46 protein-coding genes, 1 tRNA gene, 2 rRNA genes and 1 riboswitch (1 of these 50 cut by a window edge) are annotated in these 53,529 nt (G+C 41.2%); of the genes, 23 read left to right on the top strand and 26 right to left on the bottom strand.

The window, feature by feature from the left end; all coding sequences use genetic code 11:
• The 3 genes from CTN01_RS17120 to CTN01_RS17110 form a co-directional block, all read left to right on the top strand.
• Positions 1 to 98 (top strand): 23S ribosomal RNA (locus tag CTN01_RS17120); the annotation flags it as partial.
• 114 nt (positions 99 to 212) lie between these two features.
• Positions 213 to 328: ribosomal RNA gene (rrf, locus tag CTN01_RS17115) — 5S ribosomal RNA — on the top strand.
• Positions 329 to 393: 65 nt separating this feature from the next.
• Positions 394 to 470 (top strand) — tRNA-Asp (locus CTN01_RS17110).
• A gap of 195 nt (positions 471 to 665) precedes the next feature.
• Here the strand turns inward: CTN01_RS17110 and CTN01_RS17105 are convergent.
• The gene (locus tag CTN01_RS17105; protein WP_107188516.1) at positions 666 to 1,523 is read right to left on the bottom strand and encodes a TIGR03899 family protein; all 858 of its coding nucleotides are present in this window, start codon (positions 1,521 to 1,523) and stop codon (positions 666 to 668) included.
• A 294-nt stretch (positions 1,524 to 1,817) separates the two neighbouring features.
• Entirely contained in the window at positions 1,818 to 2,369 is a 552-nt protein-coding gene (locus tag CTN01_RS17100; RefSeq protein ID WP_045148750.1) for a YtfJ family protein, read from the bottom strand.
• A 214-nt stretch (positions 2,370 to 2,583) separates the two neighbouring features.
• On the opposite strand from CTN01_RS17100, the gene CTN01_RS17095 reads away from it, so the two are divergent.
• The 3 genes from CTN01_RS17095 to tamB all read left to right on the top strand — a co-directional run bounded on the left by CTN01_RS17095 (position 2,584) and on the right by tamB (position 8,882).
• On the top strand, positions 2,584 to 2,793 hold the full coding sequence (locus CTN01_RS17095; protein WP_005369934.1) for a DUF1107 domain-containing protein: 210 nt from the start codon (positions 2,584 to 2,586) through the stop codon (positions 2,791 to 2,793).
• Between the two features lie 585 nt (positions 2,794 to 3,378).
• Complete coding sequence (gene tamA, locus CTN01_RS17090) at positions 3,379 to 5,130, top strand: autotransporter assembly complex protein TamA (RefSeq protein ID WP_045148749.1); 1,752 nt, start codon at positions 3,379 to 3,381, stop codon at positions 5,128 to 5,130.
• Entirely contained in the window at positions 5,127 to 8,882 is a 3,756-nt protein-coding gene (gene tamB / locus CTN01_RS17085) for an autotransporter assembly complex protein TamB (RefSeq protein ID WP_045148747.1), read from the top strand. The genes tamA and tamB overlap by 4 nt, the downstream gene beginning before the upstream one ends.
• A 68-nt stretch (positions 8,883 to 8,950) precedes the next feature.
• Here the strand turns inward: tamB and CTN01_RS17080 are convergent, their stop codons facing one another.
• From CTN01_RS17080 to fbp, 3 genes are all read right to left on the bottom strand, one after another.
• Complete coding sequence (locus CTN01_RS17080; RefSeq protein WP_244156026.1) at positions 8,951 to 9,316, bottom strand: rhodanese-like domain-containing protein; 366 nt, start codon at positions 9,314 to 9,316, stop codon at positions 8,951 to 8,953.
• 33 nt (positions 9,317 to 9,349) lie between these two features.
• Positions 9,350 to 9,880, bottom strand: coding sequence for an inorganic diphosphatase (gene ppa, locus CTN01_RS17075; RefSeq protein ID WP_045148746.1), 531 nt, complete (start codon positions 9,878 to 9,880; stop codon positions 9,350 to 9,352).
• Between the two features lie 130 nt (positions 9,881 to 10,010).
• A complete protein-coding gene (gene fbp, locus CTN01_RS17070; protein WP_045148744.1) occupies positions 10,011 to 11,024 on the bottom strand; it encodes a class 1 fructose-bisphosphatase in 1,014 nt (337 codons plus the stop codon).
• A gap of 198 nt (positions 11,025 to 11,222) precedes the next feature.
• Between fbp and mpl the strand changes: the two genes are divergently transcribed.
• Positions 11,223 to 12,575: a UDP-N-acetylmuramate:L-alanyl-gamma-D-glutamyl-meso-diaminopimelate ligase gene (gene mpl, locus CTN01_RS17065; RefSeq protein WP_045148760.1), complete on the top strand. Its 1,353-nt coding sequence runs from the start codon at positions 11,223 to 11,225 to the stop codon at positions 12,573 to 12,575.
• A gap of 12 nt (positions 12,576 to 12,587) precedes the next feature.
• On the top strand, positions 12,588 to 13,205 hold the full coding sequence (locus CTN01_RS17060; RefSeq protein WP_045148743.1) for a flavin prenyltransferase UbiX: 618 nt from the start codon (positions 12,588 to 12,590) through the stop codon (positions 13,203 to 13,205).
• 40 nt (positions 13,206 to 13,245) lie between these two features.
• Here CTN01_RS17060 and CTN01_RS17055 read toward each other — a convergent pair whose 3' ends face one another.
• Together CTN01_RS17055 and argR are read right to left on the bottom strand one after the other, a co-directional pair.
• Positions 13,246 to 14,229 (bottom strand): TAXI family TRAP transporter solute-binding subunit, encoded by a 984-nt coding sequence (locus tag CTN01_RS17055; protein ID WP_045148741.1) that lies wholly within the window; start codon positions 14,227 to 14,229, stop codon positions 13,246 to 13,248.
• 260 nt (positions 14,230 to 14,489) lie between these two features.
• Positions 14,490 to 14,960 carry a transcriptional regulator ArgR gene (argR, locus tag CTN01_RS17050; RefSeq protein WP_045148739.1) on the bottom strand — a complete coding sequence of 157 codons (471 nt, stop codon included), beginning with the start codon at positions 14,958 to 14,960 and terminating at the stop codon, positions 14,490 to 14,492.
• A gap of 392 nt (positions 14,961 to 15,352) precedes the next feature.
• Here argR and mdh point away from each other — a divergent pair, with 392 nt between their 5' ends.
• Positions 15,353 to 16,291 (top strand): malate dehydrogenase, encoded by a 939-nt coding sequence (gene mdh, locus CTN01_RS17045; RefSeq protein WP_045148737.1) that lies wholly within the window; start codon positions 15,353 to 15,355, stop codon positions 16,289 to 16,291.
• 69 nt (positions 16,292 to 16,360) lie between these two features.
• On the opposite strand, the gene CTN01_RS17040 is transcribed toward mdh, so the two are convergent.
• Positions 16,361 to 16,552: a hypothetical protein gene (locus tag CTN01_RS17040; protein WP_045148735.1), complete on the bottom strand. Its 192-nt coding sequence runs from the start codon at positions 16,550 to 16,552 to the stop codon at positions 16,361 to 16,363.
• Between the two features lie 126 nt (positions 16,553 to 16,678).
• Complete coding sequence (gene ispB / locus CTN01_RS17035) at positions 16,679 to 17,650, bottom strand: octaprenyl diphosphate synthase (RefSeq protein ID WP_045148733.1); 972 nt, start codon at positions 17,648 to 17,650, stop codon at positions 16,679 to 16,681.
• A 278-nt stretch (positions 17,651 to 17,928) separates the two neighbouring features.
• Here ispB and rplU point away from each other — a divergent pair, with 278 nt between their 5' ends.
• From rplU to folA, 7 genes are all read left to right on the top strand, one after another.
• Positions 17,929 to 18,240 (top strand): 50S ribosomal protein L21, encoded by a 312-nt coding sequence (gene rplU / locus CTN01_RS17030; protein ID WP_005369904.1) that lies wholly within the window; start codon positions 17,929 to 17,931, stop codon positions 18,238 to 18,240.
• Positions 18,241 to 18,258: 18 nt separating this feature from the next.
• Positions 18,259 to 18,516, top strand: coding sequence for a 50S ribosomal protein L27 (gene rpmA, locus CTN01_RS17025; RefSeq protein ID WP_005369901.1), 258 nt, complete (start codon positions 18,259 to 18,261; stop codon positions 18,514 to 18,516).
• Positions 18,517 to 18,582: 66 nt separating this feature from the next.
• A complete protein-coding gene (locus tag CTN01_RS17020; RefSeq protein ID WP_045148731.1) occupies positions 18,583 to 19,509 on the top strand; it encodes a DMT family transporter in 927 nt (308 codons plus the stop codon).
• An 84-nt stretch (positions 19,510 to 19,593) separates the two neighbouring features.
• The gene (gene cgtA, locus CTN01_RS17015) at positions 19,594 to 20,763 is read left to right on the top strand and encodes an Obg family GTPase CgtA (RefSeq protein ID WP_005369899.1); all 1,170 of its coding nucleotides are present in this window, start codon (positions 19,594 to 19,596) and stop codon (positions 20,761 to 20,763) included.
• Between the two features lie 127 nt (positions 20,764 to 20,890).
• Entirely contained in the window at positions 20,891 to 21,694 is an 804-nt protein-coding gene (locus tag CTN01_RS17010) for a threonine/serine exporter family protein (RefSeq protein ID WP_045148729.1), read from the top strand.
• Positions 21,691 to 22,167, top strand: coding sequence for a threonine/serine exporter family protein (locus CTN01_RS17005; protein ID WP_005369897.1), 477 nt, complete (start codon positions 21,691 to 21,693; stop codon positions 22,165 to 22,167). The genes CTN01_RS17010 and CTN01_RS17005 overlap by 4 nt, the downstream gene beginning before the upstream one ends.
• Positions 22,168 to 22,206: 39 nt before the next feature.
• A complete protein-coding gene (folA, locus tag CTN01_RS17000) occupies positions 22,207 to 22,689 on the top strand; it encodes a type 3 dihydrofolate reductase (RefSeq protein WP_045148727.1) in 483 nt (160 codons plus the stop codon).
• Positions 22,690 to 22,749: 60 nt separating this feature from the next.
• Here the strand turns inward: folA and CTN01_RS16995 are convergent, their stop codons facing one another.
• From CTN01_RS16995 to lptD, 6 genes are all read right to left on the bottom strand, one after another.
• Positions 22,750 to 23,565, bottom strand: a complete 816-nt coding sequence (locus CTN01_RS16995; protein WP_045148725.1) for a symmetrical bis(5'-nucleosyl)-tetraphosphatase — start codon at positions 23,563 to 23,565, stop codon at positions 22,750 to 22,752.
• Positions 23,566 to 23,601: 36 nt separating this feature from the next.
• Positions 23,602 to 23,994, bottom strand: a complete 393-nt coding sequence (gene apaG / locus CTN01_RS16990) for a Co2+/Mg2+ efflux protein ApaG (protein ID WP_173425652.1) — start codon at positions 23,992 to 23,994, stop codon at positions 23,602 to 23,604.
• Positions 23,995 to 24,102: 108 nt separating this feature from the next.
• A complete protein-coding gene (rsmA, locus tag CTN01_RS16985) occupies positions 24,103 to 24,927 on the bottom strand; it encodes a 16S rRNA (adenine(1518)-N(6)/adenine(1519)-N(6))-dimethyltransferase RsmA (RefSeq protein WP_045083538.1) in 825 nt (274 codons plus the stop codon).
• Positions 24,924 to 25,916: a 4-hydroxythreonine-4-phosphate dehydrogenase PdxA gene (gene pdxA / locus CTN01_RS16980; protein ID WP_045148722.1), complete on the bottom strand. Its 993-nt coding sequence runs from the start codon at positions 25,914 to 25,916 to the stop codon at positions 24,924 to 24,926. Before pdxA ends, rsmA begins: the two co-directional genes overlap by 4 nt.
• A gap of 8 nt (positions 25,917 to 25,924) precedes the next feature.
• Positions 25,925 to 27,226 (bottom strand): peptidylprolyl isomerase SurA, encoded by a 1,302-nt coding sequence (gene surA / locus CTN01_RS16975; protein WP_045148721.1) that lies wholly within the window; start codon positions 27,224 to 27,226, stop codon positions 25,925 to 25,927.
• A gap of 45 nt (positions 27,227 to 27,271) precedes the next feature.
• The gene (lptD, locus tag CTN01_RS16970; protein ID WP_045148720.1) at positions 27,272 to 29,878 is read right to left on the bottom strand and encodes an LPS assembly protein LptD; all 2,607 of its coding nucleotides are present in this window, start codon (positions 29,876 to 29,878) and stop codon (positions 27,272 to 27,274) included.
• Positions 29,879 to 30,050: 172 nt separating this feature from the next.
• Between lptD and djlA the strand changes: the two genes are divergently transcribed.
• Positions 30,051 to 30,902 carry a co-chaperone DjlA gene (gene djlA / locus CTN01_RS16965; RefSeq protein WP_045083534.1) on the top strand — a complete coding sequence of 284 codons (852 nt, stop codon included), beginning with the start codon at positions 30,051 to 30,053 and terminating at the stop codon, positions 30,900 to 30,902.
• 65 nt (positions 30,903 to 30,967) lie between these two features.
• Here djlA and CTN01_RS16960 read toward each other — a convergent pair whose 3' ends face one another.
• The 3 genes from CTN01_RS16960 to rapA all read right to left on the bottom strand — a co-directional run bounded on the left by CTN01_RS16960 (position 30,968) and on the right by rapA (position 35,834).
• Complete coding sequence (locus CTN01_RS16960; protein WP_045148718.1) at positions 30,968 to 31,921, bottom strand: D-2-hydroxyacid dehydrogenase; 954 nt, start codon at positions 31,919 to 31,921, stop codon at positions 30,968 to 30,970.
• A gap of 140 nt (positions 31,922 to 32,061) precedes the next feature.
• A complete protein-coding gene (rluA, locus tag CTN01_RS16955) occupies positions 32,062 to 32,754 on the bottom strand; it encodes a bifunctional tRNA pseudouridine(32) synthase/23S rRNA pseudouridine(746) synthase RluA (protein WP_045148758.1) in 693 nt (230 codons plus the stop codon).
• A gap of 161 nt (positions 32,755 to 32,915) precedes the next feature.
• Entirely contained in the window at positions 32,916 to 35,834 is a 2,919-nt protein-coding gene (rapA, locus tag CTN01_RS16950) for an RNA polymerase-associated protein RapA (RefSeq protein ID WP_107188515.1), read from the bottom strand.
• 322 nt (positions 35,835 to 36,156) lie between these two features.
• Here rapA and CTN01_RS16945 point away from each other — a divergent pair, with 322 nt between their 5' ends.
• Complete coding sequence (locus CTN01_RS16945) at positions 36,157 to 37,533, top strand: PhoH family protein (protein WP_045130739.1); 1,377 nt, start codon at positions 36,157 to 36,159, stop codon at positions 37,531 to 37,533.
• An 82-nt stretch (positions 37,534 to 37,615) separates the two neighbouring features.
• Here the strand turns inward: CTN01_RS16945 and thiQ are convergent, their stop codons facing one another.
• The 8 genes from thiQ to leuA form a co-directional block, all read right to left on the bottom strand.
• Positions 37,616 to 38,350 (bottom strand): thiamine ABC transporter ATP-binding protein, encoded by a 735-nt coding sequence (gene thiQ / locus CTN01_RS16940; RefSeq protein WP_045148716.1) that lies wholly within the window; start codon positions 38,348 to 38,350, stop codon positions 37,616 to 37,618.
• Complete coding sequence (gene thiP / locus CTN01_RS16935; protein ID WP_045148714.1) at positions 38,337 to 39,947, bottom strand: thiamine/thiamine pyrophosphate ABC transporter permease ThiP; 1,611 nt, start codon at positions 39,945 to 39,947, stop codon at positions 38,337 to 38,339. Before thiP ends, thiQ begins: the two co-directional genes overlap by 14 nt.
• A gap of 12 nt (positions 39,948 to 39,959) precedes the next feature.
• Entirely contained in the window at positions 39,960 to 40,949 is a 990-nt protein-coding gene (gene thiB, locus CTN01_RS16930; RefSeq protein WP_173425485.1) for a thiamine ABC transporter substrate binding subunit, read from the bottom strand.
• Positions 40,950 to 41,062: 113 nt separating this feature from the next.
• A riboswitch (TPP riboswitch) is annotated at positions 41,063 to 41,176 on the bottom strand.
• 27 nt (positions 41,177 to 41,203) lie between these two features.
• Entirely contained in the window at positions 41,204 to 41,986 is a 783-nt protein-coding gene (locus tag CTN01_RS16925; protein ID WP_045148713.1) for a DUF547 domain-containing protein, read from the bottom strand.
• A 140-nt stretch (positions 41,987 to 42,126) separates the two neighbouring features.
• Entirely contained in the window at positions 42,127 to 42,729 is a 603-nt protein-coding gene (gene leuD, locus CTN01_RS16920) for a 3-isopropylmalate dehydratase small subunit (protein WP_045148711.1), read from the bottom strand.
• Between the two features lie 15 nt (positions 42,730 to 42,744).
• Positions 42,745 to 44,187 (bottom strand): 3-isopropylmalate dehydratase large subunit, encoded by a 1,443-nt coding sequence (gene leuC, locus CTN01_RS16915; RefSeq protein ID WP_045148709.1) that lies wholly within the window; start codon positions 44,185 to 44,187, stop codon positions 42,745 to 42,747.
• A gap of 14 nt (positions 44,188 to 44,201) precedes the next feature.
• Complete coding sequence (gene leuB / locus CTN01_RS16910; RefSeq protein ID WP_005369861.1) at positions 44,202 to 45,290, bottom strand: 3-isopropylmalate dehydrogenase; 1,089 nt, start codon at positions 45,288 to 45,290, stop codon at positions 44,202 to 44,204.
• A gap of 63 nt (positions 45,291 to 45,353) precedes the next feature.
• Positions 45,354 to 46,898: a 2-isopropylmalate synthase gene (gene leuA / locus CTN01_RS16905; RefSeq protein WP_005369859.1), complete on the bottom strand. Its 1,545-nt coding sequence runs from the start codon at positions 46,896 to 46,898 to the stop codon at positions 45,354 to 45,356.
• Positions 46,899 to 47,407: 509 nt separating this feature from the next.
• Between leuA and CTN01_RS16900 the strand changes: the two genes are divergently transcribed.
• The 5 genes from CTN01_RS16900 to CTN01_RS16880 form a co-directional block, all read left to right on the top strand.
• Positions 47,408 to 47,917, top strand: a complete 510-nt coding sequence (locus tag CTN01_RS16900) for a phosphatase PAP2 family protein (protein ID WP_045148708.1) — start codon at positions 47,408 to 47,410, stop codon at positions 47,915 to 47,917.
• A gap of 10 nt (positions 47,918 to 47,927) precedes the next feature.
• The gene (locus CTN01_RS16895; protein WP_045148707.1) at positions 47,928 to 49,046 is read left to right on the top strand and encodes an MJ1255/VC2487 family glycosyltransferase; all 1,119 of its coding nucleotides are present in this window, start codon (positions 47,928 to 47,930) and stop codon (positions 49,044 to 49,046) included.
• Positions 49,047 to 49,369: 323 nt separating this feature from the next.
• Positions 49,370 to 50,326 carry a transcriptional regulator LeuO gene (leuO, locus tag CTN01_RS16890; RefSeq protein ID WP_045148706.1) on the top strand — a complete coding sequence of 319 codons (957 nt, stop codon included), beginning with the start codon at positions 49,370 to 49,372 and terminating at the stop codon, positions 50,324 to 50,326.
• Positions 50,327 to 50,673: 347 nt separating this feature from the next.
• Positions 50,674 to 52,497 carry an AMP-dependent synthetase/ligase gene (locus CTN01_RS16885; protein ID WP_045148705.1) on the top strand — a complete coding sequence of 608 codons (1,824 nt, stop codon included), beginning with the start codon at positions 50,674 to 50,676 and terminating at the stop codon, positions 52,495 to 52,497.
• Positions 52,498 to 52,823: 326 nt separating this feature from the next.
• Positions 52,824 to 53,529: the start of an acetolactate synthase 3 large subunit gene (locus CTN01_RS16880; RefSeq protein ID WP_045083521.1), read on the top strand. Its footprint extends 1,013 nt past the window's final position; 706 of the gene's 1,719 nt are visible here — the first part of the coding sequence; the start codon lies at positions 52,824 to 52,826; its stop codon lies off the right edge, out of view.

Below are 53,529 nucleotides of genomic sequence, written 5' to 3'. Positions count from 1 at the left end.
TAAAGGGTTGTTGAAGACTACAACGTTGATAGGTCGGGTGTGTAAGTGCTGTGAGGCATTGAGCTAACCGATACTAATTGCCCGTGAGGCTTAACCATACAACACCCAAGGGGTTTTATACGGACTCTAAGTACACTTGAACGTGTAGAGAACACTAGTTACTTTCCCAGATTGCTATTTATTGTCGAATGACAATAAATAAACCGAATTTGCTTGGCGACCATAGCGTTATGGACCCACCTGATCCCATGCCGAACTCAGCAGTGAAACGTAATAGCGCCGATGGTAGTGTGGGGCCTCCCCATGTGAGAGTAGGACATCGCCAGGCTTCAAATTTAAGATATTCGTTTTGAACTACGGATATCGGATAAAACGAAAGTTTTATCTCCGTGTGGAGCGGTAGTTCAGTTGGTTAGAATACCGGCCTGTCACGCCGGGGGTCGCGGGTTCGAGTCCCGTCCGCTCCGCCACTTTATTAGAGAAACCTGAATCGAAAGATTCAGGTTTTTTTTCGTCTGTAGAAAATGATCATTATAGGGTAGTGAGTTAGGTGCTTTATATTGAGAAGCTAGCTGCCTGCTATTTCAGGTAAATTCAAGTTCAGCCCGCTTCAACATTGATTAAAAAGCTGAGTTAAAAAATTCAGGTTATGTATTTAAAATTAATCAGTATTGGTGGGCTACCGTAAAATATTTTAAAAGTAGTTCATTTAGTTGCTCTTGATATTCATCATTAGTCTGTGGACCAATTAATTGGGCTAATTCCTGTCCTATTGGTGATAAACGATAATAGGTAAAAGACGTCCCTTTTTTGATGGGTGATAAGCTGTAAGACTCTGTATGGTAGTTGAAATTGAGTTTATCAGTGTAACTTATTAGGTTTGTTTCTAGCTCTGTGCTTAATAGAAGCCCAAGTTCAGTTAAAATTAAAATAGACGAATAAGGTAAATGGTATTGGTTATAGTCAATATGTGTTTGGTGGCTTCTGTGAAAACTAAAGCTGTTTGTTCGCTGTTTTATACTTGTGAGAAGTTTTTTATTTTTATCGTTACCAATACAACAAGTAAGAGTCAGGACTTTTTGAAATAGAGCGGCTTCTCGATGTGTCATTGATAAGAGTATTTTTAAGGTGCGAAGAGATACAGAGCCTGGTTGAATGATCTCTTGTTTTAGAATTTTTGCCCACAGTTTTTGCATGGATGGAGTATGAATTTGTTGAGCCATTTCTATAAATCTTACTAACCAATCAGGATCAGGATCTCTCGCTGTCTCATCATTACATTGGTTATAGGCTTGTTTTATGATCTGCTCTAAATTTGATTGTTGTTGTTGTTGTTGTTGTTGAAGACGAACTTGTAATCTTTCTTTTAAAGTCCTCTCTTGAGTATTGTTAATTTCTCCATCGATAGCATATTTTTCTGCGATGCTTTTTATTTTTTTTTTACTGTCGGTGAATGTCTTTAATACCCCAAGCGCTCGACTATTTTCTATTGGTTTATCTATATTCTCTACTTTATTAGTCATACTTCTTTCATTCTCTTAACCAATAATTAACTCATTTTTGTTATCTTGATCTCATGATTAGTAACGAACACAATGAGATGTTATCTTTGTGTTAAATTAAAATAAGTGATGATTACGGAGCATCCTATGAAAAAATTGAATCGATATATTACTGATCTTATTTTAGTCATTGGTTATTCAACGATCGTGAGTTACTTGCTTTGGTTTTTTAGTAAATAGTATATCGACTATAGCTATCGTTTCTTTATTACTTTGAAAAAACCTTAGCCACCCAGAGAGGTGACTAAAGTGTCATTATAAATTTTTACTCACTAAACCGATCACTTCTTTAATCTCACTAGGTGTCAGTTTGCCTTCTTTGGCGAATACGACTTTACCATCCTTATTTACTACAAATACGGCAGAGCTTTCCTTTCTTAGATCCCATGTTTTTTGAACAATTCCATTGCTGTCCAGCACTATTGATGACCATGGGTATTCACGTTTACTATCTTCTGTTGCTGATTTTACAAAAGAACCAGTTCCCCACATCGCATCATTTTGGTTAATAATCGTTGTCGTTTGGTACTCATTTTCCGGAAATTTTGCGGCAGAAATAGCAGCAACAAGTGGTGCGTTAAGCTCTTTGGCTGCACTACGTCCAGCTATTGCGAATACTATACGCATTTTGCCTGTTAGCTTTGTACTTCTCCATGAATGGTAACTTATCGACTTATCTTTTAAAACAAGTTCACCTTTATTGGTAACAGTAACACCAGGTAATGAATCACCTGGTTTGATATTGGTAGCAAAGCTGATTGAAGGTACTAAAGCTGCAAGTAGGATAAAGGTTGCTTTCAATTTCATGTGTGGCCTCTTTTTAGTCTGATTTGTGATTATGATAGTTAATCTTCTTTGATCTGGTAGTACCAGAAGTTAATATTTGAGCTCTAAGTCGATCATTATTGTTACAAATTTCGTATTTATTGGAATATGGCAGACTGTTTGCATTAAGTTTTGATGTGATGAAACAAAGTCATCGATTTGCGGTCTATATCTGTAACCGTTGAGTGAGGACAATATGCTTAGAATCTTTAAAATTTACCGACCAAACCAAGTGGCTCGTTATGTAAAAAGCTACTTTCGAGGTCGTATTTTTATTATGGGTGTAGGTGGCTTTGAATTTGATAGTGGACGATTATTACCACCTAAGTCTGGTGATTTAAAAGCATTAAATGTATTAACTGAGGTGAATAAAGAGATTCAAATACTATCAGGAATAGTTGTGTAATTACTAAAATTTAGCGTATTTCTCTCTAAATTATCTTTATTTGTGGAATACGAGTCAGATATAAGTATCACTTTTTCTGTTTTCGGCTAACTGGGAACTTGATCCTGCCATATGACAACACAGATGTACTCCCTCCATTGTCATGTATCAAGTTAAAGAGCTGTATTAAATTATCTTTTCTCAAAAAAAAGTTATTAATTGTTCTACAGTTGTTTTAGTTGCTGAAAGTAGTTTGAACCGTTTTAAGTACTATCTTTACTTCGTGATAATTCTTAATAATTCCAACAGGCTATAATACTGGCAATGAAGTTATAGCTTAGATTTAGAATGGGACTTATTACTTCTATTAAAAAAGATTGCATTCTATTACTGTTGAGGCATTGTTTTTCTTAAGTTCATTGACCTTAAGTTACTTTTTTTTAGATTCATTTTGTTAATATTTATAAATAGGTAGCTGAAAATGGCTCAAAATTCTATTCGGTTCAATATTCATAAATTTTCAGATGGCAAAGGTTGGAAGTTACTTATAGCTTTGTCAAAATGGGTTCGTAATTAATTCTAAATTTCGCAAAGAAGCACAATAGAATGAATAAAGTTTTTAAATGGTTGGGTGTGACATCATTTGCTTTGGTGCTATCGAGTCCAGTTATGGCCTCTTCATTGAAGATTAAAGGCTTGGATGGAAAAGTAGAAGATAATGTTGATGCTTATCTTTCTGCGTTATCAAAGGATGATTACAGTGCGACATTGCGCTTTAAAGATCTGGTATTAAATGAAATTAGCGACGCACTGCAGGCATTAGGCTATTACCAGCCAAAGTTTGATTATCAAGTCTCGGGCAGTGGCTCTAAAACGAAAATTGTGGTTACCGTTGATCAAGGTCCACGAGCGCATATTAGTAAAAGTAATCTGATTATTACAGGTGATGCTAAAAATGATCCTGCTTTTATGTCATTAGTAAAAAGCAGTGGTTTAGGGCTAGGTGAACCGCTTAATCAAGGTAAATATGAGGCTTTTAAAGCATCATTAATGAGTTTAGCACTTCGACGCGGTTATTTTGATGCTGAACTAACGAAAAGTACATTAGAAGTGGTGCCTAGTCGTAATGAGGTCTTTATCAATATTAATTTTGATTCAGGTCGACGTTATACCTTTGGTGAAACAACTTTTCAGGGAAGCCAAATTGATGATAACCGCTTACGTTCAATGATCCCTTATACGGAAGATGAACCTTACCTTGCTTCAAAGCTGGGAGAGTACAATGAACGTCTGTCTAACGTTGGTTGGTTTTCCTCCATTTATGTTGGTGGAGATGTCAAAGAGCGTAAAGATGATGCGATCCCAATTCACGTTGTTGTTACTCCACAAGTTAAAAATCAATTTGAAACGGGTATTGGCTTTTCGACTGATACCGGCCCTCGTTTGAAATTCAATTGGAAAAAACCGTGGATTACGAGTAAAGGGCATAGCTTTTACTTGAAATCAGAAATATCAAAAGAAGAGCCAAAAGTTGAAGCGGTTTATAAGATCCCACTCGATGATGTGTTGAATAATTATTATCAAGTTGTCGGTGGTATTCGTTATGTCGATACGCACGATACGATAAGTACACAATTTGGTATCGGGGTTGAGCGTCACTGGCGTTTAGATTCGGGATGGAATCGGACTATTGCGCTCCGTTGGTTAACGGAGAAGTATGAGCAAGGTAAAAAGGAAAAAGGGGTTTTCAATGTTTTGATGCCTGGATTGTCATACAGTAAAAGTAGCATCGTTGGGGGAATATTCCCGACCAGCGGGAGTAAATATAATTTTTCTGTTGATCTTGCTAATGAAAATGTTGGATCAAATACTACTTTTGCTCGAGTGCAAGCAAAAAATGCTTGGATTCGTAGTTTTGGTGAAAATCAGCGTGGTATTTTCCGTTTAGATGGCGGCGCTATTATTAGTGATAGCATTCGAGACGTGCCACCTTCGTTACGTTATTTTATTGGTGGTGATAATAGCCTTCGAGGTTATGGTTATCAGTCTATTTCTCCTCGTAATAGCCAAGGAAAAATGGAAGGCGGTCGTTATATGGCAACCTCTAGCATTGAATATCAACACCGTGTTTATGGTGATTGGTGGGGGGCTGTATTTTATGATTATGGTTCTGCTTGGAATACTACACCTGATTGGAAGCGTGGCGTCGGAGTTGGTGTTCGATGGGTTTCACCTGTAGGTCCTATTCGCCTTGATTTTGCTTGGGGCTTAGATAAGAACAAGAGCAATAATGATGGTTTCCTTAAACTGAGCAAAGATGAATTTCAGCTCCACTTTACTTTAGGTCCTGAATTATGATTTGGGTTAAGCGTATAGCACTTGGCGTATTAGCCTTATTATTATTATTAGTTATTGCTGTAGCTGCACTACTTTATACACCAGCTGGTATTAAAGTTGCAGCATGGGGAGCGCAAAAAGCACTTCCTGCCTTGTCGATTGGTGAATCGCAAGGTGCTTTATTTGATGGTTTTGAATTTAAGAATGTCCGCTATAACGACGGAAATATAGATCTTGCTGTTAATAAGCTGAATTTAACATTAAATGATAGCTGTTTATTAACTCCTGAGATTTGTGTCTCTGATCTAGGGGTGCAAGGTGTCAAGTTTTCAATGCCAGAACTTCCACCTGCATCGGATAAGCCGGAACAGCCTTCAGAGCCTGTAACTGAAATTTCAATACCATTACCTATTCATATTGAGAAGGTAACGCTTGATGATATCGATTTAGATATATTGGCGAATAAAGTGCGTTGGAAGCATTTCTCTACAGCAGCAGATTTACAAGGCAGTCATGTCACCTTAAAGCCAACGGATTGGGAAGGGATTTATTTAGCATTAGCACAATCTAAAGCGGATGATAAAAAGCCAGCTGCAGTGTCGAAATCAACGAAAAAAGCGGAAGCAATAAAACTGCCTGATGTTGTGTTACCGATGTCTTTTGATATTGAGCGTTTTACGGTAAAAGACTTTGAGTTAGCCGGCGAAACGCCACAAAAGGTCTCGTTATTAGAGCTGATTGCGAATGCTAAAGACAGCGATATCAATATTGGTAAGTTGCAGGTGAATGCACCTCAAGCGTCTTTAACCGCGAAAGCTGATGTGACGTTAACGGGAGATTACCCGCTCACATTAGATGCGAATGCAAAGATATCGATGAAGCCTGTTGAAGGGCATCAGTTGCATTTAAAAGCATCAGGCTCATTAGCGAAATTGGTACTTGATGCGACGTTAAAAGGTAAATTAGATGCGTTGGTTAAAGGTAAATTATCGCCGCTAGATCCAAATCTTCCTTTTGATGTAGTGGTATCAAGTAAGCATTTACAATGGCCTATTGATAAAAAAGCAGAATTTACTGTTGCCAATACTGATATAAACGCCAAAGGTAGCTTAAAGGGCTTTACGTTTAATGCTAAAAGTAACGTAAATGGCACGCCTATGCCAAACGTGAAATTTAATTTGAAAGGTAAAGGTAACCTTGATTCTGTGAACTTATCGGCACTGAATGTAGAGACCTTAGCTGGCTCTATTACAGGCAATGCAAAAGCAAGTTGGAAAGATCTTGTTAAGTGGCAAGGTCAGCTCGCTTTTACCAATATTCAGCCAGGTAAACAATGGCCAGAAGCGGAAGGCAACGTAAGCGGTAAGTTAAATACATCAGGTGGTTTAACTGCAAAAGGTGGTTGGTTTATTAAATTGCCAGAGCTTGCTGTTAATGGCTCGATCATGAAACAGCCACTTGATCTTCAAGGCCAGCTTGATGTTTCTGATCTGACGGGTAAAGGCAAAGATCTTAAGTTTAAAACACAGGGATTAACATTAAAGCATGGTCCTAATGGTTTAGTCGCGAAAGGAGAATTAGACAAGACGTGGAATGTTGTTGCTGATATTAAAGCGCCAGATTTATCTAAATCATTAGCAGACTTGCATGGTCGTATTAATGGTGAGGTGAAGTTATCTGGCAAGATGGCTGAACCAGATATAAAACTTGACCTTGAAGGTGATGATCTTGGTTGGCAAAAAGTCGCAAGCCTTGCGTCTTTTAAATTGAAAGGTAGCGTAACGCCATTACCAGTATTAAAAGCTGATATTAGTTTAAATGCTAAAAAAGGTAAATTTGATACTGTTACGTTGGATGATATGGATGTGTTGTTTAAGGGCACAGAGCAAGATCATCGTTTAACGGTAAAAGTAAAAGGAGAGCCAGTAGGTACTGAGTTACTTCTAACGGGTAAATTAGATCGTAAGACAGGCTGGCAAGGGATCTTGCAAAAAGGTGACTTTACGACCCCTGTTGGTGAGTGGGTACTAAACCATCCAACACCTATCCGTTATGATCTGAAAACCGCAATGGCAACAGTCGGTGCACACTGTTGGAAACAAGGGAAAGCTGGAATTTGTTTAACTCAAGATCTGACTGCTGGTGCATCGGGTAATGCGCAATTAGCAATAAAGCGTTTCAATTTTGATTTGTTGAAATCATTTATGCCTGAGCAGATGAACGTCAACGGTGAGCTTGGTGCAAATGTTGTCGCTAAATGGGCACCGAAGAGTGCACCTTATGTAAAAGCCCAGATTTTGATGCCGAGCGGAAGTTTTACTCAACAAGTGGATACCGATGATGCACCATTAACGTTAGGCTGGGATAAAGTTACCGTTAATGCTGAGATGGAAAATGATGTTCTAAATGCTAATTGGTTAGTGGCGGTTAAAAATAATGGCGATTTATCAGGTAATGCTAAGATCACTGATCTACAAGGTGATAAGCGTATTAATGCCAATGTGAAATTAGATCGTTTTACGCTTGCATTTTTAGAGCCTGTTATTAAGGACTACCATCAGTTTGGTGGTCAAGTTGATACTAACTTGCAAATAACGGGGCCAATCATGCATCCCGCAGTGAATGGTTTATTACAAGTCACGAAGCTAGAAGCAAGAGGGCGTAAAGTACCATTAGATGTTCAGAACGCTGATATCAAATTAGCCTTTAAGGGTTATAACGCAACGTTAATGGGGAATATTTATACTCCTGATGGACAATTGCTGTTACGTGGTACTGGTGACTGGCAAGATATGGCGGCGTGGAAAACGGAATTAAATATTAATGGTAAAGAGTTGCAAGTGAGTATGCCTCCGATGGTTTCTCTTAAGGTCTCTCCAGATCTCACCATTAAAGCTACACCTAAATCTGCAGATATTAGCGGTAAGGTGGGAATTCCATGGGGACGCATTACGGTTAATCAATTACCAAAATCTGCGATCGCGGTTTCTAAAGATCAGGTCATTTTAAAAGATAACCTAGAGCCTGTTGAACCGAAGAAATCTGTGCCGTTTGATATTACAACTAATATTATGGTGCATGTTGGTGATGACGTGAAGTTATCAGCGTTTGGTTTAAAGGCTGGCTTATCAGGTGATCTGAATGTTCGCCAAGAAGGCAAAGGACCAATGATTTACGGTGAAGTGAATATTGCCAAAGGATCCTCTTACCGAGCATTGGGGCAAGAATTACTTATTCGTAAAGGACAGATATTATTTAATGGCCCACCTGATCAGCCATACCTCTCTATTGAGGCGATCCGTGATCCTGATAATGTTGAAGATGATGTTATTGCGGGAGTTAAGGTAACTGGTTCTGCAGATAAACCTGAAGTGAGTATTTTCTCTGATCCTGCGATGCCACAACAAAATGCATTGTCATATATCTTAACGGGTCATAACCTTGATAGTGAAAATGAGGGAGGGTCGAGTAATGCGATGACGACGGCATTGATAGGTATGGGGCTGGCGCAAAGCGGTCAACTTGTTGGTGATGTAGGTGAAGCGGTTGGTATTAAAGATCTTAGCTTATCGACTGCTGGGTCTGGCGATGATTCACAAGTGACAGTTAGTGGTTATATCGCGCCAGGACTACAAGTGAAATACGGCGTTGGTTTATTTAATGATGTGGATGAGTTTACCGTACGTTATCGCCTGATGAAGAATTTATATATCGAAGCAGTGAATGGTCTCGATCAGGCAGTGGACTTACTTTACCAATTTGAATTTAATTAATTATTAGTGATGTCATCTAATAAAAAGCCCAATGCTAGCATTGGGCTTTTTTTTGTTTGTAACACGAGCTAGTCCTTTGGTTTAGTCTGTAGGAGTTGTTGGTAACTCATACCGTTAAATGTGTTTTTATAGCCAAGAGAATATAATTCAGCGACTGCTATTTCAGCACGTCGACCTGAGCGGCAGTAGAGTAATATCGGTTTGGATTTGTCTATCGAATATTTTGAAATTGTCGCGATCTGTTCAAAAGGAATATTAACAGCATTAGGAATGTGTCCTGCGGCAAATTCTTCGGCTGTTCTTACATCAACAATGATAGGGTTATGTGCTTGCTCTAGTCGCCAAAATTCATCTGGACTGACATTTTTAGCAAATGAAATAGCGGTAAATAAAGTTAAAAATACCGCGAGTAAACCACGTTTATTTTTCATCATATTTTACCGCTATTAATAAGTGTTATTAGCTAATTACTTCTTTTGAGCACGCTCAAAGGAAGTTAGAATTTCAGCTTTTGCTGCTTCTGCATTATCCCAGCCTTCTACTTTTACCCACTTGTTTGGCTCAAGCTCTTTGTAGCGCTCGAAGAAGTGGGTGATCTGTGCTTTAAGTAATTCAGGTAAATCACCCACATCTTGGATATGATCGTATTCTTTACTTAGTTTACTGTGAGGCACGGCAACGATTTTTGCATCTTCACCTGATTCATCTGTCATCTTCAATACGCCAACAGGACGACAGCGGATCACTGCGCCCGGGACGAGTGGATGCGGCGTTGGTACGAGTACATCAACCGGATCACCATCAAGTGATAATGTGTGGTTAACATAACCATAGTTACACGGATAAAACATTGGGCTAGACATAAAACGGTCAACAAAAATCGCACCACTGTCTTTGTCTACTTCATATTTAATCGGATCTGCATTTGCTGGGATTTCAATAATTACGTAAATATCTTCTGGGATATCCTTGCCTGCAGGGACCTGATTAAGGCTCATGACTAATTCCTTCTAAGGTTAATGAAATGTTGTTGTTTATTAAAATTATAATGAAGGTAAACAAAAACAAAAGCAAATCATCATCGTTGCGGTGTCGCACAATCAGATGCACGACACGTATCGCTTCTATTTACTTATCAGGATATTCACGAAGGAAGCCTTCGACTTTCTCAACCATGTTGGTGGAGCCAACAAAGAAAGGTACACGTTGGTGTAATTCTGTTGGTGGAATATCTAAGATCCGCTGAAAACCATTCGTTGCTTTACCGCCAGCCTGCTCGATAATAAATGCCATTGGGTTACATTCATAAAGAAGGCGTAGTTTTCCGTTAGGGTAACTGGCGGTACTTGGGTAGAGATAAATCCCACCTTTTAATAAATTACGATGAAAATCAGCGACTAAAGAACCTATATAGCGTGATGTATAAGGTCGTTTTTCTTCAGGTACGGCTTCTTGGCAATATTTTATGTACTGCTTTACACCGGTAGGAAAACGAATGTAATTACCTTCGTTAATTGAGTAAATGACACCATCTTTTGGAATGGTCATATTTTCATGAGAGAGACAAAAACTACCTAATGAGGGATCATAGGTAAAGCCATGAACACCATTGCCTGTGGTATAAACTAGCATAGTGGATGAGCCATAAATGACATACCCAGCAGCAACTTGTTGGTTGCCTGTTTGCAGAAAATCTTCTTTTGTTGGAGGAGAGCCTACAGGGGAAACTCGACGATAAATGGAAAATATCGTTCCCACAGAGACATTAACATCAATATTAGATGAACCATCGAGAGGGTCCATTAAAACAACGTATTTTGCATTTAAATTTAATGGTTTATGAAATGCAACAGCTTCATCTTCTTCTTCACTCGCAATACCGCAGACTTGATCTCTAGCTTCAAGAGCGGCTTTAAATTTATCGTTAGCATAGACATCGAGCTTCTGTTGCTCTTCGCCTTGGATGTTGTTCTCGCCGACCGTACCTGTAATATCGACCAATCCTGCTTTGTTAATTTCTCGGTTGACGATTTTAGCTGCGAGTTTAATTGACCCTAATAGGGATGAAAGCTCGCCACTTGCATGAGGAAAGTCACTCTGTTTCTCGACAATGAATTCACCAAGCGTTCTAATATCAGTCATAAACAATCCTTTCATCATGTTGTCATATAATCGGGTGAAGAGAGTAGAATATAGCACTTGATAAACTCACCTGCGGGTGAGATGAAGTGCTAAATCGTATTTTTGTTATATAAGAAATTGTATATAAAGATCTTTTTTATGGTAACGAAGTAACGCGAAAGCGTGAAACTAACCGAATTAATGACGGAGCCAGCAGCAATGCATATTCATATTTTAGGTATTTGCGGTACATTCATGGGCGGTGCTGCAATGCTTGCAAGGCAGTTAGGCCATAAAGTTACTGGCTCTGACGCCAATGTGTATCCACCGATGAGTACCATGTTAGAAGATCAAGGTATTGAAATTATCCAAGGATATGATCCGAAACAACTCGAACCTGCTCCTGATCTCGTGGTGATTGGTAATGCAATGAGCCGTGGTAACCCTTGTGTTGAGTATGTCCTTAACAGCAATCTACGTTACACCTCAGGCCCACAATGGTTGCAAGAGTATTTATTACATGATCGTTGGGTAATGGCGGTATCGGGGACACACGGTAAAACAACAACAGCAAGCATGTTGGCGTGGATTTTGGAAGATTGTGGTTATCAACCGGGGTTTTTAGTCGGTGGGGTGCTGGGGAACTTCGGTATTTCAGCGCGTTTAGGGGAAAGCATGTTCTTCGTGGTTGAAGCGGATGAATATGACAGTGCTTTTTTTGATAAGCGTTCGAAGTTCGTACATTACCACCCTAGAACCTTGATCATGAATAATTTGGAATTTGATCATGCTGATATTTTCGATGATCTTAAAGCTATCCAACGTCAGTTCCATCATCTTGTACGTACAGTGCCTGGTAATGGTCGTATTTTAGCGCCAAAAGGGGTGAAAAATATTGATGAAACGCTAGAGATGGGTTGCTGGAGTGAATTGGAATATATCGGTGGTGACGGTCATTGGCGTGCTGAAAAACACCATGCTGATGGCAGTGTGTTTGATGTGTATTTAGATAGCGATATGGTAGGTACGGTGCATTGGCCTTTAGTTGGTGATCACAATGTTAATAATGCCTTAATGGCAATCGCTGCGGCACGTCATGTTGGGGTTACGCCAGATCTTGCATGTGAAGCTTTAGCTAAATTTATTAACACTAAGCGTCGTCTTGAGCTTAAAGGCGAAGTTAACGGTGTAACTGTTTATGATGATTTTGCTCATCACCCAACCGCTATCGAGCTAACGTTAGGTGGGTTACGTGCAAAGGTGAACCAATCGCGTATTTTAGCCGTATTAGAACCTCGATCTAACACCATGAAGTTAGGAGTACATAAAGATGATCTTGCTCCTTCTTTACATGCCGCAGATGAAGTTTTTTTCTTCCAACCGCCAAATATTCCATGGTCAGTAGAAGAGATTGCTGAGCAATGTTCACAGCCTGCTTATTGCAGCGCGGATTTAGATGATTTGGTCAATAACATTACAAACAAAGCACAACCGGGTGATACCATTTTAGTGATGAGTAACGGTGGTTTTGGTGGTATTCATGATAAGTTATTGGCAGAACTAGCTAAATAATAGGAAAACGTAATGACAGATAAACGTATAACGCTAGCATGGACAGGCGCATCGGGTGCTCCTTACGGACTACGTTTATTAGAATGTTTATTAGCGGCTGATTATCAGGTGTATTTATTGATTTCATCCGCGGCACGTGTGGTTTTAGCAACAGAGCATGGTTTGAAACTATCAGCATCGCCTGATAAAGCACGAGAACAATTAGCTGCTCATCTAAATGGTAATGCTGATAAATTAACTGTTTGTGGCAAAGATGATTGGTTCTCTCCTGTCGCGTCTGGCTCTGCAGCACCGAAACAAATGGTTGTTTGCCCATGCTCGGCTGGATCCTTGGCTTCTATTGCTTATGGCATGTCAGAAAATTTGATTGAGCGTGCTGCTGATGTGGTGATTAAAGAGCGTGGTCAATTGGTGCTGGTGGTGCGTGAAACACCATTTTCGACTATTCATTTAGAAAATATGCTTAAGCTTTCTCAGCTTGGGGTAACTATCATGCCTGCCGCTCCGGGTTTTTATCATCAACCACAATCGATTGATGATTTAATTGATTTTATGGTCGCAAGGATCTTGGATCATTTAGGTGTTAAGCAAGGCTTAGTTCCGCGATGGGGATATGACCAACGCGCATAATGTTAAATATTTAAGCCCGTAATTAATGTTACGGGCTTTTTTAATATTGCTCGTTAGGGGGCAGAAATCCTGCCTCTTGATAATAACGAATAGCGCCTGGATGGAAAGGAACCGATAATCCGTTTTGGAGCATGCCTGCTTTAGTTAAATTGGCAAAGGCTGGGTGGAGTCTTTTGAAGGTATCAAAATTACTAAAAATTGATTTTGTTAATGCATAAACGATTTCTTCAGAAACATCTGTACTTGAAATTAAAGTCGCTGACACGCCAAAGCTTTCAGTATTCTCTTTAATTCCCTTATAAAAACCGTGAGGAGTCATTGATTTGGTGTAAAAAGGATGATCTGCAATGATCTTTTCGATATTAGCCCCTGTGGTCGGAATTAATTTAGCATTACAATAGACTGCGGCTTCTTTTATTGCCCCGTTTGGGTGACCTACAAGATAGATATAAGCATCAATTTCGTTATTACATAATGCCTCTGAGCGCTCCGCAGCAGGGATCGAAATAAGGTCAAAATCAGAATGCGTCCAACTAAGGCTATCCATAACAATTTCCATTGTCGCTCGATCGCCTGATCCTAATTCACCAATATTGATCCGCTTACCTTTAAGATCATCAATATTATTTATTCCTGAATCTTCACGAACAATAATATTAAAAGGTTCATCATGTAGTGAAAAGATAGCTCTCATCTTGCTGTAGGGACCTTGATCTTTAAACTGGTTTGTACCGTTAAAGCCATGAAATTGCCAATCAGATTGAACAATACTAAATTCAAATTCTTTGTCTTTGAGTTTAGTAATGTTGTAGATAGAGCCAGTGGTTGATTCAACCAAACAACGTAAATTATGTTGCTGTCGTCCTTGATTCACTAATTTACAAATCGCACCGCCTGCAGGGTAATAAACACCATTGATAGGCCCTGTTCCTATCGTGATAAAACGTTGGGCATATGCTGTTGATGCGATGAAATAACAACTTAAACTGCATAGCCCAAGTATCATTATTTTATTTAATGTCATGAATGAATCCTTTCTAATCATGATGGTTAATGGATACGAATGAGAGCGTATTAAAGAATATTTTTACTGTTTATCATAACAAATGACGATAGTCTGATGGGCTTTTGTCTGTGCTTCACCACTCAAATTGAGCAATAAGAAAGATGAAAATAGGCAAACTTGAGATCAATAACAAGAGTCAGAGATAGGGAATAAAGTAGGGGAGGAGCCGGGTCTATTTGATATGTCACTCAATGATGAAAATAAATAGACCCAAGGGATTACTTGCTGTAATCAAATAGCTCACAAACAGAATCGTAAAGCTCTTCTGCTGTTATGCTGCTAGTTGGTGTAATAAAGATCGTATCATCACCCGCAACTACGCCAAGGATGCCTTCGGCTTTGCCTAAAGAATCTAATAAGCGAGCAATCACTTGTGCAGCACCAGGACCTGTGTGAATAACAACAAGTGCGCTGTTGTAGCCTACATCCATGACAAGATCTTTTAATGGACTGCTTGTTGTAGGTACGCCGAGTTCAACAGGTAAACAATACACCATTTCCATTTTTGCATTGCGTGTACGTACTGCACCGAATTTTGTAAGCATACGAGAAACTTTAGACTGGTTGATATTATCGAAACCTTGCGCTTTCAACGTATCAACAATCTCACCTTGAGAACTGAATTTTTCTTCTTTTAGAATTAGTTTAAACGCTTTAACTAAGCGCTCTTGTTTATCTGAATTTCGCATAAATAAATATTATCTACAGAGATGAGGTGGGGTATTTTTGCATAACATATCACTAAGTAGCAAACAAACTGCATGAAATCTGATTTTTGTATTATCAGGTGTTAATAATCACTATAAGGGCAGTAATAATCTTTGTCGTTGTTTTTAATAGAGAACATCATCTTTTAACTGTTTAAATTATCACTTTTTTGCATAAAAGTTGTTTTTGTTGTGACAAGAGCGGATGACAAAAAAGGGTTTCTGCGCAACTTCGCAAAGCGTGCGGCCGAAGATTGTATTTGTTATCAGCTTGCTATAACGTCCCTTTATTATGCTTATCTTATGCAATGAAAATTGGCTTAAGTAAGCTGTATTAATAAAAAAAGATACTTCTATCGTAAAGGAGAACGAACATGAAAGTTGCTGTAATTGGCGCTGCTGGTGGTATAGGTCAAGCTCTTGCTCTGCTATTAAAAAACCATCTTCCAGCAGGTTCAGATCTTGCTCTATATGACATTGCACCAGTAACACCTGGTGTTGCAGCCGATCTTAGCCATATCCCGACCCCTGTATCTATTAAAGGTTATGCAGGTGAAGATCCTACTCCTGCATTAGAAGGCGCTGACGTTGTCCTTATTTCTGCGGGTGTAGCGCGTAAACCGGGTATGGATCGTGCTGATCTTTTCAATGTAAATGCCGGTATTGTTAAATCACTAGCAGAAAAAATTGCTGTGGTATGTCCTGATGCTTGTATTGGTATTATTACTAACCCTGTAAATACAACAGTGCCTATTGCTGCTGATGTACTTAAAAAAGCAGGTGTATACAACAAGCGTAAGCTGTTCGGTATTACAACACTTGATGTGATCCGCTCTGAAACGTTTGTTGCTGAATTAAAAGATAAATCGCCTTGTGATATTAGTGTTCCAGTAATAGGTGGTCACTCAGGTGTGACTATTTTACCGTTGCTATCACAAGTTAAAGATATTGAGTTTACTGATGAAGAAGTAAAAGCATTAACACCACGTATTCAAAATGCAGGTACTGAAGTTGTTGAAGCAAAAGCGGGTGGCGGCTCAGCAACCTTGTCTATGGGTCAAGCGGCATGTCGTTTTGGTTTAGCACTAGTACGTGCATTACAAGGTGAGCAAGGTGTTGTTGAATGTGCATACGTTGAAGGTGATGGTCAGCATGCACGTTTCTTCGCACAACCTGTATTATTAGGTAAAGGTGGTATTGAAGAAGTAATGGATTACGGTTCATTAAGTGACTTTGAGCAATCCGCGATGGAAAGCATGCTAGATACGCTTAAAGGTGATATTACTTTAGGCGAAGAGTTCGCTGCAAAGTAACCCGTTTAAATAGTAGAATAATAAAAAGCGGCGATTAAGCCGCTTTTTATTAACTGTGAGAAGTCTTTTCTAATAATAACGATCACAACCTGTGTGTAATTGTGGTTGATCAATGATCTCGTTGCATTCAATTGAACGAAGTTGATGATCGTTCTTATGCTCAATGATCACGGCATTATTTTGCAGATCAATGTCGATCACTTTCCCCACGCCATGTAATGACTCGACCCACATACCAACCTTTAATTGGGTTATCTCCATTATTCACTCCTACTTACCAGCAAAAGAAATAAACTAATACCAATTATAGATCATCTACGATCGTCTGATTTTTATATAGAAAAAAACCTGCCAATGTAGCAGGTTCTATGGAGGTATATCAAAGGCTTATTTATTACGTTGTACAGCCATGTGTGCTAGTGCAACTAAGGCTTCTTTGTACTCAGAATCAGCAATCGGTGCTAAAGCCGCAATGGCTTTTTCTGCCTCTTCTTCAGCACGTTGTTGGGTGTATTCCAGTGAGCCATGTTCATGCATGCAAGCTAGAATAGCATCCAGTTTTTCCATGCCGTTGGCTTTCTCAATCGCTTCTCGGATCATTGCTGCTTGTTCAGCATTACCGTGGCGCATCGCGTGAAGTAATGGTAGCGTCGGTTTACCTTCTGCTAAATCGTCACCCACGTTTTTGCCCATTTCTTTACCATCAGCAATATAGTCAAGTACATCATCGATAAGCTGGAATGCTGTACCTAAGTAACGACCGTACTCTTGGAAGGCGAGTTCGATTTCAGCTGGAGCATCTGCAATAATTGCTGCGATTTGTGTCGATGCTTCAAATAAACGTGCTGTTTTTGAGTAGATAACTTGCATGTAGCTATCTTCGGTGGTGTTAGGATCATTACAATTCATTAATTGTAGAACTTCACCCTCAGCGATCACATTGGTGGCTTCACTCATAATGTCGAGGATCTTTAACGATCGCAGGCTTGTCATCATTTGAAATGAACGTGTGTAAATGTAGTCACCGACTAAAACACTGGCAGCATTACCAAACGCTGCGTTAGCTGTTTCTTTACCGCGACGCATGTTCGATTCATCGACAACATCATCGTGCAATAATGTTGCTGTATGAATAAATTCAATAAAGGCAGCTGCTGTCGTGTGTTTATCGCCGTCATAGCCCAAAGCTCGTGCTGCTAAAACAGCTAGCATTGGGCGTAGACGTTTGCCACCGCTACTGACAATGTAGAAACCTAGTTGATTGATAAGCACAACCTCTGAGTTAAGTTGTGCTTGTATCTTCGCGTCGACCTCGGCCATATCGTTGGCGGTGAGCGCTTGGATAGCTTTGAAATCCATTAATACATCCAGCAAGATTGTTGGCCACGTAGGGCGGAAAAGTGATTCGAATGGTTTATCGAATCTTACACTAAAATAGTACTATCGTCATAACCCCAACGTGCGCTATTTCAAAGACTTTTTTTGTTGGGCAGCTTTTCATCAATTTTCTTTCCATAATGGCTTGCCAGAATAACTCTTTTCGCGTAACATTCGCGCCCTATTGATGACAAGATTAAGCGCATACCCATTGCCTTTTTTATGCGGCAAATGGCCTATGCGGACAAGCGGAGTAAGACATGTACGCTGTTTTCCAAAGTGGTGGTAAACAACACCGTGTAAGCGAAGGCCAAACCTTACGCTTAGAAAAACTAGACGCTGAAACTGGCGCTAGCATTGAATTTGACTCAGTACTTTTAGTAGCTAATGGCGAAGAAGTATCTGTAGGCGCACCTTTTGTGGCTGGCGGTAAAGTAACTGCTGAAGTTGTTACTCACGGTCGTGGCGATAAAGTTAAAATCGTTAAGTTCCGTCGTCGTAAGCACTCTCGTAAGCAAATGGGCCACCGTCAGTGGTTCACTGAAGTCAAAATTACTGGCATCAGCGCTTAATAACAGGAGAATTTAAAGATGGCACACAAAAAAGCTGGCGGTTCTACTAATAACGGTCGCGATTCAGAAAGCAAACGCCTAGGTGTTAAGCGTTTTGGTGGCGAATCAGTTCTAGCAGGTAACATCATCGTTCGTCAACGTGGTACTAAGTTCCACGCAGGCAACAATGTTGGCCTAGGTAAAGACCACACTCTATTCGCTCTATCTGATGGTAAAGTGAAGTTCGAAGTTAAAGGTCCTAAGAACCGTAAATTCGTATCTATCGAAGCTGAATAATATTCAACTTTGACACGAAGATTAAAGCCCTGCCTATTGGCGGGGCTTTTTATATCTGGAGGGTTTATGCGAGATCGTGGCCCAATGATCGGTTTTTTTCTTGCATTAACAACGGCAGTCTTTTGGGGCGCGTTACCAATTGCGATGAAGCAAGCTGTTGAAGTGATGGACCCTTTCACTATTGTTTGGTATCGCTTTATTACGGCATCTGTCGGTTTAGGTTTATTATTAAGCTGGAAAAAGCAGTTACCAACAATTTCAAATTTAGGCCGAGCTGGTGGTCTAGTGTTACTGATTGCAAGTATTGGGCTTGCGGGTAACTTTGTCCTGTTTAATAGTTCGCTAAAGTATCTTAATCCACCTGTGGTACAGGTTATTATTCAATTAGCTCCAGTGGGCTTATTGGTGACCAGTGCATGGGTATTTAAAGAAAAGCTTGCTAAGCACCAGATTATTGGTGTGATTTGTTTACTGGCTGGCTTACTACTGTTTTTTAATGAACGCTTAATTGAGTTATTTACCAGTTTTTCTGGTTATACTTTAGGTGTGAGTTTAGCTGTGGCGGCTGCTATTGTGTGGGTGATATATGGCCTTGCACAGAAGTGGTTATTAAAGCAATTTACATCAGCACAAATTTTGCTGATGATCTATGTGATCTGTGCTTTGATCCTTACGCCAGTAGCGCTACCAGAACAAATCTATGCAATGGATAATCGTCAACTTGCGATGTTGGCATTCTGTTGTATTAATACGCTTGTTGGCTATGGTGCTTTCGCTGAAGCGATGTCACGCTGGCAAGCCTCACAAGTGAGTGCAGTGATCACACTGACTCCTTTGTTTACGATATTATTTGTCGATCTTGCGAGCCTTGCTCTACCACAATACGTTGCGCCAGTAACGTTGAACATCTGGGGTTACCTTGGTGCGATGGTAGTGGTAAGTGGTGCGATATGCTGTGCTATAGGCCATAAATTTATTCGCCAGCACAAATAATCTAGGTCGATGACAATAATTACTACGCCATGATGAGTTTTGTGATCATGGCTGTATGTTAAACGCCACAGTGCGGAGAAAAGAATGAAGTTTATAGATGAAGCAGTTATCAAAGTTGATGCCGGTGACGGTGGTAACGGCGTAGTGAGTTTTCGTACTGAAAAGTACATTCCTAAAGGTGGCCCTGATGGCGGTGATGGTGGTGACGGCGGTGACGTTTACCTATTTGCTGATGAAAACTTTAACACCTTGATCGATTATCGTTTTGAACGTTTCCATGCTGCAGAGCGTGGTGAAAATGGTCGTGGTGGTAACTGTACGGGTAAGCGTGGCGCCGATAAAATACTGACGGTACCAGTAGGTACACGTGCAGTTGATGACGATACTGGTGAAGTGATTGCCGATCTGACTGAACACGGTATGAAAGTGATGGTCGCTAAAGGTGGTTTCCACGGCCTAGGTAACACCCGTTTTAAATCATCTGTAAACCGCGCACCTCGTCAAAAGACAATGGGTAGCTTAGGTGAAGTTCGTCACCTTCGTCTAGAATTGCTGCTTTTGGCTGATGTAGGTATGTTAGGTTTACCTAACGCAGGTAAATCGACCTTTATTCGCTCTGTATCGGCAGCTAAGCCGAAAGTAGCGGATTACCCATTCACTACGTTAGTACCAAGCTTAGGTGTTGTACGTGTTGATGCAGAGCGTAATTTCGTTGTTGCTGATATTCCGGGTCTGATTGAAGGTGCGGCAGACGGTGCTGGTTTAGGTATTCGTTTCCTTAAGCACTTAGAGCGTTGTCGTGTATTACTACACATGATTGATCTACTGCCTGCTGATGGCTCTGATCCGGTAGAAAATGCATTCACTATCATCAATGAGCTTGAGCAATACAGTGATAAGCTAGGCAATAAGCCACGTTGGATTGTATTTAACAAAGCTGACTTGCTTGATGAAGAAGAAGCGCAAGAGAAAATGACTGAAGTATTAGAAGCCCTTGCTTGGGAAGATAAGTACTACAGTATCTCTGCACTAAACCGTACTGGAACGAAAGAGCTAACATATGATCTGATGGAAGCGATTGATGCTATGCCTAAGATCAAATACGAGCCAGAAGAGAAAGAAGATAAAGTTGACTTCAAGTGGGATGATTACCACGCTGAGCAAATTAAGAAAGCTCAAGATGAAGACGATGATGATGATTGGGATGATTGGAATGAAGATGACTACGATGTTGAAATCATCTACAAGCCATAATCAAGCCTGATTGTGTAGAAGAAGCCGTGCCGTGAGGTGCGGCTTTTTTTGTGCTTAATCAAAATGGCCTGTGCGGTTGTTCGGTACCCTAATGAGATAATAAGTGTGCAATTTTAATGGATGATAAATGGCAATTAAGAAGGACTGTATTATTACTTCGCTCTCAGAGTCTGAACAAAGAGACATTACACGGTTAGCTATATCTGCAGGTCAACGTCTTTTGCAGCATGGCGCAGAAAGTACCTTAGTTAACGATGTGACATGTCGACTTGGTTTAGCGCTTGGGGTTGAAAGTGTTGAGGTATCACTATCTGCTAGTTCGATGGTGATCAGTACACGTCATCAGGGGAGCTGCATTACGACCACAAGGCGTTGTCAAGATAGTGGGATCAATATGCAGATCGTGACGGATATTCAACGGATCTGTATTTTAACCGAGCGTGGGCTGCTTGATCGCCATGATGTTCACCACAAATTAGAACAGATTCAACCTCAGCGTTATCACCGCTTATTGGTGATTATTATGATTGGTCTATCTTGTGCTTCTTTTAGCCGCTTAGCTGGGGGAGATTGGCCAGTTTTTTGTCTGACTTTTCTCGCTTCATCTATTGGTATGTTTGTTCGCCAAGAGATTGCACATTGTCATTTTAATCCCTTGATTAATTTTACTTTTACCGCCTTTGTTACCACGTTAATTTCAGGTTTTGGACAAGTTTATCAAATTGGTGATGAACCTTTTTTAGCGATGGCTTCTTCTGTACTGATGTTGGTACCGGGTTTTCCTTTGATCAATGCCGTTGCTGATATGGTAAAAGGTTATCCTTCAATGGGGTTGGCACGGTGGACAATGGCGAGTTTACTAACACTTTCCGCTTGTATTGGTATTGTTGCTGCGATGAATGTGCTAGATGTGTGGGGATGGTTACTATGAATGATCTGATCTCACTGATGCTGGCGTTAGGCAATGATATGTTTTTCGCCATGATCCCTGCTGTTGGCTTTGCATTAGTTTTTAATGTCCCACTAAAAGCACTGAAATATTGTGCCATTGGAGGGGCATTAGGGCATGGTTCCCGTTTTCTTTTAATGCATTGGGGAATGCCTATTGAGTGGGCTACATTTGCTGCCGCCACTCTTGTTGGTATGATTGGTGTACATTGGTCACATCGCTTTTTAGCTCATCCCAAAGTCTTTACTGTCGCGGCAATGATCCCTATGGTACCTGGCGTTTTTACTTATAAAGCAATGATTGCGATTGTTGAAATTAATCATCGTGGTTTCTCAATGGAATTATGGGGAGTGATGATTGAGAATTTGCTTAAAGCGATCTTTATTGTTGCAGCATTAGCCATTGGGTTAGCTATGCCGGGATTATTGTTTTATCGCCGTCGACCTGTGGTGTAACCTATAGCGTCAAAAATATTAAAAAGGAGTTTCCTGAAGATGAAGATCAGCATGATCGCCGCAATGGCGCATGATCGAGTAATAGGCAAAGAAAATACGATGCCATGGCATTTACCTGCTGATTTTGCATGGTTTAAGCAATGTACTTTAGGAAAGCCTGTGGTCATGGGGCGTAAAACGTTTGAGTCTATTGGTCGCCCGCTCCCTGGTCGTCATAACATTGTGATCACCCGTAACCCTGAGTTTCATGGCGAAGGGATCACTGTTGTGAGTGATATAGATGCTGCAAAACAAGCTGCTGGTGATGTGGAAGAGGTAATGATCATCGGTGGTGGTAGTATTTACCAAGCGTGTTTACCACAAGCGAATTGCCTTTATTTAACTTTTATTGATGCGAATTTAGACGGTGATACACGTTTCCCTGAATGGGGAGAGGGGTGGCATCAAGTGAGTTCTGAGCATTATGAAGCAGATGATAAAAATGCTTATGCGATGGACTTTACAGTACTAGAACGCAATTAATCATATTGTCAATAATGCCCATGATGGTGGGCATTATTGGATAGGATAAAGCAGCAAGATTTAATAAATAGGGCATTCGGTAACAAAGCGTTGTCCGTCTTCCCAGCGTAACATCGTTAAACTGTTTCCCCACACGCACCCTGTATCAAGCCCAATACAGTGCTTATCTTGATGTCCCATGAGTGCCGCCCAATGGCCAAAGATAATGGTTTTCTCAATCGGCTCACTGCGCTTTACTTCAAACCACGGGATCAAGCTACCAGCTTCAGGGTTTCCAGGATCGACTTTACACTGCATATCTAAACGTCCGTTAGGATCGCAAAAGCGCATACGGGTAAAACTGTTGATGGTATAGCGGAGCTGGTCTAATTCATTAAGTTCTTCTTGCCAAAAATCAGGGCCATCACCATACATATTTTTTAATAGCCATACATAACGTTCAGACTGAAGGATCGCTTCAACTCGACGAGCTTGTTGACGCGCCGTCGCTAATGACCATTGTGGACTAATGCCGGCATGTACCATAACTAATGGAAAATCAGGATGCTCTGCCAGCAATGGTTGATGGCGTAACCAATGGAGTAACTCTTTGCTATCGGGGGCGTCTAAAATAGCTTGAGTTTTATCACTCGGTTTTAAACGTGCGAAGCCATTTGAAGCGGCCAATAGATGAAGATCATGATTACCGAGGATCATCTGTGCACAATTGCCTAGTGCTTTAACAAATCGTAATGTTTCTAATGATTCAGGACCACGTGCGACAAGATCGCCAGCAAGCCAAAGGTGATCGTGCTTGGGATCAAAATGCGCTTGAGCAAGGAGTTTTTTTAGATCAGGTAAGCAGCCCTGAATATCACCAACAAGGTAGGTTGCCATATTGCTCTCATTATTGAGGAAAGTGAAAGTAAACAGCTAGTGGATAATGTTAGGCACAGCCAAACGAAAAGGGGCAATGTCAACTTTAAAGCTATTACCGTCCCCGTCTTCCATAATGTAATGCCCTTGCATCACACCAAGCGGGGTATCAATAATTGTACCACTGGTGTAGGTATAGTCATCACTTGCTTGAATAATGGGTTGTTTACCCACAACACCATCACCATCAATCACTAGTTTTTTACCATTGGCATCGGTGATTAACCAGTGGCGCTTAAGCAATTGCGCTTGACCTCGACCAAGATTATGAATAGTGATGGTATAGGAAAACACATAGCGACTATCGTCAGGCTCGGACTGATCATCGAGATAATGAGTAACGACATGACATTTGATGGTTGGGGTAGAAGTGATACTCACAGACAACATCCTTTGTTTATGATCTCTTTTCATTTTAGCGTCATTCATCCACAAATAAAGAAAAACCCCGGTAACCGTGAAGCTATCGGGGTTTTTGTGTAATCCGCTTAAATGAGATTAAGCTTTCGCATCTTTTTGGTAATTAGCATCAAGCCAGTTCGCCATTGCCACAAACTGTTCAACAGTAATGTTTTCTGGGCGGTTGCCAGGATTAACACCTAGAGCTTCTAGTTGTTCAGCAGTAAAGAGTGCTTTATAGCAGTTACGAATCGTTTTGCGACGCTGGTTAAAACCTTCACGACATACACGATCCAACCATTTTAGGTTGGTACATGGGAACGGTAACACTTCGTAAGGTGTTAGTCGTACTACCGCTGAATCAACCTTAGGTGCTGGTACAAAAGATTCTGGCGGCACTTCAAGTACTGGCATCACGCGGCAGTAATACTGCGCCATAACCGTTAGACGACCGTATGCTTTACTTCCAGGTCCTGCCGCAAGACGGTTAACCACTTCTTTTTGCAGCATAAAGTGCATATCTTCAACATCTTTGTGGAATTCAAAAATGTGGAACATTAAAGGGGTTGAAATGTTGTATGGCAAGTTTCCGAAAATTCGTAACTTATTATTTTCTTTAATAAGTTGCGTGAAGTCGAAACGCATTGCATCACCTTGGTGGATCGTTAGCTTAGAGGCTAGATCAGGGTGATTTTCAAGGCGTTCAGCAAGATCTCGGTCTAGCTCGATAACGGTAAATTTATCAACAAGTTTACCTACTTGCTCGGTGATCGCACCTAGACCAGGGCCGATCTCTACCAAGTTTTGACCTGGTAGTGGATTGATTGATGACACTATGCCGTCAATGATGTAAGGGTCTTTCAAAAAGTTCTGGCCAAAGCGCTTACGGGCGCGGTGACCTAGATGGACTTGATCGCTGCTCATGCTTGTTTATCTACCAATTCTAGGGCGTGAGATAGCGCTGTCCAAAGGCTACCTGTATCTGCCTGTCCGGTACCTGCGAGTTCCAGTGCGGTACCATGATCTACTGAAGTTCGGATGAAGGGCAATCCTAACGTAATGTTAACTGATTTACCGAAGCCTTTATATTTCAGCACCGGTAGCCCTTGATCGTGATACATGGCTAATACCGTATCGGCATCAGCTAAATATTTTTCTTGGAAAATAGTATCGGCCGGTAAAGGGCCGATAAGATCCATGTTTTCTTGCTCGCGTAACAGTTCAAGAGTAGGAGTAATAATATCTATTTCTTCCATCCCTAAACAACCATCTTCGCCAGCATGGGGGTTCAATCCACAGACATAAATTTTTGGTGATTCAATACCAAATTTACTGACTAAATCAGCGTGTAAAATATGAATCACCTGCTTTAATCTGTCTTCTGTAATTGCTTGTGATACACAACTTAGAGGGATATGAGTTGTCACTAACGCGACGCGTAATCCTTCGGTAGCCAGCATCATAACAACTTGTGCAGTGTCAGATTGTTGAGCAAAAAATTCAGTGTGGCCACTAAATGATACGCCAGCGCGGTTAATGACCCCTTTATGTACAGGGCCCGTTACAACGGCGGCGAATTCACCATTCATACAGCCCTCGGCTGCACGCTTTAGCGTCGAGAGCACATACATACCATTACGTTCATCTAACGTACCAGCGACAACATCAACTGTAGTATCGATGTGTGCAACCGTCATCGTTCCTGCTTTATGTGGCAGGGCAGACTGATCCGGTTGATAGGGTAAAATGGTTAGTGGTAAACCTAATTTAGCCGCACGTTCTACCATAACCTGCGCATCAGCACAAATAACAAGTTGGTGCGGCCAATTTTCTTGGCATAAGGCGATGACTAAATCTGGGCCTATTCCAGCAGGCTCACCGGGGGTGATAGCAATCCGTTGTGTGTCAGTCATGTCTTTATTTAGCCATTGTTGGTTGTATTCATTGGTTCAATGTAAGCACCTGCACGTAGTTCTTGTAACCACGTCTGTGCTTCTTCATTGAATTTACGGTTAAAGATGATTTGTGCGGCACGGTTTTTCATTGCAGCATCCGTACGATCGACTTTACGGCGTCCTTCAACTTCAACAATATGCCAACCAAATGTAGATTTAAACGGTTCACTGATTTTATCGACTGGCAGCGTTTCTACTTTGTCTTTAAATGCAGGTGCATACATATCAGGCACTTGCCAGCCTAGTTGACCACCATTTGCCGCAGAACCTGGATCTTCGCTGTAGGCTTTCGCTGCTGCTGCAAAGGTTTGTTTACCGCTAATAATACTTTGGCGAATTTTCTCAAGCTCAGCTTTTGCTGCGGCATCACTTAGAATCATTGAAGGTTTGATCAAAATATGACGCGCTTTTACCTCAACAACAGAGACGCTTGGCATACCTTTTACATCGTTGATTTTTAAGATGTGATAGCCAACGCCACTACGGAATGGACCAATGATCGCATCTTTTCCGTTATTTTGAATCTGATCTGCAAAAACGGTTGGCATTTCTGCTTTACTCATCCAGCCCCATTCGCCCCCTTTCAGAGCTTTAGGCCCTTTTGAGTAGCGGTAAGCCAGTTGTGAAAAGTTTGCGCCTTTTTTAAGTTGAGCAACAATGTCTTCTGCTTCTTGCTTTGCTTTATCACGTGCTACTTTATCAGCATCTTCATCAACACGAATTTGAATTTGGCTAATGTTGTATTGCACGTTTTGTTGAGTTTGCTCTGCCATTTGTTTGGCTAAAGACTCAACTTCTTGTGGCAGAACGTTAACACGCTTACGAACGATAATGGTACGCGCTTCAGATGCTAGCATATCGTTACGCATTTGCTCACGGAACATAGAGTAAGAAATCCCTGCTTTAGCAAGGCTTTGACGTAGTTGGTCCACACTCATATTACGTTGTTTAGCAACATCGGCGATTGCTTGATCTAATTGACTGTCATCAATACGGATCCCTAGCTGTTGAGCTTGTTGGAGCTGTAAGTTTTCAAGGATCAGTTGATCCATCACTTGCTGACGTAAAATGTTATTAGGCGGTAACTGTTGGTGTTCTTCAGCAGCGTTAAGACGAACAGTTTTTAGCATGGCGCTCACATCGCTTTGTAAGATCACACCATCATTAACAGTCATTACAACTTGGTCAAGTTCCTGAGGTGCTGCCATACTGGTTGCTGACATACCCATCATCATTAGACTAAGTACAGAATATTTCCACGTTTTCATTTATATTCCATCAGGTTATAAGGCGACACATGTGCCGCCTAAACATTAATTATTAAGAGTGAACGGATCGCCGTAAGACAAAATATTGCCGCCATCATCCGATGATTGACCAAATGAAGGTCCTGCACCTTGTAAACCAAGTAAACTAAATGAGAAGCTGACATTGCTATCGTATTCAGTAAAGTCACTTGAAAGTGGATCTTTAGCGTAACGGTTGTAGCTAAGTCCTATCATCCAACATGCAGATGAATAGGTGAAGCCAACTTTACTTTCAAGCATTTTGTTAACATTCATGTCTTGGTAGTAATCAGCTTTAACATCAACATTATCGCTAACAGGGAAGCCAATGGATAAACCTAACTGTGAAATACCGTCTTTCTTACCGTTAATTGAAGGGTTCGTGTTGTTAACGTATTTTGTTAAGTAATCACTTGATACGTAACGGTAACTCGGTTGAACAAATACTCCACCGTTACGATATTCAACGGTCACATTACCTTGCTGAATGTCATTCTCACTTGAGTCATATTGCATTGCTGTTTTTAAGAACAGACTATCATCAAGGTTAAATTCTGTTTCAACCGCGGTTGCTGAGTAACTTTTCGCTTCTTTGTTATCGGTACCTTGATTCACAGGTTTATCGATATAGAAGATTTGACCCATGGATAGGGTAAATCGTTCCTTAAAATCTTCATCAAAGTAGCGTGTAGATGCGCCGACAGTGAACTGGTTCGCAGGAGCTATATAGTCGTTACCACTGTATGTTTTATCGCTAAATAGACCGTAGTAGTCTTGTTGTAAACGGGTTGAATCATAGCCACCACCGACATAATCAAATGGGTTATAAATACCTTCTTGGTCAACATTTTTTACATAAAGATATTGAATTTGTGGCTCTAAGCTTTGGGTATAATGACTACCTAAAATGGAGGTATCACGCTCAAAGTACAAGCTACTGTTGACGCGAAACTCAGGAACAACACGATTAACACTATCTTTAAGAGCGTCAAAATCAGCGTTTTTGTCTAATTCTTTTTTATCTTGGTTGTAATGGGCGTAGTTCACTTTTGCCTGAGTAGTTACAGACCACCAAGGTGTCGCATAGGGAAGCGTTAATGTTGGTTCAAAAGTTATACGATCAGCGTCGGGCTTGAATATCGAACTATTTTCAAACTTACTGATACTCATTGGCATTTTAAAATCGAGACCGTAGCCGAGATCAGTTTTATAGTAAGTTGATGAAAGTTGTGGCATTAAGCGATACGGTGAACGATTATCTGTTGATGACTCAGCTTCGTCAGGATCTTTTAAAAGCTGAAAATCACGGACCATCAACATCGTATCCCAGTTTGCATTACGGTAAGACACTTCTGCTGTTTGGAGCAGGTTATTATCTTCACGTTCACCAATACTTGAATCTAAGCCACGCTCAAAATATTTATAATCACTGACTCTACTGTAGTCGATATCAACTAACCAGTTTTTATCAATGATCCCACTGTGTGTCCATTGGAAGCCCCAATATTTGCCAGTGTTGGGTTTATTGTCTTCCAATTGGTAATCTGCGAAATCAGCCTTCTTATCATGACCCATGTACTCACCAACAACTTGACCGTCACCTAATTCATTCAGGTAGCGGAATTTAGCCGTTGTTTGTAGACCACGGTGGTTCATGTATTTTGGCGTTAATGTTAAGTCATAGTTTGGCGCAATATTCCAATAAAATGGCGCTTCGTACTCCATACCATTACGTGAGCCATAAGTTAACGTTGGGTATAAGAAGCCCGTCATACGCTCTTTTGTGACAGGGATACGAAGCCAAGGTAGATAGAATACCGGTACATTAAGTACTTCAAAGCGCGCGTTATATAAATCGGCAAAGGGTGAATCACCATCACGCTGCAAAGAGCTAGCAGCAAAGCGCCAGCTTTTATCTCCTTCTGGACAGGTAGTGAAAGTACCATCTTTCATTTTATAGAACTGAGTACCATCAACATTTTTTTTGTCGATTTGCTCTGCGTCACCACGCCCTGGCTGACAGGTCATACGATAGACGGCATCATCCATTTGTGAGTCTTTGGTGTTTAGATCACTCTGGAGTTGTTTGCCATCCATTTCTATACCACCATCGTGGTAGTAAACATTGCCTTTTGCAGTAACAATATTTTGTGGTTGTTGTAGTGTCACAGTATCGGCAGCAATAGTACGCGTTCCTTGCTGAACAATAACATCACCAGAATAAACGGCTTTATGCTCATTTTTAGCTTGAGCAAGGTCGGCATCAATTTTGATCGGTGTATTCTTGGTATCTTCTTTACGATCTTTCGGTGCTATACAAACACCACGTACCATAGCTAAAGGATCGTCATTAACGGCTGTGTTTGTTGTTTGACCTTTTGCTATTGCATGTTTATCGTTGATATCTTTATGTAAAGAAGTAGCATTTTCTTTACGGTCTTTTGGCGAAATAAAAACACCATCTGCCATAGCTAAAGGATCGTTAATAACGGCTGTTTTTGTTGTTTGATCTTCTGCTACAGCATGTTTACCGTTGATATCTTTATGTAAAGATGTGGCATCTTCTGCCATTGCCGGCCCATAAAGGGCAAGACCAATCATGGTGGCAAGTAAGCTGTGAGAGGTGAGTGACATCAGATTCAACATTCCTGTATCAGTTTGAGAGCAAGGCGAATAATTGCGCTTTTTACAAGCATTCCCGATAAATGACAGCTATCATAATGCAAATTCGACGCGACGGCATCTTTTCAGCGCATGCTGTTGGGTAAACATTGAAAAAATTTAACAAATTACCAGAGAGTATAGAATGCAGAAGACAGGTATATGGGGAAAAATTATTGGTGCGTTGCTTGGCCTCTCCATTGGAAAATTGCCTGGATTGTTGATTGGTTTATTTATTGGTCACCAGTTTGATAAGGCTTATGCTCGTCAGATGAATGGCGGTTTTGCAGGTTTTGGTCAGAACAGAGCCAGCAGCGCAGAGCTGCAAGCAGAGTTTTTCCATGCTTGTTTTGCAGTAATGGGACATGTCGCAAAAGCGAAAGGACATGTAACAAAAGAGGAAATTCGCGTTGCAAGTGCGATTATGGATCGAATGGGGTTACAAGGTGAATCTCGACTTCAAGCGCAAAATGCGTTTCGTGAAGGAAAAGAAGATAACTTTCCATTAGAAGAGATGCTAAATCGTGTTCGTAGCCGTGCACGACGTGCTGATTTACTCCAATTTTTCTTAGAGCTACAAATTCAAGCAGCATTTGCGGATGGTTCATTACATCCTAAAGAGCGTCAGTTACTGCATATTATTGCACGATACCTTGGTTTTTCTGAAGCACAGCTTGAACAACGCTTACGTATGCAAGAAGCGGCATTTCGTTTTCAGCAAGGTGGTTTCCATCAGCAATATCAACAACAAGGCGGTGGTTTCCAAGCGCCCCCTAGCCGAGATCAATTAGCTGATGCGTTCAATGTCTTAGGGGTTGATGAAAATGCCTCAGCGCAAGATGTGAAACGTGCTTATCGTAAACAGATGAATGAACACCATCCAGATAAACTCGCAGCGAAAGGGTTACCACCAGAAATGATGGAAATAGCGAAGCAAAAAACCCAAGAGCTACAAGCTGCTTATGATTTAATCCGAAAAGAGAAAGGATTCAAATAATCAAAATTCTGTGTTGAAAAGTAATAGAAGCGAGCCTTGAGCTCGCTTTTTTATTGGTGAGACATTCAAACGAGATTGTGTGGCTTGCCATTACAAAAGCATTCAATATTTTCAATTAGCTGATTTACCAATGCCGTAATCGCGGAATCAGATCCCCATGCAACATGTGGGGTTAGTAATAGATTAGGCAAATGTGCCTGTTGTAATAATGGATTGTCATCAGTTGGCGGCTCAGAAGTAAAAACATCACAGCCAGCACCCGCAATTTTTTTATCTAGCAATGCATCGACTAAATCTTGCTCATTCACCAGTCCACCACGTCCAGTATTGATCAAAATAGCATTAGGTTTCATCTGTGCCAGTTCTGTTTTTGCGATAAGATCTTTAGTGGTATCCGTTAGCGGACAATGCAAGGTGATGATATCGGCTTGCTGTAATACGTCGTTAAACAGCGTATAGCCTTCACGACAGGTGGTGACGTGCTTATGCTCTGCAAATAGAACTTTCATCCCCAGCGCAGTTGCAAGATTGGCTGTCGCTACCCCTAAACTGCCTTTACCGATAATACCGATTGTTGAGCCTGCGATATCGCTAATTGAATGAGTAAAAAAGCAGAACTGTTGTTGTTTCTGCCACTCGCCTGCGATGATATCTTGCTGATAGCCAATCAGATTACGTTTTAGTGCAAAGATCATTGCTAGCACGTGTTCAGGGACAGAGCGAGTCGCATAACCTCGAATATTGGAAACCGGAATGTTATGGCGGTGACAATAATCGAGATCGACGTTATTGGTCCCCGTCGCACCGATAGCAATAAATTTCAGGTTTGGCAGCTGAGATAAAATATCAGCAGTGAGTTGGACTTTGTTAGAAATGACGATAGTTGCGTGTTGTAGACGTTCAATGACTTGAGATGGCGATGTACGTTGATATTCAATCCATTGATGAGCAGATTGTGGGCGAGGAATATCAATGTGTTCAGGGATAGTAGCACGATCTAAAAATACAATATGTTCCACTGTTAGACTCCATGGAACCTTTGTTCCGCTTGATGTGAAAAGAAGAATGCTAGTTTAGGTTTTTGTTTGTTAAAACAAAGCTAGCATTCTTTTTTCTCGTGATCTAACTTCCGTACGATAGTTCTGACTTATCAGTGGTTTTATTTACTAAAAATCGTTTGTGTTGGCGCTTCTGGATAAAACTCACAAGGGGCAAACAAATGCATCGGTTGATCACTTCCTGGATGCGTAAAAGTCAGTTCTGCTGCGTGTAACAGTAAACGAGGAGAGGCTGCCATTGCTTCCTCATTAGCGTAAAACTTATCGCCTAAAATCGGATGACCTAATGCTTGCATGTGAACACGCAACTGGTGAGAACGACCTGTTACGGGCAGTAAACGGACCAGGGTTGTTTTTTCATCACGACTTAAGACTTGGTAATGCGTTACAGAAGGTTTGCCATCGTCAAAACACACTTTCTGGCGTGGACGGTTAGGCCAATCGCAGATCAAGGGGAGATCGACGGTTCCTGTGTCTTGCTCGATATGTCCCCACACACGGGCGTAATACACTTTTTGTGTTTCTCGCTCACGAAACTGGGCTTTTAAATGACACTCAGCTTTTTTGTTTAGAGCCAGTACAATTAAGCCTGATGTCCCCATATCTAAACGGTGCACAATTTGTGAGTCAGGGTATTTTTCAAGTACGCGAGCAAATATGCTGTCGTGATGCTCTGGTGCTCGTCCTGGGTTTGAGAGTATGCCAGCAGGCTTATTAACGGCGATGATGTCGCTATCAAGAAAAAGAGTATCCAACCATGGATCGGTAGGTGGATTGTAGTTCAACACTGGCAATGGTTTCATGATGCGCTCGTAGGATAGGTATGAATAAAAACGGGGCGAATACTAATATGAATAATAGTAAATTGGTATGTTTGGTGATGCGATTAAAGAAAAAAGCCGTGAATATCAGTAATGACATTCACGGCCTTAATTTACTTATGATGAGTTATTGATCAGTTATGACTTACAACGATCAAGCGGAGTGAATCAAGCTGGATTTGTGCTTTTGCAATGTAGTTAGTTAACTCAATGATTTGGCTTTCAATCAGCTCTAATTCGTCATCACGAATATTTGGATTAACCGCTTTCAGGGCTTGAAGGCGATCAAGCTCAGCGCGCAACGTGTTTTCCATTTCAGCTTGTGCTTGGCTACGTACGATATCAAGCTCTTTACTGATCTCGCGCTCTGCGTGCTCAATCAAAGTATGAATATCTTTTTGAACCGAGTTAACGAGCTTACTGCCAAGGTGACGATTGACTGGGCTAAGTTGGCGGTTAAAGCCTTCAAATTCAACATTAGCTGATAGGTTATTGCCTTTACCATCAAGCAGAATACGGATCGGTGTTTTTGGTAAGAAACGACCAATACCTGATTGCTTAGGTGCTTGTGCGTCAACCACATAGATAAGCTCAAGTAGCAGTGTACCAACAGGCAGTGCTTTGTTTTTCAACAATGACACCGCTGTCGTACCCACGCCTTCACTTAGCAATAATTCAATACCGCCTTGGATCATTGGGTGTTCCCAGCTGATGAAGTTGATATCTTCACGAGAAAGTGCAGTGTCACGTTCAAAAGTGATGGTACAACCATCGTAAGGAAGCCCCGGATAGCTTGCCACCATCATGTGCTCTGATGGGGTCACAACAATTGCGTTTTCGCCTTTGTCATCTTGGTTTAAACCTATGGTATCAAACAAGCCCAGTGCGAAAGTCACAAGGTTAGTATCACCATCTTTAGCGCTGATCTTCTCAACCAACTGTTTAGCTTCTTCACCCCCGTTAGAATGAATTTCTAACAGGCGATCACGACCTTGCTCTAACTTGGTTTTAAGCTCATTGTGCATTTCAGCACTGCGCTGAATAACGGATTCAAGTGCTTCAAGATCGTGTTTGTCACTGGCAAGCAAGGTGATCAGATCTTCACATACCGCTTCATAGATAGCACGGCCAGTCGGACAGGTTTCCTCAAAGGCATTTAAGCCTTCGTTGAACCAACGCGCTAATAGTGCTTGAGAAGTGCCTTCTAGGTAAGGCACATGAATTTCTATCTCACGCTTTTGACCAATACGATCCAAACGACCAATACGTTGCTCAAGTAAATCAGGGTTGCTTGGTAAATCGAACATCACCAATTGGTTTGCAAACTGGAAGTTACGACCTTCTGAACCGATTTCAGAACATAATAGTACCTGAGCGCCATCATCTTCTTGGGCAAAGTAAGCCGCCGCTTTATCACGTTCGATAATCGACATTCCTTCGTGGAACACAGTGGCACGGATGCCTTCACGCTCACGTAATGCCTGCTCTAAGGTTAATGCGGTTTGCGCACGAGAACAAATCACCAACACTTTCTCGTTACGGTTGGCTTTCAGCATATCAAGTAGCCAGTTAACACGAGGATCGAAGTTCCACCATGTTGCTGATTCACCTTCAAATTCTTGGTAGATATCTTCCGGGTAAAGTAGCTTGATCGCTTTCTCGTTGACACCCATTTTACCGCCCATCATTGCCGCAACGCGCATGGCTGTGGTGTATTGGGTTGGCATTGCTAACGGGTACATATTTAGGTGACGCTGAGGGAAACCTGTGATTGCTGAGCGGGTATTACGGAACAATACGCGGCCCGTACCGTGGCGATCCATCAGGTTGTTGATCAATTCATGACGCGCGGCTAATGCTTCAGGATCGTCTTGAGCTGAATCTTCGATCACACGTAACATTGGCTCGATATCTTGCTCAGACAACAGCTCGGTTAAGGTGTTTTTCGCATCATCATTCAGTTTTTCACCAGAAAGCAGTTGTGTTACAGCATCAGCAACGGGTTCGTATTGACGCTCTTCTTCAATAAAGGCTTCGTAGTCGTAAAAACGATCAGGATCCAGAATACGTAAGCGTGCGAAGTGGCTTTCACGACCTAATTGCTCTGGTGTTGCGGTTAGTAGCAGCACACTTGGCGTTTTTTCTGCTAAGGCTTCAATCACTTGGTACTGACGACTAGGCTTATCTTCACTCCATTCAAGGTGGTGAGCTTCATCGACAACCAATAGATCCCAATCAGCATCTAGCGCTTGTTCAAAACGACGACGGCTTTTACGTAAAAAGTCTAATGAACACAATACATATTGCGCGGTATCAAATGGGTTAGCGGCATCAGCAAATGCTTCAACACAACGCTCTTCATCAAAGATAGAAAAGTGCAGGTTAAAACGACGCATCATTTCAACTAGCCATTGATGTTGTAGGGTTTCAGGAACCACGATCAGAATACGTTCAGCACGGCCTGATAACACCTGCTGGTGGATGATCATACCCGCTTCAATGGTTTTACCTAAACCGACTTCATCGGCAAGTAGAACACGTGGCGCATAGCGACGACCGACTTCGTGAGCAATATATAACTGGTGTGGGATCAAACCTGCACGCATACCGCATAAACCACGTAATGGGCTTTTTAGTTGCTCGTATTGGTTTTTCAGCGCGCGGTAACGCAGTGCAAAACGATCCATGCGATCAATTTGACCGGCAAACAATTTATCTTGCGGTTTATTGAAACGAATTTGGTGACTTAAGAAAAGTTCACGTAGTGCGACATTTTCTTCTTCTGTGTCGGTACGCGTACCTACGTAGGTGATCACGCCTTTATCTTCGTTGATCGCTTCTACCTTTAGTGACCAACCCTCATGGCTTTCAATCACATCACCAACGTTAAACATGACACGGGTAACAGGGGCATCATTACGTGCATATAGGCGATTTTCTTCTGATGCGGGGAACATCAAGGTAACCGTTCTTGGTTCAAGAGCGACAACGGTACCTAGACCTAAATCACTTTCTGTATCACTGATCCAACGTTGACCCAAAGCAAATGGCATAGTGGTAGAAACCTTCTAATTATTTGATATCAAAAAGACTGTAATAAGCTGTGCAAAGTATTAATAAGCTACACTGAAAATAAGTGTACGCTAGAATTTAAAATTTTTGCATAGCTCAAAAAGGGGACACATGTTACTGCATGATGTGATTAAGGTCACGGTGAAAGTGATGAAAATCGGTCACAGTAAAATCATAATAAAACTTTCATCTATCGAGGGCTTAATAGGAAAGACGTCATAATTAAACCAGATGGGTAATTTTGACGTAAGCTAATAGAGTATTAGCTTAATTATCGCTGTCCAGACTACCAAGGAGGTGCCTATGGACGACGCCGAACGGAAACTGTTTGTACTTGATACAAATATTCTGCTTCATGAACCTCTGGCGTTCTTTTCTTTTCAGGAACACGATGTGGTTATTCCCATGACGGTTCTGGAAGAATTGGACAGAATTAAAGACAGTAAGCGTGATGTTTCTCGTGATGCGCGAGTCGCGATACGTGCGCTTGAAGATATATTCCACGACGCACCACCAGAGCAAATTTCGGCTGGTATTCCTTTCAACGATAAAGTGGCTCATAGCGGTACTATTGCTATTTTTGCTGACTATGAAGTAAAACAAACCGTCCATGCCTTTAGCGATAAGGCGGGTGACAATCGTATTCTTAATAGCGTTCTCTTTCTGCAACAAAAACATGCACCACGCTCTGTGGTATTAGTGACTAAAGACATCAACATGCGACTGCGTGCCAAAGGAGCAGGTGTCTTGTATGTTGATGACTATCGTACCGATCAGTTGATTGATGATGTCGCATTATTAACCAAAGGCTTTCATCGCTATCACGGCGATTTTTGGGAAAATGTTGCTGAGTGTCAGTCGGAAAATAAAGGTCGCTCAACCTTACATACCTTACCTAAAAACTTATTTGAAACTCCCTTTGTTAATCAATATTTACTAGATGAGGGCAATGATTTTGCCGCTAGAATTCAAAGTATTGATGATGAAAGTGTCACCATTAAAGACATTAGCCAAGAGCGACTAATGCATCGACAAGCTTGGGGTGTTAATCCTAAAAATATTTATCAAGGGATGGCGCTAGATGCAATGCTTGATCCTCGGATTGATTTAGTGATTTTAACGGGTCCTGCTGGTTGTGGTAAAACCATTTTAGCAATGGCTGCAGCACTTGAGCAGGTGATTGAAAAAGGGATGTATGACAAAATTATTGTCACTCGTAATACACCCGAAATAGCCGAATCAATTGGTTTCCTACCGGGGACCGAAGAAGAAAAAATGATGCCATGGCTGGCGGCGGTTACCGATACTATGGAAGCACTTCATAAGCATGATGTTTGTACTGATGGCTCAATGAAGTATATTTTTGATAAAGCCAATATTCAATTTAAATCGATTAACTTTATGCGTGGGCGTTCTATTCAAAATGCCTTTGTTTTACTCGATGAGTGTCAAAACTTAACAGCGTCACAAATTAAAACCATTATTACCCGATGTGGTGAAGGAACAAAAATTGTATGTTCGGGTAACCTTGCTCAAATTGATTCCAACTATCTATCCCCAGTGACCTCGGGATTAACCTATATTGTTGAGCGCTTTAAAAACTTTGAAGGTAGCGCCAATATCTATCTCAATGGGGTGGTTCGAAGCCGTCTAGCGGAATTTGCCGAAGAAAATCTTTAATCACTAGCAAGAAGAATAAGAAAAGCGAGCACATAGGGTGCTCGCTTTTTTTGTTTATATTGTTACTTATTGCATTCTGTGGTTATGTTTCTTGTAGGGTTAAACCGAGATAGTTTTTAAGCTCAGGTAATACGGGATTAGATAAAACATCACGGGTTTCTCCTACCGCTTTGATAGTGCCTTCATTAATAAAAATACATTTATTGGCAATCTTTTCGGCATCTTCAGGGCTATGAGTGATCATCAATACCGTCATATTACGCGTTGTGGCTAATTGCTTAACGAGGTTTAGCATCTCTGCACGCAGTGCAGGATCAAGGGCCGAAAATGGCTCATCAAGCAGTAGTAAAGGGCGCTCTCGTAATAAACATCGTGCTAATGCTACTCGCTGACGTTGCCCGCCAGAAAGCTGCTCAGGTAAACGCTCAAGATAGGTATCAATCCCCACTTGTTTCGCTGAATTAATTACTCGCTGTTTTTGCTCTGCGGTAAGTTTAAGGTTTGGGTTGATACCTAACGCAATATTTTCAAACACACTGAGGTGAGGAAATAAATTGTGCTCTTGAAATAACATCGAGAGTGGACGTTGTGCAGGCTCTAGCTGACAGATAGATTGGCTATTAATGGTGATCTCACCGCTATCAGGGACGAGAAAGCCAGCAATGAGTGCTAATAAGGTACTTTTACCCGCGCCACTTGGTCCAATGAGTGCGGCGATATCTCCCTGCTCAAGCTGAACATCAAAGCTCAACGCCATCGCAACCTCATTTTTGTGTTGAGGTAAGTAAGTATAGTTGATTTGATTAATGTTTAGCATGATGAGCTCCTTGGCGATGGCGAGTAACAACAAGATACTCGACTACACTAAATAAACCTAAGCTGAGTAACAGTAAAACCAGTGCAGCAACAGCAGCGGCATCCATTCGGTAACTGCCCATTAGTTCAAATAAATACAGTGGCAGCGTTTGAAAGTCTTGACTGCCAAATAATGCAATCGCACCTAAATCCCCCAGTGATAAGACAAAGCTAATAGCGAGAGCTTGGGCGATAGGAGCACGTAACGCACGCCATTCAACCAAACGTAATCGCGATAGATGCGTCATCCCTAAACTGCGACATAACGGATTATATTGCTGCGCAAGGTGGAGCATTGGTTGACTTAATGTTTTGATTACATAGGGCAGTGCCATTAGGGCATTAACACAGACCACAACCCAAAACGCAGCACTGTAAGCATCGGTATATTGGCGCAGTAAAAGAAAAATACCAGTACTTAACACTAACCCTGGTGTCACTAAAATCACTGTGCCGATCATTTCAATCCCGTCAGCAGCCAGTTTTTTACGTGCTAAGCGTAAGCTACGACTCGTGATGAGGATCATGACGCCAAGACAAAATGCTAGTAAGCAGGAAAATAGTGCGATATGGAGTGAGTTAGTGATTGCTGACCATAACTGCTTTTGTTCTAAGATAGTAAATAATTGATGGTTAATACCCGATACAAAGACGGCAATGATCGGTGGTATAACAAACACTAACGCACTGATGATCCAGAATACATCCCAACATTTAGCGCGCCATGTATCGTTATAATTCACTACCTTTCTGCAGATAGAGCCGTTTAGGGTAGAAAGCGGTTTAGCAAAACGTTGGGTAAAAAGTACTAATGAGCAGCAAAGTAGCATTTGCCATAAGGCTAAAATCGCACCTGTCGCTAAATCAAAGTCATAACGCAACGCTTGATATATGGCGAGCTCGATAGTGGTTGATTTAGGACCACCGCCAAGCGACATGATCACGGCAAAGCTGGTAAAGCACAACATAAAGACTAAACCCGCGATATGCGGCAGTTGTTGGCGTAGTCGAGGCCATGCAATTAAGCGAAATTTACTCCAGCCAGTAATACCTAAATGCGCCGCAAGCTGATGTTGCTCTGCGGGGATACCGTCTAGGCTTTGCAGTAGAAAACGAACGGTCAGTGGCAGGTTTAAAAATACGTGCGCCAGTAAGATCCCGCTTAAACCGTAAATGTTTAATGGCGGTAAGCCTAGTATTTCTAGGTTATGACTGATCAATCCACTTTTGCCATAAATCGATAATAAACCAAAAACAGCAACCAAGACGGGCATCACGAGCGTCATCGCAAATAAACGTAATAGCAGAGCTTTTCCTACAAACTGCCGTCGTGAAAGTGCATAAGCAATGGGAATCGCTGGGATGATGCTAAATAGAGTCGACAAGATGGCTTGATAGAAGCTAAATCCTGTCACATGTCGCAGATAAGGATCATGCCATAGTGTTGATAGTTGCCAGTCGTTAGCCTGACTAATCAAGGCGGTGAGCGCGGCAACAACAACAAAAGTGATCAGCCCGGCACTGATAATACCGGGCAATAAGGTAATGCGTTTGTTCAAAGTCTTAAACCATTACTGAGTGAGGGCTTGCTGCCACTCTCGGATCCAGGCTTTGCGATGTGTTGCCACTTCGTCGGCACTAAATTCAAGTGCTTTGCTTGGTACGGTGAGTTCATCAAAACCTTTCGGTAGGCTTTGCTTTGTTACTGGATACATCCAGTTGTGGGTAGCGATTTGTGACTGAAAAGCATCACTTACAATAAATTGCATAAATTGATCGGCAAGCTTTGGATGTGGGCTATTTTTCATTTTTGCTGCCACTTCAACTTGCATGTAATGGCCTTCTTTGAAGTTAGCCGCTTTGTACTGGTGTTTGTCTTCAGCGATGATGTGATAGGCCGGTGATGTGGTGTAAGAAAGCACCATATCTGATTCGCCTTTTAAGAACATGTTATAGGCTTCAGACCAGCCCTTAGTGACGGTCACAGTGTGTTTCGCGAGTTGCTGCCACATTTCAGGGGCTTTATCACCGTAGACCGATTTGATCCATAACATTAGACCTTGGCCTGGGGTTGAAGTACGAGGATCTTGGTAGATAACGCTGATATTTTGATCTTTGATCAGTGCGTCTAAACTCGCTGGTGGGTTCTTCAGTTTATCGCTGTCATACACAAAGGCAAAATAGCCGTAATCATAAGGGATGAAAGTATCATCACTCCAACCTTTAGGAAGCGTTAGCTTACTGGTATCAACATCACTTTTTGCTAATAGGCCGGTATTTTTCGCTTCTGTCATTAGGTTGTTATCTAGTCCTAACAACACATCTGCTTTACTGTTTTTCCCTTCTAGGCGAACGCGATTTAAAATCGATACGCCATCTTCTAAAGAAACAAAATTGACCGTACAACCATTACATTGCTTTTCAAACGCTTTCTTTACCACAGGGCCCGGACCCCAGTCGGAAGCAAATGAGCTGTAGGTATAAACATTAAGAGTATTGTCTGAGGCGAAAGCTGAGCTTGCAACTAATGACAGAGAGATTAGGGGAAGAAGAGTGTTTATTTTTTTCACTATGCGCTCCGAGATGTCCTGCATCCTTGGGACAAAAATTGAAAGAGAGAGCGGCACAGGTTTGAGTGCTGTTGCATCATGCAATGGTCAGCGAGCTCGAAAGAATGTTCGAGCATCTCAATTCCTACGCCAGCATTACCTGGTTCAGGTTCAATGGGTCCTGCTATAAAGCACGTATGCCTAACAATCTCAGCCAAATGGCTCCCCAATGAGAACAAGCTATTGTACCTGCAACCGTATCGAAGTTATAGCTCCTGATTAAGTTGCCAATTATAGGTGTAACGGATCTGAGTTAATTGCACGTTAGGCGTAACACGATAATGATTAAGGTGTTGTTGTAACTCAGTTAACGATCCAAAATCAGCTTGATACCAATCATAGATAGATGACAGCGTGATACCATCTTTTGTTATTTTTACTGCTTTTTCACTATTAATAAAGCGTGTGGCAGCTTGATCTAACTGGGAGTCTAATTGATCGCTATTAAACGCTTTAGGCAGTAAATCAGGACAACCGAGGCTGGCACAGTTGACTGCGTAGTGGATCCTAGGATCTTGCCAGATAGGGCGTAAGATCCGATGTTCAATATCGTTTAAAGTTAGCTTTTTATTATTAATGGTAATAATGGTTTGATCCCATGGTCCAAAGCTAAACAAACCTCCCAGTTTGGTAATTGATTTTACAGGGTAATTATCAATAATTAATTGAACGGTTAGGGCGTTATATAAATTAACCCAATAGGCAAATTGAACATCACGATTATAACGGTGAGGGTTTTGGACACTGAGTCGCTTAATATAAGTTGCTAGCTTTTGTTTATCTGCACGTGATACTTGGTTATAACGAAATAAGGTTTGATTCGGTTGAATGACAAGATATTTATTGAGTAACTGCTGCCAATCCTGATGACTGATCTTGTTTGTGTTCTTAGGATCATGAGGTTGCCAATATGACCAGAGTTCGGATTTTGGCGCAGCAAAGCTCGGCAGAGTGAATAACAACAGCCCAATCGCAATAACAATACGCATATTCTTCCTATTAATATAATAAGTAACAATATTGATTAAGACCGTAATAAGTATTGGCTAATTTCATTATCTTTTTGATATTTTAAATAAAAACGCCCTGTTTATATTAAACAGGGCGTTCGATTTCAGATAATGTACGATTACGCTAAGAAGCTAGGAATACGGTTTTCAAAGTCTGTAATTTTATCTTCGTGTTGTAGTGTCAAACCGATATTGTCTAAACCATTTAATAGGCAGTGACGACGGAATTCATCAATTTCAAAGGCATACTCTTTACCATCCGCACTGACGATCATTTTTTCAAGATCAACCGTGATCTGTGCGCCTTCATTTTCATCGACATACTTAAATAAAGTGTCGACGTCTTGCTCAGATAGACGTACTGGCACCATTTGGTTATTGATCGAGTTACCATAGAAAATATCGGCAAAGCTTGGCGCAATCATAACTTGGATACCATAATCAGCAAGCGCCCACGGTGCATGTTCACGAGAAGAGCCACAACCAAAGTTTTCACGCGCCAGTAAAATACTCGCGCCTTGGTAGCGAGGGGCGTTCATAATAAAGTCAGGGTTTGCCTGCTCGCCTGCATCATCTAGAAAACGCCAATCATGGAAAAGGTGCTTACCAAATCCAGTGCGGGTTACTTTCTGCAAAAACTGTTTTGGAATAATCGCATCGGTATCAATATTTGCCGTATCTAGCGGTACAACTAAACCTGTGTGTTGTTTAAAACCTGTCATGTTCAAATCCTTTTGTTACACCGATGCGGCATCTAGTTGGCGAATATCAACAAAATGTCCGGCACATGCCGCTGCTGCTGCCATGGCTGGGCTAACGAGATGAGTACGTCCATCACGACCTTGACGGCCTTCAAAGTTACGGTTACTGGTTGACGCACAACGCTCACCGGGACCTAAGCGATCGTTATTCATTGCCAGACACATTGAACAACCAGGTAGTCGCCATTCAAAGCCAGCTTCAATAAAGATCTTATCAAGCCCTTCTTTTTCCGCTTGTGCTTTCACTTGCTCAGAGCCTGGAACGACTAAAGCTTGTACGTTAGCGGCAACTTTACGCCCTTTAGCAATGGCTGCTGCTGCGCGCATATCTTCAATACGTGAGTTAGTGCATGAGCCAATAAAGACTTTATCAACAGTAAAATCAGACAGGGCTTTGCCAGCTTCTAGTCCCATGTAAGCTAATGCTTTTTCTGCAGAGGCTTTTTCAACGGGATCGTTAAAGCTTTCAGGGGCAGGGATTGGCTCATCAACGGCAATCACTTGACCCGGGTTTGTTCCCCATGTCACTTGTGGTTTTATGTCTTTAGCGTCGAGCGTTACAACGGCATCAAACTCGGCGTCAGGATCGGATTTCAATGATGTCCAGTATTCTATTGCGGCATCAAACTCTGCGCCTTTTGGGGCAAATTCACGATCTTTAATATAATCAAATGTTGTTTGATCCGGTGCGATCAAGCCTGCTTTCGCGCCTAGTTCAATCGCCATGTTACAGACGGTCATACGACCTTCCATCGTAAGATCTGTGATTGCTTCGCCACAGAATTCAACCACATAGCCAGTACCGCCAGCGGCGGTTGTTTTACCAATGATGGCAAGGACGATGTCTTTTGCTGTAATGCCTTCAGCTACTTTACCTTTAACTTCAATCTTCATGGTTTTTGCACGAGATTGTTTTAAGGTTTGAGTGGCTAATACGTGCTCCACTTCTGAGGTACCAATCCCGAAAGCCAGTGCGCCAAAGGCACCGTGAGTCGCAGTATGTGAGTCACCACAAACAATGGTCATACCCGGTAGAGTAATACCTAGCTCAGGCCCCATTACGTGTACAATACCTTGATATTTATGATTTAAATCATATAGGGTGACACCAAACTCTTCACAGTTTTTCGCCAGTGTTTCCATTTGGATACGTGCCATTTCACCCGATGCATTAATGTCTTTGGTTTGGGTGGAAACGTTGTGATCCATAGTGGCGAAAGTTTTTGATACCTGACGTACTTTACGACCCTTTTCACGCAAGCCATCAAAAGCTTGCGGGGATGTCACTTCATGTACAAGGTGACGGTCGATATATAGGATCGGATTTTCCCCTTCTGCTGCAACGGCAACATGGGAATCATAAACTTTTTCATAAAGCGTTTTAGGTGAAGCTGAAGCGTTATTATTAGTGTTCGACATTGCTCATTGCTCCCTTATGCTTGTTGAATGTAGGCTGCGATCTTATCGCCCATTTCACTGGTGGTTAGTGCTGGCTTATCACTTGCAAGATCGGCGGTTAACTCACCAGCTTCTAGCGCTTGTGATACTGCTTGCTCAATAGCACGCGCTGCTGTTTCTTCACCTAGGCTGTAACGAAGCATCAGTGCTGCTGATAGGATCTGCGCCACTGGGTTTGCAATGTTTTTACCTGCAATATCCGGTGCTGATCCGCCAGCAGGCTCGTACATACCAAACTTATCTTGGTTAAGGCTAGCAGAAGGCAACATACCCATAGAGCCTGTGATCATTGCACACTCATCAGAGATGATATCGCCGAAGATATTTGAACATAGCATGACATCAAATTGAGAAGGATCTTTGATCAGCTGCATGGTCGCGTTATCAATGTACATATGAGTTAACGTTACATCAGGATAATCTTTTGCGATTTCTTCTACGACTTCACGCCATAAAATAGAGCTCTGTAGGACGTTAGCTTTATCAATAGAGCAGACTTTTTTGCTGCGTAAGCGAGCTGATTCAAACGCAATTTTTGCAATACGTTCAATTTCATATCGGTAGTAGACTTCGGTATCGAACGCTTTTTCTTGTGCGCCTTCACCTTCGCGGCCCTTTGGCTGACCAAAGTAAATACCGCCAGTGAGCTCACGCACAACAGCAATATCAAAACCACGCTCTGAAATATCAGCGCGTAGCGGAGAGAACTTCTCTAAGCCACGGTGAATTTGAGCAGGGCGTAGATTACAAAATAATTGGAAGTGTTTACGTAGTGGCAGAAGAGCACCACGCTCAGGTTGATCGTTAGGCGCTAGATGTTCCCACTTAGGGCCACCAACAGAGCCAAATAACACTGCATCGGATTGTTCACAGCCTTTTAGAGTAGCATCAGGTAGTGGACTGCCATGATTATCGATAGCAATACCACCGACATCATATTCTGTACGATTAAAGGTTAGATTAAATTTAGCCTCGATTGCATTTAGCACTTTATGTGCCTGTTGCATTACTTCTGGACCAATCCCGTCACCGGGTAAAACTGCAATATTGTAAGAACCAGCCATGGTATCTTGCTCTCCATAATTGTTTAAAAGTATAAATTCGTGAGTCGCTGCAAGCGTTATCAACTAGTGAGTTGCTGAGCGTTGCTTAATTTCTTCAATTTGATCTGCACGGTGAATGCTGTTGATAACGTGCAGTAACGCTTGACCAGACGCTTCTACAATATCGGTTGCTAAGCCCGTTCCGTGGTATTTTCTACCTTTATAATTAGCGATGATGTCTGCTTGTCCTAAGCCGTCTTCGCCTTCGCCTTTTGCGGTTAAATCAAATTTATCCAGCACAATGTCATAACCTGTTAGGCGGTAAATACACTGGTATAACGCATCGACAGGACCGTTACCGACTGCCGCTTCACATTTTTCTTCGTCACCACACAATAGCTTGATGCTGGTCGTTGCCATCACACTACCCGATTGAACACTTAGGTAGTTCAGTTTGAAGTAGTCATCTTCATCACGAAGGTTAGAAAAATGCATCAATGCTTCTAAGTCATAATCAAACACTTGGCCTTTTCGATCAGCCAGTTTTAAGAAATCAGCATACAGTTTATCTAGGCTATACTCTTTCTCGGTGTAGCCCAATGCATCCATGTGACTTTTAACTGCCGCACGACCAGAGCGACTGGTTAAGTTTAGTGCTTGGTTTTTAAGGCCTATCGATTCAGGCGTCATGATCTCATAGGTGTTTTTATTTTTTAGCATCCCATCTTGGTGGATACCCGATGAGTGACTAAAGGCATTAGCCCCAACAATCGCTTTATTAGCTTGAATTGGCATATTACACAACTGACTAACCATTTTACTGGTGCGGTGAATTTCATCGTGTTTGATATTGGTTGTTACGCCCAGTAACTCCTGACGCGTTTTGATGATCATCGCAATTTCTTCTAGTGAGCAGTTACCTGCACGCTCACCTAGACCATTAATGGTTCCTTCTACCTGACGAGCACCCGCTTGAACAGCTGCCATTGAGTTGGCAACAGACATCCCCAAATCATCGTGACAGTGGACAGAAATAACAGCTTTATCGATATTTGGAACGCGATTAAATAGCTGGGTGATAATACCGCCAAACTCACTCGGCAGGGTGTAGCCCACGGTGTCAGGGATATTAATGGTGTTAGCGCCCGCATCGATAGCCGCTTCTACCATGCGGCATAGATTATCAATCGGAGTACGGCCCGCATCTTCACATGAGAACTCAACATCATCAGTATAATTACGCGCACGCTTTACAGCTGCGACACCCATATCAATTACATCATCATAGCTACGACGTAGCTTGTCTTGTACGTGAACAGTTGAGGTTGAAATAAAGGTATGAATGCGGAAAGCTTCTGCGACTTTCAATGACTCTGCCGCTACATCAATATCTTTTGCTACCGCTCGAGATAGAGCACAAATACGACTGTTTTTGATGTGTTTCGCGATGGTTTGTACTGACTCAAAATCGCCAGGGGATGACACAGGAAAGCCAGCTTCAATCACATCAACACCCAAACGTTCTAATGCATATGCGATCTGTAGCTTTTCTTTTACGGTAAGGCTTGCCGACAACGCTTGTTCACCGTCACGTAGCGTAGTATCGAAAATAATGACCTGATCTTTCATTGCTACTTCCTTTTAATCTATTACCGTTACAGGTTAGTTCGCATTCACTTGCGCTAGTCGATATATGAAAAAACCCGCGCAAGTTGCGCGGGTTTTAAAATCTTTAGTGGCGTTTCCCACTCAAAAGCAACCCGCGCGATTTAAGTCACGATAAGGAGGAGGCTAAGGAGTAAAGAGAAACGTTTTTTCATTTTATACACACTTATATGAAGTTGATTAACAAATGAATACCAAATAGACAGGTCAAAGGTCAACCAATAATTACGTTTATTTTACAATTATAACGTTAACTAATTGATTTTTAATTGTTGCGATTTATTTTTCTATAAATAAGAGAAAAACACAGAGAAGGTCGGGCAATAACCTTTAGTGATAAAAAATTGCCAAATCATTAACAATTTATGTGATTCTCGTTTTCTTCTAGATTGTCACTGACTCTCCTTTTAAGTTTCACCTTGTTGTCACAAGTCCTTTTTATTCTAGTGACAGTTATAAGAAGGAGAACAATGATGACATTACTTACCCCCATTCAGCGTTTTGATTATGCGTTTTCAACGCTATGTCTCTGTCATCGATTTAATATTCCACTGGCTAAAATTAGCCGTATTGTTTCACGAACTGGTGATGGCCACTTATATGCAATGATTGGCTTGCTCATATGGTGGGGTGATCAACAACACGGTGATTCTTTTATTTTATATGGTTTGTTGATGTTTTTGATTGAACTCCCATTGTATTGGTTGCTCAAAAACAGCTTTAAACGTAGTCGTCCGGTTAGTTTACCCTCCTTTATAAAACCCTCAGATCGCTATAGCTTGCCATCGGGTCATACTGCGGCGGCTTTTATGATGGCCGCCTTAATTTCAAGCTTTTATCCTTCGTATAGTGAAATGGTGTGGCTATGGGCAAGCTGCATTGGCTTCTCCCGTGTATTGCTGGGGGTGCATTATCTTAGCGATATTGTTGCTGGCGCATTATTAGGTTTTGCTTGTTTTGAATTAGCCGGTTTTATCTTGTAAGGAATATACAATGAAAATACTTTATGGGATCCAAGGTACGGGTAATGGTCATATTTCTCGAGCTCGTGAAATGGCACGTGCTTTTGATGGATTAGATTGTGAGGTTGATTATTATTTTTCAGGGCGGGAACGAGATAAGTTTTTTGATATGGCCTGTTTTGGTGATTATCAATTGGGAAAAGGGCTGACTTTTGTTACCGAACAAGGCTGTATTCAACGATTAAAAACATGGCATCAGCTTGATTTACGGCAATTTCGACAAGAGGTGAAAACGTTAGATTTATCTCGTTATGATTTAGTGTTGAATGATTTTGAGCCTGTTACTGCATGGGCTGCAAAACAGCAGAAAGTACCCAGCCTTTCGTTAAGTCATCAAGCAGCTTTTTTACATGATGTACCCAAAGCGAATGAAAGCGTATTTGATCGATTACTTACACGTTATTTTGCTCCGACTCAATATCAAATTGGTCTGCATTGGCATCATTTTAACTGCCCAATTTTACCACCAATTATTCCTTGTTTTGATATACCAAGTCGTCATCAACAACCTTTTATTTTGGTGTATTTGCCCTTTGAGTCACTTTCTCAAATTACCGATTTACTCTCTCATTTTCAGCAAGTGAATTTTGTTTGTTATCACCCAGATATTGAGAGCAAATCACAATGGCAAAACGTGCAGTTGAAACCATTAAGTCGAGAGGGGTTTCATCACCATTTACATCACTGTAAAGGTGTCGTGGCAAACGGTGGTTTTGAACTGCCTTCAGAGGCTATTTCTTTAGGGAAAAAATTATTGCTAAAGCCATTACAAGGACAATTTGAACAAAGTAGTAATGTTGCCACGTTAGCGATGATGGGGTTGGCTCATGTTACTCAATCGTTAGATGTGACGACGATGCGAGTTTGGCTTGATAGTGAGAGTGTTGGGCGGGTTAAAATCCCAGATGTTGCAAGTGAAGTTAGTGAGTGGTTACTTAATAAAGAGTGGGATGATATTGATACACTAAAAGAAGTGTTATGGCAGCAAGTAGAGTTCCCTGAATCTGTAGCTGAAGCAATGTCCGAGCATTACCCTGAAAGCCAATATATAACGGTAACACCTTCACTTATTAAATCATTGGTGAAATGAATCAATAGAAAAAGCTACTGATTATTCTTGAATTTGTTATCGTTTTTTATCTTAAAAAAGTGTCTGAATTTTTATTTATATCTTTTTTTATTTATTTTATGTTTGGTTTAACTAAATGATTTTTAAGGTTTATATTTCTGAATGTGCATTAATTCATATAAGAATCATAATCACTTATATTCTATTATTAGTCTCATCAATCTGTTTGGATGATACTGGCCTCATCCCAAATCAAGCGGGTTTAGACTAGAAGCAAGAATTAAGCTTCTAAGTTACTGAAGGCATAGGAAGTGCCGATGAACTCATAAATTTAGAGGCATAATATGACACGTAAAACAGCTTCAGTTTTCCCAGCAGAAAGTTATTCAATGGAATCAACATTACGTAGTGTTGATCTTAATTTATTAACTGTTTTTGACGCCGTAATGCAAGAGCAGAACATTACTCGCGCTGCACATAATTTAGGTATGTCACAACCTGCGGTAAGTAATGCAGTTGCGCGCCTTAAAGTAATGTTTAATGATGAGTTATTTATTCGTCATGGTCGCGGTATTCAACCTACGCAACGAGCAAAACAATTGTTTGGTCCACTTCGCCAAGCACTGCAATTAGTTAAGAATGAATTGCCATGTTCTATCTTCAGTCCAATGACTTCAACACGCACTTTTAAGTTGGCAATTTGCAGCCCTTCAGACATGCGTTTTGCACCTCAGATTTTAAAAGAAATGCACAAGCAAGCTCCTCATTTACGTCTTCAACTTGAAGCCGAATTTGAAGCAGAATTAGCACAGAAATTACGTTATCAAGAAATTGATTTTGTGATTGATTATGTACGCTTTGATGAACAAGGATTCTGTAGCACAGAATTATTCAGTGATGAACTTGTTGTCATCGCATCAGGAAATCACCCTCGTTTACATGACAGTATTTCTGAAGCTGAATTTAATAATGAAATGCATGCCGTATTAAAAACGATCCCTGAAGTTAAAGGTTTTGCTGATCATATTTACAATCAAGCGCACAGTTACAATGAAGCTTATCAAGGTGCGAGTTTAAGCAATATCATGTATGTGGTCGGCCAATCTGAATTAATTGCGGTAGCGCCTCGTTGGTTAGCTGAATCTGTGGCTGATAACCTACACTTAAAAGTGTTAGAGCTTCCCTTTACGAATAACAAAATTAGCGGTTACCTAAGTTGGCATGAATCAACACAAAAGGATAAAGGCAATATCTGGATGCGAGATCAGCTAATGGCAATTTGTGGTGATCTAACCCAATAAAACCCATGATATAAACGTGAAGGTCAGCACAATTGCTGACCTTTTTTGGTTACAAGCTATCGATATTACAGTGGTAAGAGTTGTCTGCTGTTTCGCAATATGAATAATGCCGCGACGTGAAATAAGGTTGATTTTTTCGTTCTTCAACCATGTTATTTATAGATTCTTACACTTTTGCTTTTTGATTGAAAAGTCGTTTGATAGCTTTTATTCACAAGGCGTAGAGTAGCGGGTAAGCGTTGGGAAATATAATTTTATGTGCATTATGGTTGGCTTTTTATAGGCTGAATTGTAGACTGCATATCTCGAATCAGCTTACAAGTGTAAGCTAAAAAAATAGAGTACTTATGGCACAACACGATTTTCATATTGTTCACCGCATTCGCAGTCAAGTTTCTCGCTTAGGTGATAAGCCTGCATTACGTCATCAAGTAGATGGTGAGTGGCAAGATATTAGTTGGAATTGTTTTGGTGAGCAAATTCAGCAATTGGCTTTAGCATTATTGTGCCAAGGCCTACAAGTACAAGATAAAGTTGGCATATTCGCAAACAATATGCCTCGCTGGACTGTTGCTGATTTTGCCACGTTATACAATCGTTGTATTACTGTTCCTATTTATCCAACCAGTACAGAGCAGCAAGCGGCTTATATTCTTCAAGACGCTAGTGTAAAAGTACTTTTTGTTGGCGAGCAAGCTCAAATGGATGCGGCTGTGGAAATTGCCGCACAATGTCCTCAGCTTGAACGCATTGTTGCATTGTCTGATGATGTCACTATCCCTGAACATCCATTGGCGTGTCATTATAATGAGTTTGTAAAGCAAGCAAGTGGTGAGTATCAACAAGAACTTGATACTCGATTATCTGCACAACAAATGGATGATTTGGTCACACTGATTTATACCTCGGGTACAACCGGTACACCGAAAGGGGTCATGTTAGATTATGCAAACATTGCTTCTCAGATTGAAGCGCATGATCAACGTTTAGCACTAGATGAAGGTGATACTTCATTATGCTTCTTACCGTTATCACATGTCTTTGAACGTGCATGGACGTTCTACGCACTACATCGTGGTGTCGTAAATTGCTACCTATCCGATACTAATAAATTGAAAGAAGCATTAATCACGGTGAAACCGCACTATATGTCAGCGGTTCCTCGTGTGTTTGAAAAAATCTATTCAGGTATTCACGATAAAGTCTCTCGCGCACCCTTACACCGTAAAATGATATTTACATGGGCGGTGAACATGGGCGCTAAGATGGCTGCTGCCCGTCAAGAATGTCGTGAGCCATCTTGGTTATTGAAGAAATCTTATGCGTTAGCTGAGAAAGTAGTGTTATCCAAACTGCAGGCAGTACTTGGTGGCAATATTAAATTTATGCCATGTGGTGGCGCGAAATTAGATGCAGGAATTGGACGTTTTTTCCACGCGATTGGAATTAACGTTAAATTAGGTTATGGCATGACAGAAACCACAGCGACAGTTTCTTGTTGGGATGACAGTTGTTATAACCCTGATTCGATTGGTATGCCAATGCCCGGTGCCGAAGTTAAAATTGGCGAGCAGAATGAAATTTTAGTTCGTGGTCCGATGGTTATGCGTGGCTATTACAATATGCCAGAAGAAACCGCGAAAAATTTCACTGAAGATGGCTTCTTGAAAACCGGTGATGCGGGCTATCTTGATGAGCAAGGTAACTTGTTTATTACTGACCGTATTAAAGAGTTAATGAAGACTTCTGGTGGTAAATATATTGCACCGCAAGTGATTGAAGGTGCGATAGGCAAAGATCACTTTATTGAACAGATAGCTGTCATTGCCGATACTCGTAAGTTTGTATCTGCCTTGATTGTTCCGTGTTTTGAAACGCTTGAAGAACATGCGCGCGAGTTAAATATCAAATACAAAGACCGTTTGGAGCTAGTTAAACATAGCCAAATTGTTGAGTTAATTGAAAAGCGTGTGGTAGAGCTACAAAAAGATTTAGCACGTTTTGAACAAGTGAAGAAATTCACCTTGCTACCTAAATCATTTTCGATGGACAAAGGCGAGTTAACGCCGACTCAAAAACTTCGTCGAAAAGTGATTCAAGACCGTTACCATAAAGAAATTGAACATATGTATGAGGAAAGCCATAAAAAGGCGTCTCATAAAGACAAATAATGTTTTATTTTTAATAAATTAAGGAGCCATTATGGCTCCTTTTTTGCTTTAACCAGTAACATATTTGGTAATAAAACTATACCGTGGTTATTAATGTGGCTTGATGGTTTTATTTGCCTGTAAAAAGTCATAAAACATCAATTTTTAAGATTTTAAAATCAAAGTCGACTTTTCCTCTAGATTCAAATGCTGCAAAAGCGTTAAAGTTGTTACAGGTAACTGCGTGTTGTTATTGCATTGCGTAGTATACATAGCATGAATTATTCATGGCGTTTATTAGGCTAAAAATAAGCCCTAACTATGTTTCATCGACCTGGAGACAAAATATGGAGATGTTGTCCGGCGCTGATATGATCGTACGTTCTATGATCGATCAAGGCGTTAAGCATATATTCGGCTACCCTGGTGGCTCTGTTCTTGATATCTACGATGCCCTTCATGAGAAAAGCGATATTGAACATGTTCTTGTTCGTCATGAACAAGCTGCTGTTCATATGGCTGATGGTTATGCGCGTGCTACGGGTGATGTAGGCGTTGTACTGGTGACCTCTGGTCCTGGCGCAACGAATGCCATTACTGGTATTGCAACGGCTTATATGGATTCAATTCCTATGGTCGTACTATCAGGACAAGTAATGAGTAGCTTAATTGGTAACGATGCATTCCAAGAATGTGACATGGTTGGGATCTCACGCCCAGTCGTTAAACATAGCTTTCTTGTAACCAAACCTGAAGACATCCCTGAAATCATCAAAAAAGCCTTCTATATCGCATCTACAGGCCGCCCTGGTCCTGTTGTGGTTGATATCCCTAAAGATATGTTAAACCCTGCTGAAGCGTATCCATATCAATATCCAGAATCGATTTCATTACGTTCATATAATCCTACGACCCAAGGTCATAAAGGACAAATTAAACGTGGTGTTAAAGCGCTATTATCAGCGAAAAAGCCAGTATTGTACGTCGGTGGTGGTGCTATCATGTCATCGTGTAGCGAGCAATTGATTGAGCTTGCTGAGTCATTAAACATTC

This window comes from Photobacterium angustum, assembly GCF_003026365.1.
In the GTDB taxonomy this organism is placed as follows: Bacteria; Pseudomonadota; Gammaproteobacteria; order Enterobacterales; family Vibrionaceae; genus Photobacterium; species Photobacterium angustum.
This window is presented reverse-complemented; position numbering and strand designations above follow the sequence as displayed.

Excerpts from the sequence above, each read along its gene's own strand:
- ppa (WP_045148746.1), bottom strand. The coding sequence starts at position 9,880 with ATGAGCCTTAATCAGGTCCCTGCAGGCAAGGATATCCCAGAAGATATT.
- fbp (WP_045148744.1), bottom strand. The coding sequence starts at position 11,024 with ATGACTGATATTAGAACGCTTGGTGAATTCATTGTCGAGAAACAGAGT.
- cgtA (WP_005369899.1), top strand. The coding sequence starts at position 19,594 with ATGAAGTTTATAGATGAAGCAGTTATCAAAGTTGATGCCGGTGACGGT.
- rpmA (WP_005369901.1), top strand. The coding sequence starts at position 18,259 with ATGGCACACAAAAAAGCTGGCGGTTCTACTAATAACGGTCGCGATTCA.
- ispB (WP_045148733.1), bottom strand. The coding sequence starts at position 17,650 with ATGGATTTCAAAGCTATCCAAGCGCTCACCGCCAACGATATGGCCGAG.
- CTN01_RS16900 (WP_045148708.1), top strand. The coding sequence starts at position 47,408 with ATGACATTACTTACCCCCATTCAGCGTTTTGATTATGCGTTTTCAACG.
- argR (WP_045148739.1), bottom strand. The coding sequence starts at position 14,960 with ATGCGAAATTCAGATAAACAAGAGCGCTTAGTTAAAGCGTTTAAACTA.
- CTN01_RS17040 (WP_045148735.1), bottom strand. The coding sequence starts at position 16,552 with ATGGAGATAACCCAATTAAAGGTTGGTATGTGGGTCGAGTCATTACAT.
- CTN01_RS17010 (WP_045148729.1), top strand. The coding sequence starts at position 20,891 with ATGGCAATTAAGAAGGACTGTATTATTACTTCGCTCTCAGAGTCTGAA.
- apaG (WP_173425652.1), bottom strand. The coding sequence starts at position 23,994 with ATGTTGTCTGTGAGTATCACTTCTACCCCAACCATCAAATGTCATGTC.
- leuA (WP_005369859.1), bottom strand. The coding sequence starts at position 46,898 with ATGAAAGATCAGGTCATTATTTTCGATACTACGCTACGTGACGGTGAA.
- CTN01_RS17100 (WP_045148750.1), bottom strand. The coding sequence starts at position 2,369 with ATGAAATTGAAAGCAACCTTTATCCTACTTGCAGCTTTAGTACCTTCA.
- leuB (WP_005369861.1), bottom strand. The coding sequence starts at position 45,290 with ATGGCTGGTTCTTACAATATTGCAGTTTTACCCGGTGACGGGATTGGT.
- rsmA (WP_045083538.1), bottom strand. The coding sequence starts at position 24,927 with ATGAGCAGCGATCAAGTCCATCTAGGTCACCGCGCCCGTAAGCGCTTT.
- pdxA (WP_045148722.1), bottom strand. The coding sequence starts at position 25,916 with ATGACTGACACACAACGGATTGCTATCACCCCCGGTGAGCCTGCTGGA.
- surA (WP_045148721.1), bottom strand. The coding sequence starts at position 27,226 with ATGAAAACGTGGAAATATTCTGTACTTAGTCTAATGATGATGGGTATG.
- djlA (WP_045083534.1), top strand. The coding sequence starts at position 30,051 with ATGCAGAAGACAGGTATATGGGGAAAAATTATTGGTGCGTTGCTTGGC.
- mpl (WP_045148760.1), top strand. The coding sequence starts at position 11,223 with ATGCATATTCATATTTTAGGTATTTGCGGTACATTCATGGGCGGTGCT.
- rapA (WP_107188515.1), bottom strand. The coding sequence starts at position 35,834 with ATGCCATTTGCTTTGGGTCAACGTTGGATCAGTGATACAGAAAGTGAT.
- folA (WP_045148727.1), top strand. The coding sequence starts at position 22,207 with ATGAAGATCAGCATGATCGCCGCAATGGCGCATGATCGAGTAATAGGC.
- CTN01_RS16885 (WP_045148705.1), top strand. The coding sequence starts at position 50,674 with ATGGCACAACACGATTTTCATATTGTTCACCGCATTCGCAGTCAAGTT.
- thiQ (WP_045148716.1), bottom strand. The coding sequence starts at position 38,350 with ATGCTAAACATTAATCAAATCAACTATACTTACTTACCTCAACACAAA.
- rplU (WP_005369904.1), top strand. The coding sequence starts at position 17,929 with ATGTACGCTGTTTTCCAAAGTGGTGGTAAACAACACCGTGTAAGCGAA.
- tamA (WP_045148749.1), top strand. The coding sequence starts at position 3,379 with ATGAATAAAGTTTTTAAATGGTTGGGTGTGACATCATTTGCTTTGGTG.
- CTN01_RS17080 (WP_244156026.1), bottom strand. The coding sequence starts at position 9,316 with ATGATGAAAAATAAACGTGGTTTACTCGCGGTATTTTTAACTTTATTT.
- CTN01_RS16945 (WP_045130739.1), top strand. The coding sequence starts at position 36,157 with ATGGACGACGCCGAACGGAAACTGTTTGTACTTGATACAAATATTCTG.
- CTN01_RS17055 (WP_045148741.1), bottom strand. The coding sequence starts at position 14,229 with ATGACATTAAATAAAATAATGATACTTGGGCTATGCAGTTTAAGTTGT.
- leuC (WP_045148709.1), bottom strand. The coding sequence starts at position 44,187 with ATGTCGAACACTAATAATAACGCTTCAGCTTCACCTAAAACGCTTTAT.
- CTN01_RS16995 (WP_045148725.1), bottom strand. The coding sequence starts at position 23,565 with ATGGCAACCTACCTTGTTGGTGATATTCAGGGCTGCTTACCTGATCTA.
- leuD (WP_045148711.1), bottom strand. The coding sequence starts at position 42,729 with ATGACAGGTTTTAAACAACACACAGGTTTAGTTGTACCGCTAGATACG.
- CTN01_RS16895 (WP_045148707.1), top strand. The coding sequence starts at position 47,928 with ATGAAAATACTTTATGGGATCCAAGGTACGGGTAATGGTCATATTTCT.
- CTN01_RS17020 (WP_045148731.1), top strand. The coding sequence starts at position 18,583 with ATGCGAGATCGTGGCCCAATGATCGGTTTTTTTCTTGCATTAACAACG.
- CTN01_RS16925 (WP_045148713.1), bottom strand. The coding sequence starts at position 41,986 with ATGCGTATTGTTATTGCGATTGGGCTGTTGTTATTCACTCTGCCGAGC.
- CTN01_RS17005 (WP_005369897.1), top strand. The coding sequence starts at position 21,691 with ATGAATGATCTGATCTCACTGATGCTGGCGTTAGGCAATGATATGTTT.
- mdh (WP_045148737.1), top strand. The coding sequence starts at position 15,353 with ATGAAAGTTGCTGTAATTGGCGCTGCTGGTGGTATAGGTCAAGCTCTT.
- CTN01_RS17105 (WP_107188516.1), bottom strand. The coding sequence starts at position 1,523 with ATGACTAATAAAGTAGAGAATATAGATAAACCAATAGAAAATAGTCGA.
- leuO (WP_045148706.1), top strand. The coding sequence starts at position 49,370 with ATGACACGTAAAACAGCTTCAGTTTTCCCAGCAGAAAGTTATTCAATG.
- tamB (WP_045148747.1), top strand. The coding sequence starts at position 5,127 with ATGATTTGGGTTAAGCGTATAGCACTTGGCGTATTAGCCTTATTATTA.
- CTN01_RS17095 (WP_005369934.1), top strand. The coding sequence starts at position 2,584 with ATGCTTAGAATCTTTAAAATTTACCGACCAAACCAAGTGGCTCGTTAT.
- CTN01_RS17060 (WP_045148743.1), top strand. The coding sequence starts at position 12,588 with ATGACAGATAAACGTATAACGCTAGCATGGACAGGCGCATCGGGTGCT.
- lptD (WP_045148720.1), bottom strand. The coding sequence starts at position 29,878 with ATGTCACTCACCTCTCACAGCTTACTTGCCACCATGATTGGTCTTGCC.